We start from the raw sequence: 56,425 nt of genomic DNA on the forward strand, positions 1-56,425 counted from the left end.
TTCGGCCCGTTCCCAAGTGGACCGCACCGAACCGGCCCCGCCGGAGACGGCGCAAGCTTCGGGAACATTGTCCCGCACGACATGGATCACGCCGTCTCGCCGACGCAGAAGATCAGCGAGCTGCCGGTCCCGTGCCCCATCCATCGAAGGGAGAACGATCATGTCGACCAACAATCAGAACGCGCTCGCAGCCCTGTTCGGCACCCAGGCCCAGGATCAGTTCCAGGGCGAGGCCCAGGGTCAGCTGCAGGGCGAAGCCCAGGGTCAGCTGCAGGGCGAGGCCCAGGGGCAGCTCCAGGCCGAGGCGCAAGACCAGGGCCAGGGCCAGGACCAGGGTCAAGGGCAGGATCAGGGTCAGAGCCAGTACTCCAGCAGCGAGTCGCTCAACGGGAACGGCAACCTCAACGGTAACGGCAACGGCAACCTGAACGGGAACCTCAGCGCCAACGGGAACCTGAACGGAAACATCAACGACAATATCACCACCACCACCACCACCGTATCCACCACGGTCGACGTCAATGTCGACATGACCGGCGTCATGGCGCCTCCATCGGAATCCAGCCTCATCAACCTCGAAGGCCTGACCATCGAGGGTCTCGAAGGCGGCATGTTCGTGATGCCGGACTTCTCGACCCAGACCCTCAACGGGGACGGGAACATCTTCAACCTCGATCAGATCAGCAGCCTGGTCGACAACGACTACCTGTCCAGCCCGAGCGTCAGCCTCGGGATCGGCGGTCTGGATTCCTACTGCGGTCCCGAAGGGACGCTGCCGAACTTCAACTTCACCCAGAACGTCTCGGGCAATGGCGGCAACGCCAGCAGCGACGGCGGCGTGAGCGATTTCGCCAGCAACGGCAACGTCTCGTCGGCGAACACGGTTTCGGGCGAAGCCTTCACCCAGCACATCACGCAGGGTGCCAACATCCAGTACAACTCCATGCCGGTCTCCGTCGTCGGCGGCGATTCCTTCAGCGAGATCAGCGGCACGGCCGATAGCAGCCACAACGTCTGAACCATGATCCCGGCCCGCGCCGTCACCCGGCGCGGGCCGTTCCACACCCACCGATCCCCGCGCGCCGGCCGCTTCCGGCCGTCGCGCGCGGGTCATCCTGATGGGGACGGTCATGATCGCTGGCGGCCCGACCGAGATCATCGCCCACTTCGCCGGGCACATGCGCCTGCTCGACACGGTGGTGCTCCACCGCGAGGTCTACGACGGCGAGCCGGGGCGGCTGCCCGCCCCCGCGCCCGAGACGCCGCACCGCGAGGCGGCACCGAATTTCGACCTCGACGAGATGCCGAGCCGGCCCTACCCGGCGACCCTTCCGCCCCCCGACATGCTCCGGTTCGGCCACGATGTCCTCATGCCGGCCGGCCCGGTGATGCCGGCCAAGCTCGCACCTGGGTCCGTGCCCGTCGGCGTCCCGCGCACCGCCGCCCCGGCCGGCGGCGGCGGCGGCGGGAGCGCCGGCCGGGCCGAGGCCGACCGCGACGTCACGCCCGACCAGGAGCTGATCCAGGTCCTCCAGGTCAACGAACTGCACGACAACGACCTCCTGCTGATGGTCGAGGGCACGGGCGTCGAGCACCTGCACCGCCTCGACCCGGGCTTCGTCGATCCCATCGCCGCCCTCGACCGGATGCTGGCCGAGGCGCGCGGCGGCGTGCCGGCCGACCTCGTCGCCCACGGCACCGGCACCGGCGACTGGATCGCCTTCGTGCAAGGGCGCGATGCCCAACTGGCCGCGGGCGGGATGCCGCGGGACGGGGTCGACGACGGATCGGCGGACCTTCAGGGCCTCACCGTCGACGGGGTGCGCCAGCCCGCCGGCACGGCGCTGCCGACGGTGTCCTCCCCCGCCCCCACGCCCGAGGCCGCTCCGCGCAACGGCCTCCTCGACCCGGGCCTCGCAGCGACGACGGGGGCCAACCAGAGCTTCAACGTCGCCGGCATCCTCGACAACCACACCCAGCACCACGCCCTCTTCGTCGGCGGCGACGCCTTCACCACCCAGGCCATCGTCCAGGTCAACGTCCTCGCGAGCGATGTCGACATCACCGTGGGCGGCCGCAGCGGAATCCTGGACCTCGTCACCGGCGGCGACCTCACCCGCAACGCGGCGCGGTTCACGCAAGCCGACACCGATCCGGGGGTGGTCACCCATCTCTCCGCCGGGGCGCGCACCGAGGTCGACGTGATCGCGGGCGACTTCTACGACGTGAAGAGCATCACCCAGATCAACCGGCTCTTCGACAACGACGTCGTGGTGCAGGGCACGTTCAGCACCTTCTACACCGCGGTCGCCGGGGCCAACACGCAGGTCAACCTGTTCTCCCTGGAGGAACTCGGCTCACGCTACGATCTCATCGTGGTGCGGGGCGACTATCACACCGTCAACATGGTCCATCAGACCAACGTGCTGCTCAACGACAGCATCGTGAAGGCCTATGCGGGGCGGGCGGACACGATCGGCCAAACCATCGTCACCGGCGACAACGTCCTCGAGAACGTCGCCTCCGTCGATCAGTACGGCAGCACCGCGTTCAAGACCCTGTCGGCGGACCAGCACGCCGCGCTCTCCGGCCTGGAGGCGAATCACCTCGACCCGGCCCTGGCCGCGCTCCTGCCCCAGGCCGAATCATCGACCTTGCACGTGCTCTACGTCGCGGGCGACTTCTTCAACATCAACGCCATCACCCAGACCAACATCGTCGCGAACGTCGACACGGTGATCCAGCACCTGCCCGATCCCGGCACCGCGACGGGGCCGACGGGCGCCGCGACCCAATCGACCCAGACGGTGACGACGGGCGCCAATCACCTCGCCAACGTCGCGGCCATCTCCACCGTGGGGACGACCACGGCGGCGCAGTTCGTCGGCGGCGAGCATTACGACGACGCAATCCTCGTCCAGGCCAACTACGTCAGCCACAGCGCCCGCGTCACCATCGGCGACACCCAGAGCCTCGCCTCGGAGGTCGCGGCCTTCACCGGCCTGCACGACATCGCCCTTCCCGAAACGGGCACGCAGGACCAGCTCGGACCCGCCTTCCACGGCGGTGGCTCCAGCCTCACCCACGACCTGCTCCACGGAATGATGGCCTGAACCGGACAAACGGCCGGGATCACCGGCCGACGCACTCGGTCGGGATACCGACCGACAAGGGGGACGCGACATGGACGATCTCAGCCGCCGCGGTACGGCCGCGGGCCGCGATGCCGCCGGCGCGGCCGGACCCGATCTCGGGCCCGGCCTCGCCGCCCTGGAGGCGCGGTTCCGCGAGGCGGCCGGCGGCCACTACATCGGCCCGACCGCGGCGCCGGCCCCGACGGAGGAGGCCGGCGCGGTGCCGGCGCAGGGGGCTCCGCCAGTCGTATCGCCGGCCAGGACGGCCCCGGTCGAGGTGGCCCCGGTCGAGGCGGCCCCGGTCGAGAGTCGGGCGGAGGCGGCCGCAGCGGCTCCGGCGGCGGTGGCGGCCACCCCCTCGGCCGCGCCACCGCGCGCGACGGGCGAGGGGGGCGGTTCGGGCAAGGGCAGTGGTTCCGGCGGCGGCGGTGGCGGGGCCGGCGGTGACGCCGGCGCCCCGCTGCAGCGTCGCTCCGGCGACCGCGACTTTCGCGAGGTGCTGACCAAGGGGCTCGCCGGCTGTCGGCGCAAGCTCGTCGTCGTCGCCATCTTCTCGTTCTGGGTGAACCTCCTCGTCCTCGGCATCCCGATCTACCTGTTCAACATCTCCGACCGGGTGCTGACGAGCCGCAGCCTCGACACCCTGATCATGCTGACCCTCGTCATCGTCGGCGCCATCGTGGCCCACGTGGTCCTCGACGTGGTGCGGCGGTTCATCCTCATGCGGATCGCCGTGGAGGTGGAGGTGCGCCTCGGCGCGCCGGTCCTGGCCGCGGCGGCGAAAGCCTCGCAGGCGGGCTCGAGCCGCGAGTTCCAGACGCTCGCCGACCTGCAGCAACTGCGCAACTTCATCACCGGTCCGGTGCTGCTCGTCATGTTCGACGCCCCCGTGGCGCCGATCTACCTGCTGGCCGTGTTCCTCATCCATCCGGATCTCGGCTGGATCGTCATGGCGACGGGCGTGCTGCTCCTCGGCCTCGCCCTCATCAACCAGAAGCTGACGGCGGTGCCGTTCGCCCAGGCCAGCGCCTACTCGACCCGTGCCAACCTCCAGGCCGACGCCATGGCGCGCAACAGTCAGGTGATCAACGCCATGGGCATGACGCCCGAATGCGTCACCATCTGGGGCCGCGAGACCGCCGAATCCCTCAAAGCCCAGGTGATCGCCCAGGACCGCAACATCGTCATCGCCGGCCTGTCGAAGTGCATCCGGCTCTCGACGCAGATCGGCATGCTCGGCTGGGGCGCGATCCTGGCGCTGGACGGCAAGCTCACGGGCGGCACCATGATCGCCGCCTCCATCGTCGGCGGCCGGGCGCTCGCCCCCATCGAGGGCGTCATCGACGGCTGGCGCAGCTTCGTCGGCGCCCGCATCGCCTACGCGCGGGTCAAGTCCCTGCTGCTGAACTCGCCCCTGAACTTCGACCGCCTGCGCCTGCCCCGCCCGATCGGGCGCCTCACGGTGGAACGGGTTCTGTACGTGCCGCCGCCGAACAAGAAGGTGATCCTCAACGGCCTTACCTTCCAGCTCGAACCGGGCGAATCGCTCGCCATCGTGGGCGCCTCGGGGACGGGCAAATCCACCCTCGCGCGCATGCTCGTCGGCTCGATCTCGCCCACCGCCGGGGCCGTGCGCCTCGACATGATGGACCTGCGCAACTGGGACCCGCGCCAGTTCGGCCAGAGCGTCGGCTACCTGCCCCAGGAGGTCCAGCTCTTCCCCGCCAGCATCAAGGCCAACATCGCCCGCATGCAGGACGACGCCTCCGACGCCGACGTGTTCGACGCCGCCGAGATCGCCGACGTCCACGAGCTCATCTCGCAGTTCGCCCAAGGCTACGAGACCGTGGTGGGCATGGACGGCAGCCCCCTCTCGGGCGGCCAGCGCCAGCGCATCGGCCTCGCCCGGGCCTTCTTCGGCGACCCGCGCCTCGTGGTGCTGGACGAGCCGAACTCGAACCTCGACACCCCCGGCGAGATCGCCCTGGCCCGCGCCCTCCTGCGGGCCAAGGCGCGCGGCACCACCGTGGTGGCCATCACCCAGCGCCCGACGCTGCTGAAGAGCGTCGACAAGATCATGATCCTCAAGGACGGCGCCATCCAGGTGTTCGGGCCCCGCGACGAGGTGATCCCGATGATCGTCGGCCGCAGCGCCAACGACGATCGTCCCCTCACGGGCCGGGGCGGGACCGGTACCGCCTGATCCGCCCCTGACGAGCCCCCGCCCCGAACGAGCCCCTTCAGGAGCCCCGCGCCATGACCCGGATCGTCACGATCAAGCCCACCCCGCCTCGGCGCGAATGGTACGACGACATCCCGCAGGACACCCGCTACCACACGGGCTTCGGCTTCGCCTTCCTCGTCGGGATCATCGCGGGCTTCGGAATCTGGGCCAACACCGCCCTCATCGCGGGCGCCATCGTGGCCACGGGCGCGTTCGTGGCGACGGGGCAGAACAAGACGATCCAGCATCTCGAAGGCGGGGTGATCCGCACCATCCTGGTCAAGGAAGGCGACATCGTCGAGCCCGGCCAGCCCCTGCTCCAGCTCGACGAGACCGGCCCCAAGGCGGAACTTCGCCGCCTCGCGCTCCGGCACGACCGACTCACCGCCATCGAGGCGCGGCTCCAGGCCGAGGCGCGCCAGGCGCCCGCCGTCACCTTCCCGGCGCCCCTCCTCGCCAAGGCGGGCGACCCCGACATCGACGCCATCGTGGGCAACCAGCTCCTGGCGTTCAAGGCGCGGATGACGAGTCTGGCCAGCGACCTGTCCGTCCTCACCAACGGGATCGACGCCCTGGAGGAGAAGATCCGCGGCAGCCAGATCCAGCTCAAGGCGGTGCGGCGCCAGCTCGAGCTGTTCGAGCAGGAGATCGCGTCGAAATCCGTGCTGCTGAAGGGCGGCATGATCCGCATCTCCGAGATCCTCGCCCTGCAGCGCTCCCAGGCGAGCGCGCAGGGTGAGATCGGCCGCCTCGACGGCGATATCGGCGACGCCCGCGAGCGCATCGCCCGCATCCGCGAGCAGATCACGGGCGCGCGCAACACCGCGATCAAGACGGCGGTGGAGCAGCTGCACGAGACCCTGGCCGACCAGAACGACGTCCGCGAGCGCATGCGGGCGGCGCGCAGTCTGCTCGACCGCATCGTCATCGCCGCCCCCGTGCGCGGCATCGTGGTGAAGCTGCGCTACCACACGGACGGGGGCGTAGTGGAACCGGGGAAAAGCATCATGGAACTGGTGCCGCTCCACGACGAACTCGTCATCGAGGCGCGGATCAAGCCGCAGGACATCGACCACGTGCGGCGGGGCCAGTCGGCCGCGATCCGCCTCACGGCGCTCAGCCAGCGCATCGTGCCCATGGTGTCGGGCGAAGTGATCTACCTCTCGGCCGACGCCCTGCCGGACGACCGCCGCAACCAGGCCGGCGGCGGCGACCTCTACGTCGCCCGCATCCGCCTCGATCCGAAGAGTCTGGCGGAGGTCCACAACTTCGCGCCGACCCCCGGCATGCCGGCCGAGGTCTACATGCGGACCACGGACCGGACGTTCTTCGAGTACGTCTTCAAACCCCTGAAGGACAGCATGGTGCGGGCGTTCCGGGAGATCTGACGCCGCGTCCGTCCGCGCTCAGCCGAGGCGGGTCGCGTCTTCATCCCAGTCGTGGCGCGACTCTATCCAAGTCGTGGCGCGACTCTATCCGAGTCGTGGCGCGGCCTGGCCCGGCATCGGTGCCGGCGCCCCGTCCGTCCGGCGGGCGGTCAGCACGAGCCCCAGGGCCAGGGCGGCCATGCCGGCGCCGAACCAGGGCAGACTGCCGTAGCCCATCCCCAGGGTGAGCACGCCGCCGCCCAGCGCCGCGCCCGTGGCGTTGCCGAGGTTGAACGCGCCCTGGTTGAGGGTGGAGGCGAGGTTGGGCGCGTCGCTCGCCGCCTCCACCACCCAGACCTGGAGCGGCGAGACCAGGGCGAAGACGAGGGCGCCCCAGACCGGCAGGGTCAGCACGGCGGGGATCGCCGACCGGCTGGTGAAGGCGAACAGCACCAGCACGGCGACGAGGGCGGAAAAACTCCCGATCACCGTCGCCATCAGGCGCCGGTCGGCCAGCCGCCCGCCCGCGAGGTTGCCGAGGGTGAGGCCGATGCCGAACAGCAGCAGGGCGCCCGTCACCGCGTGCGGGGTCAGGCCGCTCACCTCCGTCAGGAGCGGCGCGATGTAGGTGAACACCGTGAACAGGCTGACGGAGGACAGGGTGCTCACCAGCATCGGCAGCAGCACCGCCCAGCGCCGCAGGGAGCGGAACTCCCCGGCGAGCCCGCCGCGCGAGCCCGGCAGGCCGTTCGGCACGAAGGCCGCGATGGCGGCGGCGGCGACCAGTCCGAGGCCGAGCACCGCCCAGAACGTCGCGCGCCAGCCCGCGACCTGGCCGAGCGCCGTGCCGAACGGAACCCCGAGAACGTTGGCGAGGGTGAGGCCGGTGAACATCAGCGCCACCGCCTGCGCCCGCTGCGCGCGGGGGACGAGGCCGCTCGCCACCACGGCGCCGATGCCGAAGAACGCCCCATGGGCAAAGGCCGTCAGGATGCGGGCCAGCATCAGAAACCCGTAGGTCGGCGCGAGGGCGCAGCCGAGGTTGCCGAGAAGGAACACCCCCATCAGCACGAGAAGCGCCGTCTTGCGCGGCAGCCGGGCCGTGGCGATGGCCACCAGGGGCGCGCCGACGGCGACGCCGAGGGCGTAGCCCGAGACCAGAAGTCCTGCCCGGGGCACGCTGACCCGGAGGCTCTCGGCCACCTCGGGCAGCAGGCCCATGATGACGAATTCGGTGGTGCCGATGCCGAAGGAGGCGGCGGCCAGGGCCAGGATCGGACGGGACAGCATGGGGTCGCTCACGCTCGGGGGCCCAGGCCCATCCGGCGCAAGGCGGTCACGCTGCGTTGCAGCATCGGCCGTGCGCTACCATGCGTCGTCGCCGCCACCGATGCCCCCGGCTTCGCGGGTCGCCTGCGCGTGGCACATGGAACCGCGGGCGGTCGGGGGCAGCCCATCGCCCGTCCAAGCAAAAAGCCATCCCCGCGGCGCGGGGATGGCTCGTGAGGGCGTCGGCCCTACCAGGATCGTGATCGGTTCGCGGTCCGGGAGAGCGAGCCCGGTCGGATCAGGCGTCGACCTTCTTGCGGGGACCGCGGCGCTTCTTCTCGGGGGCGGCGGGGGCCTCCTCCTCCTGCGGCTCCGGCTCGGCGCTGACGGTCTCCTCCGGGGCGGCCTTGGCCAGACCCTTGCGGCGCTGCTGGCCGAGGCCGAGGGCGCGGGCGAGTTCGGACCGCTGCTCGGAATAGCTGGCCGAGGTCATCGGGTAATCGGGCGCCAGGCCCCACTTGGCGCGGTACTGCTCGGGGGTCAGGCCGCGCAGGGTGAGGTGCCGGCGCAGGGTCTTGTACTGCTTGCCGTCCTCGAAGCTGATCAAGTAATCCGCCGTGATGGAGCGGCGGATCTCCTGCGGCGTCGCCTTGGGCGGGCCGGTCTCGACGGCCGGTGCGCCGTTCGCCGTCACGCCACGGATCGCCTCGTGGACATCACTGAGCAGTTTCGGCAGCTCGGCGCTCTGGACATGGTTGTTGCTGACATAGGCGGAGACGATATCGGCGGCCAGCGTGATCAGGCGGGCTGCATCGGATTCTGTTTCATTCATGTTGTCGGCACCATTCTTGATTTAAGTCATAAGTCGTTTCGAGCGTAAGCTCAGTTCTTTCCGCAAGCAATGTTCCGCCGCGGTGATCCGAGAGTTTTTCACGTCTAGTTGTGGATTGACCGATCATTTCCTCGTGCGGTGCAGGAAGTTCGCGCCCTTATCCCGTAGGGGTTGCTCTGCCGGGCAATGTGCACCTGCCCTGCTCTGGCGTGGTGGGTATTGCCACGGGGGCGGTCCTGTCGATCACCGTCGCGCGCGACGGATTCGATGATGGAGCCGGGTACGGGTGCTGATCCGGACGGACGCGATACTGTCTCGTCCCAGTCTCTATCCGTGATCGTCCGCGAACCCTTCGCTGCGAGCACCACCCTTGAACGATCGTGCCTCGCGAAAGTTTCAATACTGGCATTGCCACGATGAAAACGCATTGGCAATGCCGTTCCGGTGCAAACGCTGCGCAGGGTCGAAGATTATCGACGGGAAATTTTCGTTGATCGTCGTGCGCACGTGACGGAACCCATGCGATTCCCAGAGAAGCCGAAGATCGCCGCGGCGTCTGTGCTGTGACGTCACACGCGTTGCCTGCGCGGGCCATCGCGGTCGATCCATCATTCCTCGAAGCCAAGCATGCGTCCGCGACACCAAGCATGCGTCCGCGACACCAAGCATGCGTTCTCGAAGCCCAGGACGACGCCGCGACACCGGATACGGGCGGAGGTGTGGGGTTGTGGGGTCGGCCGGACCCCGCTCCGACGCCGCCGCGGGCGAATCGTTAACGGTCCGCTAACCATGCGGGCGGCAAATCTTGCCGGGTCCCCTCTCCGGGGCGGCGAGGAAGACCATGAGCGAGACGGCCGCCGCGCCGGTACGGGGAAACGGGGCCGGACAAGGGTCCGGCATGAGTGTTGGCCAGTTCGCGAGCTATGCGATTCCCAACCGGGCCAATCTCCACGCCCTGTCGAAGCGCACGGACCTGTTCTTCGCCACCGCCGTGATGGGCATCCTCACGGTGCTCATCTTCCCGCTGCCGGCGTTCCTCCTCGACCTGCTTCTGGCCGTCTCGATCATCATCTCGGTGCTGATCATGATGACGGGTCTGTTCATCGACAACCCGCTCGAATTCACGGTCTTCCCGACGCTGCTCCTCGTGGCGACTCTGCTCAGGCTCGCCCTCAACCTCGCCTCCACCCGCCTCATCCTCGGCCACGGCCACGAGGGCACGGCGGCGGCCGGTCACGTCATCGAGGCGTTCGGCAACTTCGTCATGGGCGGCAACTTCGTCATCGGGATCATCGTCTTCGCGATCCTGATCATCGTGAACTTCGTGGTGATCACGAAAGGTTCGGGCCGTATCGCCGAAGTCGCGGCGCGCTTTACCCTCGATGCCATGCCGGGCAAGCAGATGGCCATCGACGCCGACCTCTCGGCCGGCCTCATCGACGAGAAGGTGGCGAAAGCCCGCCGCGCCGCCCTGGAGGAGGAATCCTCGTTCTTCGGCGCCATGGACGGCGCCTCGAAGTTCGTGCGCGGCGACGCCATCGCGGCGCTGCTCATCACCTTCATCAACGTCATCGGCGGCATCATCATCGGCGTCGCCCAGCAGGGCATGCCCTTCGGCGCGGCGGCCAAGACCTACACGCTGCTGACCATCGGCGACGGTCTCGCCTCCCAGGTGCCCGCCCTCATCGTCTCGGCGGCGGCCGGCATCCTCGTCTCGAAGGCGGGCGTGAAGGGCTCGGCCGACAAGGCGCTCGGCAAGCAGCTCGCCAACTACCCCAAGGCGCTCGGCATGTCGTCGGGCGTCATGGTGCTGATCTCGCTCCTGCCCGGCATGCCGATGCTGCCCTTCCTCGCGCTGGCCGGCGCCTCCGGCTACGCCGCGTGGCATTTCGCCAAGGTCGCCCGCGAGGCCCCGCCGCTGGATTCCGACGGCGCACCCATGGACGCCACGGCGGTGGCCGCCGCCCAGGCCGCCAAGGAGGAGACCGTCACTGACCTCCTCAAGCTCGACGATCTCAAGCTCGAGATGGGCTACGCACTCCTCGCCCTCGTCAACGGCCCCGACGGGCAGGACCGGCTCACCGACCAGATCAAGGCCCTGCGCCGCCAGCTCGCCGCCGAACTCGGCTTCGTGATGCCGTCGGTCCGCATCCTCGACAACGTCCAGCTCGACGCCAACGCCTACGTGGTGCGGGTCAAGGAGATCGAGGCCGGCACGGGGCAGATCTTCCCCGGCCAGTTCATGGCCATGGACCCCATGGGCGGGCAGGTGCAGCTTCCCGGCCAGCACATGCTGGAGCCGACCTTCGGCCTGCCCGCCACCTGGATCGACGCGTCCCTGCGCGATCAGGCCCAGCTCAAGGGCTACACGGTGGTGGACGCCGCGACCGTGGTCTCGACCCATCTCACCGAGATCATCAAGGCGCACGTCTCGGAGCTTCTCAGCCACGTCGAGGTGCAGAAACTCCTGCGCGAGGCCTCAAAGGACCATTCCGACCTCCTCAAGGAGGTGATGCCGAGCCAGATCGCCTCCACGGGCATCCAGCGCGTGCTGCAGTTCCTCCTGGCCGAGCGGGTCTCGATCCGCGATCTCGGCGCCATCATCGAGGGCGTGGCGGAGGTGGCCGGCCACGTGAAGAACCCGCGCGACATCGTCGAGCACGTGCGTGCCCGCCTCGGGCGCCAGATCTGCGCCCAGTACCAGGGGCCGGACGGCATGCTGCCGATCATCACCCTGTCGCCTGCCTGGGAGCAGGCCTTCCTCGAATCCATCGCCGGCGAGCGCGACGAGCGCTACCTCGCCATGCAGCCCTCCAAGCTGTCGGAATTCGTCAGCACCGTGCGCGACCGCTTCGAGACCGCTGCCCGCATGGGCGAGATGCCGGTCCTCGTCACCTCGGTCCAGGCCCGGCCGTTCGTGCGCTCGATCATCGAGCGCTTCCGCCGCGAGACCCCGGTGATGAGCCAGGCGGAGATCCATCCCCGCGCAAGGCTGCGGACGGTGGGGTCGGTGTGAGGCGGATTCGCGATGCCGCCGCCTGACGGCCAGGTCCCGTGCCGTCAGGGAAAGATGATGGGGCGCCTTGCCTGGAGCGTGACATGACGGATTGGCCTTTCAGCGACCCACCGAACGTCGCGGTGCTGACGACCCGGAGCATCGTTCGGGATGCGGCATGGATCGCCCGCGTCGTCCATGATGCCGACGATGGTGGATGGCAGTTCCACGACGGCACACCCGGCGCTCGGCACGAGGCGGATGCCGTCGTGACGTCGCTGCGCGATCTGGTGCTCCGAGACGCATCCTTACGCGCGTTGGCCGATCTCCCGGAGGGGTGGTGTGCCTGGCGCGGGAGCCCGGAGCAGCCCTGGCAACGGGCGAGGGTCGACGGCGTGTGAGCCGATCGGGGCCGGCGAGGTTTCTCCCCCGGCCGCCTGGCCGATGGCCACCATCCGGCATCCGTTCGAGCCTGTCGCCGATCCCGGCCTCGACGATGCGCTCGGCGGCGCCCCGTCGCGCGGACTCTTCAAGAGCCTTCGCGGGGCGCTCGTACGGCCCGCGACGCCCCGCCCGTCCCGGGCAGGGCGTCGATCTCCGGAACGGTCAGGCCGGGTTCTTGCGGACGCGGCGGTCGATGGCCTTCGGGTCGAGGCCCGGGGCGGTGAGCGGCGCACCGGGGGCGACCTCGGCGGGTTCGCCCTTGATGGCGCTGGCGAGGCGGTTGCGCTCGTAGAGCAGCACGACGACGACGGAGATGAGGAACGGCAGCCAGAAATAGAACAGCCGGAACACCAGCAACGCCGCGATGATCGACGGCCGCGCCACGTCCGGCATCGCCACAACGAAGACGAGCTCGAACACGCCGAGCCCTCCCGGCGCGTTCGACACCAGGGCCGCCGAGAACGAGGCGAGGAACACGGCGAGCACCACGAGGAAGCCCGGGTTCCCGGCCTCCGGCAGGGCGAAGTAGATGATCCCGGCGGCCCCAAGAAGCTCCAGGGGCGCGGCGACGATCTGCCGGACCATGATCTGCGGGCGCGGGTACTCGAGCTTGAACGACCGAATGGTCATGGGCTTCAGCCGCATGAGCGAGCCGATGACGTAGAGGGCGACGAAGCCGAGGAGGCCGGCGCCGAGGATGCGGGCGGTGGCCGGATCGGTGAGCACCGACGGCAGGTAGCCGTTGAGGCGGGTCAGGGTGTCGGGCAGGGCCACGAGGACGAAGCCGCCGAGCAGGATCGTGCCGAGGCCGAAGGTGAAGGAGCACAGGGCGACGAGCACGGCGACCTGGGCCGCCGACAGGCCCTTGGCGGTGTAGGCCCGGTAGCGCACCACGGCGCCGGAGAACACCGAGGCGCCGATGTTGTGCGACAAGGCGTAGGTGGTGAACGAGCAGACCGAGACGAAGAACCACGAGATGTGGCGTACGCCGAGATGCAGGAGGGCGATTCGGTCGTACCAGGCGAGCGCCGCGTAGGCCACGAGGGTGGCGAGGCCCGCGAGCAGGAAGCGGTGGACCGGGATCTCGGCAAAGCTGCTCTTGATCTCCGCCACCGAGATGCCGGCGAGCTCGCGATAGAGCAGGTAGCCGGAGACGATGACGGCGGCGAGGCCGACGATCGGCCAGATGAAATCGCTGATCTTCTTCATGATCGACAGGTCGAGCCCCCTCACGCGGGCTCTCCCTGCACGACCATGCCCGTCATCGCAAGCAAGGTCGTGCGCTAGCCCGGGAGGAAGCCGGCACGCTGGGCTGATGGCACCCGATCATGACGGTTTCGTGCCGGTACCCCGCGGGGAGGCCTCAGGCGCGGACGCGCGACAGGCCGATGCCGTCCATGGCGGCCTGGTCGCGGGCGGCTTCGGCCGCGCGCTCGGCGGTGCGCTCGCGGTCGTCGAGGATCTCGATCTTCTTCAGGTCCTCGAAGGCTTCGCCGAGCTCGGCCTTGGCCTCGGCGAGCTGGCCTTCAAGGGCGGCAGCGGACTGGCGCATGTTGTCCCGGCGGGCGGCGGCCGCGCGGGCATAGGTCGGATAGGCGAAGTGCGCCGTGTCGGTGATGCCGGCGCGGCCCTCCTCGTGGGCGACCTCGCGGTCGAGCTCGAGGGCCATGCGGGTGAAGTCGGCCATCATCATCTCGATCTGCGTCACGCGCCGACGCTTCTCGTCGACCTGGAAACGTCGCAGCCGGATCAGCGTGTCACGCGATTTCATCTGATGGGTCCACTCCACGCAACGCACGCCCGGCTTCGTCGCCGGCGACCCGAAGCGACGCCGGCCCGTGGGCGGTGCGGCGGATCAGGGGGCGCCGACGATCCCGGCGAGGCGTGAGTAACCCTCGCCGATCGAAGTTGCTTCTTCCTTACCCTGACCCAGAAAAGCCTCCAGATCGGGCATCAAAGCCACCGCTTCGTCCACTTCCGGCGACGCACCGGCCCGGTAGGCGCCGAGCCGGATGAGCTCCTCCATGTCGGCGTAGGTCGAGAGCAGGCGCCGGGCCCGCCTGACGGTCGGCAGGTGCGCCGGGTCGCAGGCCTTGGGCATGGTGCGCGAGACCGAGCGCAGGACGTTGATGGCCGGGTAGCGCCCGCGCTCGGCGATGCCGCGCTCCATGACGATGTGGCCGTCGAGGATGCCCCGCACGGCATCCGCCACGGGTTCGTTGTGGTCGTCGCCTTCCACCAGCACGGTGAACAGGCCCGAGATCGCCCCCTGCCCCGTGCCGGGCCCGGCGCGCTCCAGCAGGCGCGGCAATTCGGAGAACACCGTGGGGGTGTAGCCCTTGGCGGTGGGCGGCTCGCCGGCGGCGAGGCCGATGTCGCGCTGGGCCATGGCGAAGCGGGTGATCGAATCGATCATGCACAGCACCTGCGCGCCCTGATCGCGAAAGTACTCCGCCACCGCCAGGGTCACGTAGGCGGCGTTGCGGCGCATGAGGGCCGGCTCGTCGGAGGTCGCCACCACCACCACGGACCGGGCGAGGCCGGCAGGGCCGAGGTCGTCCTGCAGGAACTCCTGCACCTCGCGGCCGCGCTCGCCGACGAGGCCGATCACCGCGACGTCGGCGGCGGTGTAGCGGGCGAGCATCGACAGCAGCACCGACTTGCCCACGCCGGAGCCCGCGAAGATGCCCATGCGCTGGCCGGCGCACATGGTCAGGAAGGTGTTGATGCAGCGGATGCCGAGATCCAGCGGCGGTCCGACGCGGCGGCGTGCGTGCGCCGGCGGCGGATCGGCCCGCAGGGGGTAGATCACCGGTCCGGATTCCAGGGGGCCGAGGCCGTCGATGGGCCGCCCGAGGGCGTCGATGGTGCGCCCGAGCCAGGCGGGCGACGGGCGGATGGCGCCCGCGGCCGCGTCGCGGACATAGGCCGGGCAGCCCCGGCGCACCCCTTCCAGGGAGCCGAACGGCATGGCCAGCGCCCGGTCGCCCTGGAAGCCGATGATCTCGCACGGCACCGCGCCCGGTGGGGTATTCGGCCCGTTCTCCACGGCGATGTCGAGGCGCCCGCCGAGCCGCATGGCCGAGACGGGACCGGCCACCTCGACGAGGAGCCCGCGGATCGCCACGACCCGGCCGTAGACCTCCAGGGCCTCGATGCCCTCGAGGGCGGCGCGCGCGCCAGCCAGGCGCAAGCGCCCGGCGCTAGGGTGCGGCTCGGTCATCGGCGATTCTCTCAACCATTCGTTTACCTCCCTCCTTAACACTGCGGTCATCGGGCAGGTAGCAAGGCCCCCGGCTTCGGAGCCGGGGCGCCGTTTTTCCCGGTGGGCCTCGGCTTCCTCGCGAAGACGTGTCCCCCGGGAGACAGGCTGCGGCCCGGTACGGTCGGTACGGTGCTTGGGGATGGTTCTTCAGGTGATGCATGAAGCGGAAGACGGTTCTGTGGAGAACAGACCGCCAACGGTTGCAAGCGTCACCGGACACGTTGCCCAAATCGCCGCTTGCGCCCGTGAATCAGGTTTTGTTAACGATTAACCAATAGCGTTTCACGTCAATGACGAGGGAGCGTCCGCCGCGGGCCGGTGGCGGACGAAGGCGGGGGTGTGCCCGTACGCTTGCACACGGCCGGCTGGGCTGGGGACCGACGATGCGGGTACTTCTGATCGAGGACGACAGCGCAACCGCGCAGAGCATCGAATTGATGCTCAAGTCCGAGAGCTTCAACACCTACACCACCGATCTCGGTGAGGAAGGGATCGATCTCGGCAAGCTCTACGACTACGACATCATCCTCCTCGACCTGAACCTGCCCGACATGTCGGGCTACGAGGTGCTGCGGAACCTCCGCGTCGCCAAGGTGAAGACCCCGATCCTGATCCTCTCCGGCATGGCCGGCATCGAGGACAAGGTGAAGGGCCTCGGCTTCGGCGCCGACGACTACCTGACCAAGCCCTTCCACAAGGACGAGCTCGTCGCCCGCATCCACGCCATCGTGCGCCGCTCGAAGGGCCACGCCCAGTCGGTGATCACCACCGGCGACCTCATCGTCAACCTCGACCAGAAGACCGTCGAGGTCTCGGGCTCCCGCGTCCACCTCACCGGCAAGGAGTACCAGATGCTGGAACTCCTCTCGCTCCGGAAGGGCACGACCCTGACGAAGGAGATGTTCCTCAACCATCTCTACGGCGGCATGGACGAGCCCGAGCTGAAGATCATCGACGTGTTCATCTGCAAGCTGCGCAAGAAGCTCGCCAACGCCTCGTCCGGCAAGAACTACATCGAGACGGTGTGGGGGCGCGGCTACGTCCTGCGCGAGCCCAACGAGGTCGAGGAGCGCATCGCCGTCTAGGCGATCCGAACCGCGCAACGAAAAAGGCCCCGCTCGCGCGGGGCTTTTTTGTTGCCGTCGCGAAAGACACCTCGTCGTCGTTCCGGGACCGCGTCGCGGAACCCGGAATCCAGATCCACGACGCGCGCTCGACTTGGCCAGTCCTGTGTTTCTGGATTCCGGGTTCGCTCAGCGCGCGACCCGGAACGACGGACGCGGTGAGACGCCCGGCCGTCTCGCGACGGAGCCTGCTTAGCTTCTTGATCCGCCGCGGGTTTTCGACGCAAAACCGGTGACCGCTTTTGCGAAACCCGCTTAGAGGCCGACCGCCCGACGCAGGGGCGGCGGGGTCAGGGTGGAGGCCATGGCGGCCGGGGGCAGGCCGGCCGGCGCCCGGGCTTGGGCCGGGGCCGGATTGTAAAGGCCGCGATGCCGGGGGTTGGGGGCGAGGCGGTCGGTGAGACCGATCACCGTCTCGGCGGCGCCGAGCAGGACCGCGCCGTCCGGGGACAGGCAGGCGCTGATTCGGGCGAGCACGTCGCCCTTCGTGGCGGCGTCGAAGTAGATCAGCACGTTGCGGCAATACACGATGTCGAAGGTGCCGAGGCCGTCGAAGGCGTGGAGCAGGTTGAGGGGCCGGAAATCGACCATCTGACGTAAGGGGGCGGCGATGCGCCACTGCTCGCCGACCTGCTCGAAGTGCTTGATGAGCAGCTGCACCGGCAGGCCGCGCTGCACCTCGAAATGGCTGTAGAGCCCGGCGCGCGCCTTCTCCAGGACCTCCGTCGACAGGTCGGTGGCGACGAGGTCGACGGTCCATCCGGCGAGCCGCGGCGCGGCCTCCTGGAGCATCATCGCCAGGGAGTACGGCTCCTGGCCGGTGGAGGCGGCGGCGCACCAGATCCGCAGGCGGCGCTGGGCCGCCCGCCGGGCCATGGCCTCGGGCAGCAGCACGTCGCGGAACAGGTCGAAGGGCGCCCGGTCGCGGAAGAAGAACGTCTCGTTGGTGGTCATCGCCTCCACCACCGCCTTCTCCATGGCGGCCTCGCGCCCGCCCTTGAGGGCATTCACGAGGTCGTGGAGGGTGGCGAGGTTGAAACGCCGGCAGACCGGCCCGAGGCGGCTCTCGACGAGGTAGCGCTTCTCGCCGCTGAGCGCCAAGCCCGAGCGCGTCTTGAGGTAGCTGCGCAGGAAATCGAACTCGACGTCGGTCATGAGCCCTGCCCCGTGAGGAGGTTGCGTAGCGCGCCGCCGATTTCGGACAGCGGCAGGATCGCCTGGGCGAGACCGGCCTTGGCGATGCTGCCGGGCATGCCCCAGACCGTGCTGGAGGCCTCGTCCTGGGCCAGCACCGCGGCCCCCGCTTCCGTGAGCGCGCGCGCCCCGCCGGTGCCGTCCGAGCCCATGCCGGTGAGAACCACGGCGAGCGCCGAGGCCCCGAAGATCGCGGCCGCGTCCTGGAACAGGACGTCGACGGCCGGGCGGCAGAAGTTGACCACGGGACCGTCATGGAGGCGGATCGACACGTCCGAGCGTCCGGCCGCCCCCGTCAGGCCCATGTGGCGCCCGCCCGGGGCGACGTAGATCCGGCCGGGCTGGAGCCGCTCGTCGGCCTTGCCCTCGGCGGCCGGCAGGCCGGTGCGGGCGCCGAGGTGCTCGGCGAACACCGCCGTGAACACCGGCGGCATGTGCTGCACGATGAGGACGGGAAACTGGCGCAGGGTCGCGCTGCCGATCTTCTCCAGCACCTCGCCGACGGCCCGCGGTCCGCCCGTCGAGGCGCCGATGAGAAGGACGCGCGGACTGACGCCCGAGCGGGCCTTGGGCCGCAGGACGATGGGGGCGGTGGGCTTCGGCGGCGGCACGGGCGCCGGGGTCGCCGAACCGGCGAGGCTGAGGCCCGGTCCGCGCTTGCGGGCCCGCGACGAGCCGAACAGGCGCACCCGCTCGATGAGGTCCGTGCGGAAGGCGTCCGAGGTGGTGACGCCGCGGTTGCTCTCGGGCTTGGCGAGGTAGTCCACGGCCCCGAGCGCCAGGCAGCGCAGGGAGATGTCGGCGTTGCGCGTCGTCAGGGTCGACATCATCACGATCTGCACGCCCGGGCTCTTGGCGAGCAGCAGGGGCAGGGCCTGGGTGCCGTCGAGCTCCGGCATGTCGATGTCGAGGAGGATCACGTCGGGGTCGTGGCGGGCCATGGCCTCCACGGCGATGCGACCGTTGGCGGCCGTGGCGACCACGTCGTAGCCGGCCTCGGCGATCCAGCGGGCGACGAGGCCACGCACCACGGCCGAATCGTCGGCGATCATGACGCGGATGCGCGGTCCCGTCGTGCCTAGTCCCGAGGCGGCCGGTCCCGTGTAGGGAGCGGCGGAGAGTGGGTTGAGTGCCAGCATGGGTCCTTGACGCTTCGGCTGAGCGGACGGGGGCGGGTCGCGTCCAGCCGGGCGGGACGCCCGGCGGATGGTCTCAGAGGGCGCCGGCCTCGCTGGCGAAGGCTGTCTCGTTGACGAAACCGACCTGAGCGAGCTTGGCGGTCACGATCTCGCGATCGAACGGCTTCATGATGTACTCGTCGGCGCCCGCGTGCAGGGCGCGGGCGATGGCGCCGACATCGTTCTCGGTGGTGCAGAACAGCACCTTCGGCTTCTCGCCGCCCGGCGTCTGGCGCAGGGCCTTGAGGAAGTCGTAGCCGTCCATGGTCGGCATGTTCCAGTCGAGCAGGATCGCGTCCGGCATGGCCTCGCCGCAGGCGGCGAGCGCCATCTGGCCGTCCTCGGCCTCCCCGACCTGGAAGTTCATGGTCTCGAAGATCCGGCGGGCCACCTTCCGGATCACGGCGGAATCGTCGACGACGAGGCAGGTCTTCATCGGTGTGTCCCCGTGGAAAGCGGCGGGATCGGCAGGCGGCGCATGGGATCAGGCCGCGCCAGCGGCGAGGCGGGGGGTGCCGAAGGCCAGGAGCGCATCGACGTCGAGGATCACGAGGAGGTGGCCCTGGAGGCGGTGGACGCCGAGCGACAGGTCGCGCCAGCGTGCGTCGAGGTTGATCGGCACCGGCTCGTGGGTGTCGGGCCCGAGCTTCAGGACCTCGCCGACGCCGTCGACGATGAGGGCGAAGGTCTCGCCGCCCTGCTCCAGGCCGATGGCCATGCGGTTGGCCTCGCCGTCCCGGTCGGGCAGGCTGAGCCGGCGCCGCAGGCACAGGGCGGTGACCACCCGGCCGCGCAGGTTGAGCAGGCCGACGATCTCCGGCGGCGACAGCGGCACCGGCGTCACGCCGGCGGGGATGAAGACGTCGTGGACCCGGTCGATGGCGAGACCGAACATGGTCTCGCCGACGAACACCGTGACGAAGTCGTTGGTGGCGGCGGCATCCGCCCGCGCGGCGTTGCTGTTTGCGGCCTGCATCATGGACTGGAGCTCCGAACGTGCACGAGGGCCGGCATCAGGCGGCGTTGGCTTGGGTGGCGTTGGCTTGGGTAGCGTTGGCTTGGGCGGCGGGGGCGACATCGATCTCGGCGAGGGCCGCGATGAGACCGCTGCGGTCGAACTTGGCGACGAGGTCGAGGATGGAGAGGGTCCGGGCGCGCGCGATGGCGTCGGGACCGATGGTGCCCGAGAGGCCGATCACCGGCAGGCCGGCGACGCGGCCCTCGACCTTGCGCATGGCGCCGACGAGGTCGAAGCCGTTGCGGCCCGGCATTTCGAGGTCGCAGACCACCACGTCGACGCGGCCGTTGGAAAGCAGGGTCGCCACCGCTTCGTCGGCGCTGGCCGCCGTGATCACGTTGTAGCCGGCCGCCTTGAGGACCGGGGACAGCATGTCCCGGAAGAAGGCCGAGTCGTCGACGAGCAGCAGGGTCGAGGAGCGCTTGGCCGCCTTCTTCGGGCCGCGCGCCCAGTCGTCGTAGGCGAGCGGCAGGAAGTGGGCGATGTTGATGATCTCCGTGGCGCGGCCGCGCAGGACCGCCGAGCCGATGAGGTCGGAGCGGTCGGCCGAGATCTCGACGTCGAGGCGCTCCTCGACGATGTCGACGATCTCGTCGACCACGAGGCCCATGGCCCGCTCGCCGTCGGAGAACACCACCAGGGCCTGGGTGCCGGAATCCCGGATGGTGATGGAGGAATCGGCCGGCACCAGGGGCATCAGGCGGCCGCGATACTGGATGAGCGGACGCCCGCCGACCCACTCGACCTTCGCCGCGTCGATCTCCTCGAGGCGGGTGACGAGGGAGAGGGGGACGGCCTTGTAGCTGCCGGCCCCGCCCTTGAAGACCAGGAGGGTCGCCTTGGCGTCCGCGGCCTCGGTCTCCTCGGCCTCGGCCTCGACGGGGATCGCGCCGGACTGGGCGCTCTGGCTGACCTGCTGGGCGATGCCGTTGGGATCGACGATGAGCACCACGGCGCCGTCGCCCAGGATGGTGTTGCCGGCGAACAGCGGCAGGTGGCGCAGCTTCGAGGACATCGGCTTCACGACGATCTCCTCCGTGTGGAAGACCTCGTCCACGAGGATGCCGAAGCGCTGGCGCCCGACCTGGGCCACCACCACGAAGCCGGAATCGATGGGCGCCGCGGAGGCCGCCTGGCCGAGCACGCCCGTCAGGGTGACGATGGGCAGGAGCCGCTCGCGCAGGCGCAGCACCGGCGAGCCGTTGATGCGCTCGACCTGCTGGGCCGTCGACTTGTCGACGCGCACGAGCTCCAGCACCGCCACCTGCGGCACCGCGAAGCGCTGGGCGCCGGCCTTGACGATGAGGGCGGCGATGATCGCCAGGGTCAGGGGGATCTTGATGGTGAAGGTGGTGCCGCGCCCGAGCTGGGTGTTGATGTCGATGACGCCGCCGATGAGCTCGATGTTCGTCTTGACCACGTCCATGCCGACGCCGCGGCCCGAGACCGAGGTGATGGCGGCGGCCGTCGAGAAGCCGGGGTGGAAGATGAACTTCGCCACCTGGGCGTCGGTCATGCGCTCGACTTCGGCCTGGGACGCGACCTTGCGCTCCACGGCCTTGCGGCGGATGGCGGCGAGGTCGAGGCCCTTGCCGTCGTCGGCGATCTCGATCGTGATGGTGCCGCCCTCGTGATAGGCGGACAGGCGGATGGTGCCCCGCGCCGGCTTGCCGGCGGCCTTGCGGTCGGCGGCCGACTCGATGCCGTGGTCGGCGGAGTTGCGCACCATGTGGGTGAGGGGATCCTTGATCACCTCCAGGACCTGGCGGTCGAGTTCGGTCTCGGCGCCGCTCATGACGAGCTCGATGTGCTTGCCGAGTTCCGACGACAGGTCGCGGACCACGCGGGGCAGCTTCTGCCAGGCGTTGCCGATGGGCTGCATGCGCGTCTTCATGACGCCTTCCTGCAGCTCGGCCGTCACGTGGCTGAGGCGCTGCAGGGGCACCTTGTAGGTGGAATCGTCGTGGCGGCGGGCGATCTCAAGGAGCTGGTTGCGGGTCAGCACCAGCTCGGACACCATCGTCATGAGGTGTTCGAGGGTGTCGACGTTCACCCGGATGGTCTGGACCTTGGCGATGCCGCCTTCGGTGCCGCCCTCGGAGAGGCCGTCCTTGGCCGGGGCCTTGGCGGCCGGCTCGTCGTGGGCGGGCGCCTCGGCCACGGGGGCGGGCGCGGAGCCCGGGGCGGGTGCCTTGGCGGCCGAGGGGGCTGCCGAGGGGGCGGCCACCGGCGCGGGCGCCGCGGCGATCACGGGCAGGGGGGCGTCGAACGGATCCGGGCCTTCCGCCTCGAGGAAGGCGCGCTCGAGATCGTCGAGGGTGACCTCGCCGGGCTTCAGTTCGCGCGAGACCGGCTCGGGGAGCCTGATCTCCGGCGCCGGGACCGGCGCGGCCACCGGGGCCGCGGCTTCCATCGGCCCGGCCGACATCACGTCGAGGGCGTCGATGAGGTCGTCGTCGCTGCCCGTCGGCTCGGTGCCGGTCTTCTCGAGGTCGCCCAGGATCGACTTGAGGCGGTCGAGGGTGACGAGGATCAGGCTCACGGCGGGGCCGGTCACCGGCATCCCGTCGCGGAACTGGCCCATCAGGGTCTCGGCGGCGTGCGCCAGGGCTTCCAGGCGCGGCAGGCCGAGGAACCCGCAGGTGCCCTTGATGGTGTGGACGAGGCGGAAGATGTTCCGGAGGATCGTCTGGTTGTTCGGGTCCTGCTCGAAACGGACGAGCTCGGCATCGACGGTGTCGAGATGCTCGGCGCTCTCGGTCAGGAACTCACGCAACAAGTCGTCCATGAGAGGCACTCGGTCCAGATACGCACTACGGTCTGTGCAGACGGACATTGTGCCGGCATGGGTTAGTGAACGGTTTCCTTTGACGAGACGATGGAACGGAACGGAGCAATATTTGTTATTGCGCCGCTTCGTGTCGGACTATGGTTAATGGAGTTCGCCGCGCGTCCGCGAGCCCGGTCCCCGGATGACGCGATGCCGGCCGGGCCCCGCACCCCACCCGATCCTCGGGTCCGCCGGATCAGGCGAGGGCGGTTTCCGGCGGCTCGTCGTCGGACGGGTGCGGCGCCGCGGTCGCTTCGGGCGCCGGGCTCGCGTCGGGCTCCGGCGTCGGCACCGCCCCGATGGTCACCCTGTCGCCGGTGATCGCGAAGCTCACGTCCATCTGCGCGGCGCGCGCCACGAGGCCGGCATAGAACGGCAGGATCGCGTGGGCGTCCACGGTGCCGCCCTCGGGGGTGCCGGCCATGAGCGCCTCGACATGGGGCGGAATGCGCGCGTGCGAGCCCTTGGCGGTGATGACGATGGTCGGCGCCTCGCCGTCGCCCTTCACGGTCACGTCGATGAGGCCGCCGCGCGGGATCGCGCTCTGGGCGATCACCACGAGGTTGAGGATCAGCTTGACCTTGTTCTTCGGGTACAGGGCCTGGGGCGCGCTCCAGGCGAGCTGGGTCTTGTCGTCGGTGAACATGCCGCGCGAGACCTTCTCGGCGTCGGCGAGGTCGATGGAGGCGCCGGCCGAGCCCGCCGCCCCGAAGGCGATGCGGGCGAACTGGAGCCGGGCGGAGGCCTGGCGGGCGCTCTTGGCGATGAGTTCGAGGGCGAATTCGCGCATGGAGGCGTCGGACTCGTCCTCCAGCACCTCGAGGCCGTTCACGATGGCGCCCACCGGGCTGATCACGTCGTGGCAGACCCGGGAGCACAGCAGTGCAGAGAGGTCGAGGGCATCGAGTTGGACGAGGGTCATCTTGCGCTCCGCGCGAGGCACTGTAAGGGGCCGCGGGCGATATCGCCGGACTGTCCTGCGCACCGTCGCGGCCGATCGCCAAGGGCACCGATAGACGGCGCCGGATACTTTGGGAAGCGCCGACGGCGGACCGGAAAAGCGCCGACGGCGGACCGGAAAAGCGCCGATGCCGGACCGGAAAAGCGTCCCGCGCGGCCATGTGCCGGCTCGACAACCCGTCCGCGCCGGGGCATGAGGTTAGGGATCATGCATCTCGACGCCCCGACGCGCGACCGGATCGCCGCAACATTGACGGAGATCGCCTGCGAGGCGGGCGAGATCCTCCGGGGCTACCACGGCGGCGACTGTCCGCACGTGCTGAAGGGCGACGGCTCCCCCGCGAGCCTCGCCGACACGGCCTCCGAGGCTCTGATCCTCGAAGCCCTCGGGCGGCACTGGCCGGACATCCCGGTGGTGGCCGAAGAATCCTCCTACGACCGTCCGCCGGCCGACCTGTTCTTCCTCGTCGATCCCCTCGACGGAACGAAGGACTTCCTCGCCGGCAACACGGAATACAGCGTCAACATCGGCCTCGTTCAGGGTGACCGCCCCGTGGCGGCGGCGCTCGCCGCCCCCGGTCTCGGCCGGGTCTGGGGCGCTGGCGCCACGGCCTTCGAGGCGACCATCGTCGCCGGCCGGCCGGGGCCGCACCGGGCCATCGGCGTGCGCCCGGTGCCGGCCGACGGCCTCGTCGCCCTCGTGAGCAGCCGGCACGGCGACGCCGAGACGGAGGCCTGTCTCTCCCACCTGCCCGTGGGCGGGCGGCGGGGCGCGGCCTCCGCCCTCAAGTTCTGCCTCATCGCCTCGGGCGAGGCCGACATCTACGTGCGCTGCGGACCCACCATGGAATGGGACACGGCGGCCGGCGACCACGTGCTCACCAGCGCGGGCGGTTGCGTCGTGGTGCCGTCGGGCGAAGCCATCACCTACGGGCATTACGGGCGCCACTACCGCAACGGCCCCTTCGCGGCCCTGGGCGACCGGACCTATGCCACCCGCCTCGCCCTGCCGGCGTCCAGCCCGGCGCCGCGCCGGTCGGTCGGCGCCACCGCCGGGCATCACGTCTGAGCGCCATCCGTTCGCGTTGACCGCATGCGTTCGCGTTAACCCGATGTTGACCTTGTCTCGCGTCATGATCGGGGTGATCCGGGCGCGGGAGCGTAGCCCGGAGTCTGTTGCTGGGGGTCTCCCGCTGGGGACCTCTCGCTCGGGATCTTTCGCCGGGACGCCATCCGGCACCGCACGCGACGAGGCACGATGCTGAACTCTCCCTCCCCCCGCCCCGCCCCGGCCCGGTTCGGCGCCCGCCTCGCCCTGGCCGCCGCGCTGCTCGCCCCGGCGTTCGTCCACGGCACACCCGTCCTGGCCGGTCCGGCCCGCACGGCGCCGGCCGCCCCGGACGAAGCCGGGTCCGGCACCTTCCGGCCCGCCGAGATCGTCGACAACGGCCACCGCTTCTTCGGCTCGATGTCGCGCGGCCTCGCCCTCACCGTCGAGGAGGCGACCCGACGCTGGGGCGAGCCCAACGGCTACATCCTCGGCCAGGAAGCGTCCGGCGCCATCGTAGGCGGCGTGCGCTACGGCGAGGGCACGTTCTACACCCGCAACGCCGGCAAGCGCCGCATCTACTGGCAGGGCCCGTCCATCGGGTTCGACGTCGGCGGCGACGGCGACCGGACGATGATGCTCGTCTACAACCTGCCGTCGGTGCAGGGGCTCTACCGCCGCTTCGTCGGCGTCGACGGCTCGGCCTACTTCATCGGCGGCTTCGGCATGACGGCGGTGACCGCCGACGATGTCGTGGTGGTGCCGATCCGCACGGGCGTCGGCGCGCGTCTCGGCATCAACATCGGCTACCTCAAGTTCACCGACAAGCCGACCTGGAACCCGTTCTGAGGAACGCTTGTCCGAAGCCCTTCCCCGCCCGGTGCGGGCATGGGCCGCGCCCGGGGCGTTCCGCACACCACTCCGGGGCGGGGTGTGGCACGCCCACCCTCGCCCTGCCTCATCGACTCGGGTTAAAGCACCTGACGCGGCCGTGACGACGGCCGCGATCGGCTTGTTCCGGTGTGAGGGATGAGGGTGCCCGCGTGATCGAAACCGTGATGATCTTCGCGCTCGGCTTCCTCGCCGCCGCCCTGTGCGCCCTGTTGCTGCTGCCGGCGGTGAACGCGCGCGCCATCCGCCTGTCCCGCCGCCGGATCGAGGCCCGGCTGCCCCTGTCCGTGGCCGAGGTCGCGGCCGAGAAGGATCACCTGCGGGCCGAGTTCGCCGTGGCGCGCCGCCGCCTGGAGCGCCGGGTCGAGACCGTGCAGGCCGCCCGCCACGCCGACATGGCCGCCATCGGCGCCCGCACCCTCGAGGCCGCCGCCCTCTCCCGGGCCGTCGAGGCGCGGGAGGCGGCCCTGCGCGAGCGGCAGGCGGAAATCGCCGAGACCCGGGCCACCCTCGACGGCGTGGAACGCGACCTCACCGTCGCGCGGGCCGACGGCGCGGTCGGGCTCGCCACCCTGCGGGTCCTCGAGGACGCGCATCGCGATCTGCTCGACGATCTCGTGCGGCGCCATCATGCCGCGCCCGCCGCGGACGGCGACCCGGCGCGGATCGACCTCGCCGCCCGGTGCGCGACCCTGACGGCGGAACGCGAGACCCTGCGGGCGAGCCTCGCCGCCGCCGAGGAGGCCCTGGCGCGCTCCGTGGCGCGCACGGCGCCCCAGGACGCCGATACCGCCGCCCTGCGGGCCCGGATCACGGACGTGGCCGACAGTCTCATGCGCCGCGACCGCCTGCCCGCCGTCGATGCCTATCCGATGGCACGCTCCTGAACGGGTTCCCCCGCTGAACGGGTCTCCTCGCTGAACGGGGCTCCCGACGCGCCGTTGCGTCTCGTTCAGGCTGCGGCGTAGATAAGCAAACTTTCCATGCGTCGACCATGCATGTGCCTTGTTTCGACCACGCGAGCACAGCATCCGGTCGCCCATTCCCTCCTGACTTCGAGACGGACTGCGCCCCCTATGGCCAAGAAACTAGCTTCGATCGTCCTCGCCCTGGCCGCCACGGCGTCCCTCGCCGCGGCTCCGGCCCTGGCGCAGCCGGCGCCGCAGACCAAGCGCGGCAATGAGACCCTGAAGAAGTACTGCACCGGCGACTACCTGACTTATTGCGGCAACATCTCCCCCGACGATCCGGCCATGGACAAGTGCTTCCAGACCAACTGGACCAAGCTGTCGGAGAATTGCCGCCGGGCCATCGACGCCTACGAGAAGAACCCCGCCAACAAGAAGTAGCCGGACCGCCCCGTGGTCTCGGCCGGGCCGCACTGCAGGGTGCGGCCCGGTTTTCTAGTGGACCGGTTTTCCAGTGGACCCATGCGCGCCACGGGATAAGCGCGGCCGTTTCCCTCGCGTCGCGGGCCTGCAGCCGCTATGGTGGTGGCCATTCGCGTGCCGGACCCCCAAAGCCCCGATGCCCAGATCCCACGGCGCCCCGTCGCGCCCCCTCACGATCCTCGCGGCCTTCGGCCTCGTCGCCTTGGCGACCGCCGGCTGCGGCCGGCGCGGCGGCCTCGAACCGCCGCCGGGCTCCGCCGCGCCGAATCCGCCCACCGCGCGCCTCTCCGGCACGGCGCCCGCGAGCCCCCGCGCCCTCCCCCAAAGCGTCGGCCTCGGCGGCGGTGCCGCCACGCCGGATCCCGATGCGGTGCGGGCCGGCGACGAGCTCGACGCCGCCGTGGTGCCGGGGTCGGGCAGCGAGGCGCCGATCCTGACCGGGCGCGGCGCCAAGCGCGGCTACGTCGTTCCGAAGCAGCCGTTCTTCCTCGACCCGCTCCTCTAGGGCCGGCCTCCTCCGGGGTTTTCGCCCTCCGGGATCTTCGTCCTCTCGGGTGCCCAAGACCCGTCGTCCGGAAGCCCGTCGTCCAAAAGCCCTTCCGAAAAGCCCTGCGTCCAAGGCCACGCGATGCATCACTTCCATTACCGCGACGGTCGCCTCGCGGCCGAGGACGTCGATCTGACGGGCCTCGCCGACGCGGTCGGGACGCCGTTCTACTGCTACGCCACCGCCACCCTGGAGCGGCATTACCGGGTGTTCGCCGAGGCGTTCGCGGGCGACGACGCCCTGGTGTGCTACGCCATGAAGGCGAATTCCAACCAGGCGGTGCTCACGACCCTCGCCCGCCAGGGGGCGGGCATGGACATCGTGTCAGAAGGCGAACTCCGCCGGGCGCTGGCTGCCGGAGTCGATCCGCAGCGGATCGTGTTCTCCGGCGTCGGCAAGACCCCCGACGAGATGGCCGCCGCCCTCAAGGCCGGCATCTATTGCTTCAACGTCGAGAGCGAGCCCGAACTCGCCGTGCTGTCGGGGGTCGCCGCCGGCCTCGGCCTCACGGCCCCCGTCTCGATCCGGGTGAACCCCGACGTCGACGCCGGAACCCACGCGAAGATCTCCACGGGTAAATCCGAGAACAAGTTCGGCATTCCGATCGCGCGCGCACGCGCGGTCTACGCCCATGCCGCCACCCTGCCGGGCCTCGCGGTCTCCGGCGTCGACATGCACATCGGCAGCCAGATCACCGATCTGGCGCCCTTCGACCACGCCGCCCGTCTGCTCGCTGGCCTCGCCCGCGACCTGCTCGCCGACGGCCACGCCCTGCACCACATCGATTTCGGCGGCGGCCTCGGCATTCCCTACCGCGACGACAACGCGCCCCCGCCGGACCCTTCGGCCCTGGCGGCGATCCTGCGCCCGCACTTCACGAGTCTGGGCCTGCGCCCGGTGTTCGAGATCGGCCGGATGATCGCCGGGAACGCCGGCATCCTCGTCACCCGCGTGCTCTACGTGAAGCGCGCTGAAGGCCGGACCTTCGTCATCGTCGACGCGGCCATGAACGACCTCATCCGCCCGACCCTCTACGACGCCTATCACGGCCTGCGCCCGGTCCTCGAGGCCGGTCCCGAGACGCCCCGGCTCGTCGCCGACGTGGTCGGCCCCGTCTGCGAGAGCGGCGACTACATCGCGCTCGCCCGCGACATCCCCGAGGTGGCCCCCGGCGACCTCATGGCGGTGATGAGTGCCGGCGCCTACGGCGCCGTCCAGGCCGGCACCTACAACACCCGCCGCCTCGTGCCCGAGGTGCTGGTGCGCGGCGCCGACTGGGCCGTGGTGCGCCCGCGTCAGACCTACGAGGAACTCATCGGCCTCGACCGCGTGCCGGAGTGGCTGGCGGAGACGGCTTGAGAGTTTGGGGTAACCCTCCGGCGCAGATCGTCAAAAGTTTACTGAACGCCTGAGTGCATCGCCTCTCCCCGCAAGCGGGGCGAGGCGATGCGCTTCGAGTGGTTCGGTCGATCCCGGCCGGGGAAACGATCCCGGACTCACGCCGCCAATTCCGCCTCCAGCCGCTCGGTCGCCTCGACGGGGAGATCCAGCGCCTCGGCCAGGTCCTGGAGGAACTTGCGTTCCTGCAGGGTGTCGGGGTCGATGGCGAGGCGCGCCGCCGCGTAGATGCGGGCCGCCTGCTCGGGGTTGGTCGCCCGCTCGGCGATGTCGTCCACGTCTGCCGGGTCGGCGAGTTCCGCCTCGAGCCAGCGCCGACCGTCGGCCTCGATGCCCGCCGCCGACAGGGCGTCGTCGAGGCGCTTGCGCTCGCCCGCATCGACCAGACCGTCCGCCAGGGTCGCTGCCACCATAGCGCGCAGCATGGTCCGGGCCTCGTCCTCGCCGACGGTGATGTGGTCGAACGGCGTGGCGCCGGCGGCCTCCGCGGGGTCGGGCCGTTTGCCGGCCGGTTCCTTCGCGGGCGCGTCCTTCAGGGCCTTGGCGGCGAGGCCGACCACCAGGGCGAGGCCGCCGAGGGCCGCCGTCGCCGCGAGTCCCGTGCGGCGGGTGCGCACCAGCGCATCGACCATGCTGCGTGCGGCCGAATCGCCCGGCCCGGCCTGCTGTACCTCGGACATCGGATGCCCCCTTCGTCATGTGCAATCGATCCACAACCCCGGCCGGGGCGCCACGGTTCAGATCGACGCTCCGCCCCGGCGCGCCATGGGCTGATTTGACCCGATCGCCCCCGGCGGCCACCATGCTAGCTTCCGCGTCCGGCGTCAGAGGATTGCGGCGCCAGAGGAACCCGACACGATGGCCGAGGCCGACCCGGCGACGTCCGGCGCGACACGCGCTTCCAGCCCGGGTGGTGCCACCACCGCCGGCGGCGCCGCCTTTCGCGGGCGCCTCGACCGCCTCGTCTCCCGGTCGCAGACGGCCGCGCTGTGGGAAGGCGCCTGGCCGATCCTGTGGCGCGGGCTCGGACTCGTCCTCGCCTTCCTCACCCTGTCCTGGCTCGGCCTGTGGCTCGACCTCTCGCCGACGTGGCGCATGGTGGGGCTCGCCGCCTTCGGCCTCGCCCTCGTGGTCGCCCTCCTGCCGCTGGCGACCCTGCGGCGCCCGAGCCGGCGCGCCGCCCTGGCCCGCATCGACCGCGAGGCCGCCGGCCGCGACGGTGCCCTCGTCCACGGTCCGGCCTCGGCCATTGAGGACACCCTGGCGCTCGGCACCGCGGACCCCGCGACCCGGGCCCTGTGGGCCCTGCACCAGCGCCGGTCGGCCGAGGCGGTGGCCCGCCTGAAGGCCGCCCCGCCCCGGCCCGACATGCCCCGGCGCGATCCCTTCGCGCTGCGCGCCGCCCTCCTGGTGGCCGCCGTCGCCAGCCTGTTCGTCGCCGGGGCCGAGTGGCGCCAGCGCCTCGCGGGCGCCTTCGACTGGACCCTGCCGCTTCCGCCCGCCCCGAGCTTCCGGGTCGACGGCTGGATCGACCCGCCCCTCTACACCCGCCTGCCGCCCCTTGTGGTGACCATGAACGGCACCGAGCAGCGCCTGCGCGCGCCGGTGAATTCCACCCTGATCATCCGCATCGCCGGCCACGGCGCGGCGACCCTCGACGCGAAATCCGGCCTGACGGCGTTGCCGGCCCAAGCCCCGCAGGGGGACAAAGCCCCGCAGGGGGACAAAGCCCCGCAGGGGGACAAAGCCCCGCAGGGGGACAAAGCCCCGCAGGCGAACAAGCCGCCGCACGCGGACCTGCGCGAGGACCGGTTCCGGCTCACGGGCGGCACCGCCGAACTCACCATCGCGGCCGGCGGGGCGCCGCTCCAGCACCTCGTCGTCGAGACGATTCCCGACCTGCCGCCCGAGATCCGCCGCATCGGCGCCCTCGAGGTCAACACCCGCGGCACCTTCAACCTGACCTACCGGGCCAAGGACGATTACGGCATCGCGTCGGCCGAGGGGATCGTCGAGCCCCTGGCCGGCACCCGCGCCCTGGTGCCGCCGCCGCGCATCGCGCTCGCGCTGCCGGCCGACGCCGCCGGCGAGGCCGACACCAAGACCCTGGTCGATCTCACCGACAATCCGTGGTCGGGCGCCCGGGTGCGCCTCACCCTGGTGGCGAAGGACGAGGCCGGCCAGGAGGGCCGCACGGAGACGGCGGAGATCACCCTGCCGGCCCGCGTGTTCACCCAACCCCTGGCTCGGTCCCTGGCGGAGGAGCGCCGCCGCCTCATCACCGCCCCCGACGAGAGCCGGGGCCGGGTCCTCATCGCCCTCGACGCCCTCCTCATCGCGCCCGACCGCTTCACCCCGCAGCCGAGCGTGTTCCTCGGTCTCAAGACCGCATCGCGCCGCCTGCGCGCCGCCCGCAACGACGAGGCCCTGATGGAGGTCGCCGACCTCCTGTGGGAGATGGCCCTCAAGATCGAGGATGGCGACCTCTCGGACGCCGAGAAGAGCCTGCGCGCGGCCCAGGACAACCTCAAGCAGGCCATCGAGCGCAACGCCCCCGACGAGGAGATCCAGAAGCTCACGGAGGATCTGAAGAAGGCCCTCGACACGTTCATGAAGAACATGGCCGAGCGCCAGAAGGAGAAGGGCCAGAAGCCCAAGGCCGACGGCCAGCCGCCGGCCCAAGGGGGCAAGACCGTGACCCCCGACGACCTCAACAAGATGCTGAAGGACATGGCCGACGCGATGAAGCGCGGCGACACGGCGGAGGCCCAGAGGCTCCTCGAGCAGCTGCGCGAGATCCTCGAGAACCTCCAGACCGCCGAGCCCGGCGGCAAGGCCGATCCGAGTTCGCGCGAGATGGCGAAGCAGGCCGACGAACTCGACAAGCTCTCCCGCGAGCAGCAGGAGCTGCGCGACCAGACCTTCAAGGAGGGCCAGGACAAGGAAGGCGGGTCCGGCCAGCCCCGGCCCGGTCAGCGCCCGCCGCGCGGTCAGCAGCAGCCCGGCCAGAAGGGCCAGCCGGGACAGGGCCAGCCGGGTCAGGGCCAGAACGGCGAAGGCCAGCAGGGCCAGGGTCAGAAGGGCCAGAAGGGTCAAGGACAGGGCGAGCGCCAGCAGGCCCTGCGGGAGCGCCTCCAGGATCTGCAGCGCAAGATGAAGGACCTCGGCATGGAGGGCGAGGACGGCCTGTCCGAGGCCGAAGAGGCCATGCGCGAGGCCGAAGGGGCGCTGGGCCAGGGCCGCGAGGGCGATGCCGTCGATGCACAGGGGCGTGCCCTCGACGGGCTCAAGCGCGGCGCCGAGGGCATGCAGAAGCAGATGCAGGAGATGGCGGAGGGCGAAGGCGAGGGGGACGGCCAGCAGGAGGGGGGGCAGAACCCGAGTCAGCAGGGCCAGGCGGGCAACAGCGAGAACGACCCCCTTGGGCGTCCCAACAAGGGGCGCAACATGACGAGCGGCAACGCCCGGGTGCCCACTGCCGACGAATCCGCCGTCCAGCGCACCCGCCGGATCCTCGAGGAGCTGCGGCGCAAGCTCGGCGACCCGAGCCGCCCGCGCGAGGAGCTCGACTATTTCGAGCGCCTGCTGCGCCGGAACTGAGCGGTCCCCCGCTCTTTCCGGGCCAGCGCGGTGTGGTGAGGCGCGGACAACGCCGCCTCGTCAGGAAATGATCGCCGTTTCGCAGAGGGGGCCCGTCGCGCTCCACGCCGACCGCGACGCGTTGTCGGACATTGATCCGCGCAATTTCGCCCTCGCGACCGATGCCGAAATCCCGGCCCCTGGGCGGCGACGGAGCCGAAGTCCATATGGGGAGCGTACCGTCGTGTCGGCGCTCGGCCCTCTGTTCCGATCGGCGCGCCGACGCCCCAGCCGCGAGATCCTGACCCCGTGATGTCCTCCAACACCCTCGTTCTCCTCGCCTGCGCGGCGGTGGCCGTCGTGCTGCTGCTCGGCCTCGTCAACATGATGCGGGGCGGCAGCGCCAACGTCTCGCAGAGGCTCATGCGCCTGCGCGTCCTTCTGCAATTCGTGGCCATCGTCCTGATCATGGGCGTGGTGTGGTGGCGCTCGACCTGATCGTTCCGGTCCCGGCGGGATCCCCCGGGGTGTGGCGGGGAGGTCTCACCGCCGGTCTATCGGGGAGGATGGGGCGGATTAAGCGGTCCGTGGCCTGACGCGGCTCCGTGGCCCCGTGCTAGACAGGCCCGCTACAACCGGATCGGTCCCGATGCTTTCCAACTCGTCCCGTCTGCTCGCCGGCGCCCTCGCCCTGGCCGCCGTCCCGGTCCAGGCCGCCGATCTGCGCGGCGGATCGATGCCGGCCGCCTACGCGGCCCCGGTTAAGCCCATGAGCTTCGTCTCGGAGGTCCGTATCGGCGGCGCCGTGCAGGACCCCGGCAGCGCCGAGCGCGACACCAACAACATCAACGGCGAGATCCTGTTCGCCAAGCCGCTGGTGAGCCTCGATCCGTTCTGGCAGGCCTTCGTGCCGCGTCCCACCGCGGGCGGCAGCTACAATTTTGGCGGCCGCACCAGCTACGCCTATCTCGGCGCGACCTGGACCGTGGACCTGTTCCCGCAGACCTTCAACAACATCGTCTTCCTCGAAGGCTTCTTCGGTGCCGCCGCCCATAACGGCCACACCGGCCTGAAGGCCACCACGCCGCCCGGCTTCAATTCCCTCGGCTGCAGTCCCCTGTTCCGCGAGGCCGCCGCCCTCGGCTTCCGCCTCAGCGAGCGTTGGAGCATCATGGCCACCGTCGAGCACATGTCGAACGCAGGCCTGTGCAGCAACAACCGCGGCCTTACCAATTACGGCGGCAAGATCGGTTACACGTTCTGACCTGAGCGGATCCAGGGACACGTCCGCCGGATTCCGGTGCCCGAAGGATCGACCGGCCGGGCTCGGGCGTTTCCCGGGATCTCTCTGTTCCCCGGGGCATGCCTGCCCCTCCGACGATCGGACAGCCCGTGGTCACGCTCAACCGCATCTACACCCGCACGGGCGACAAGGGCTCGACGGCGCTGGCCAGCGGCGAGCGCCGCTCGAAGGCGGATCTGCGCATCGAGACCTACGGCACGGTGGACGAGACCAATGCCTGCATCGGCCTCGTCCGGCTCCATGCCGAACCGGCTTTGGATACGATGCTGGGCCTGATCCAGAACGACCTGTTCGACCTCGGCGCCGACCTCGCCACGCCCGAGACCGGCACGCCGCTGCCCTACGAGCCCCTGCGCATGGTCGACGCCCAGGTGAAGCGCCTGGAAGCCGACATCGACACCCTGAACGCGCACCTGTCGCCCCTGAAATCCTTTGTGCTGCCCGGCGGCTCGGCGGCCTCCGCCGCCCTGCACCTCGCCCGCACCGTCTGCCGCCGGGCCGAGCGGCTGGCCGTGGCCCTCGCGGCGACGGAGGGCGAGGTCGTCTCGGCGCCGGCCCTGCAATACCTCAACCGCCTGTCGGACTTCCTGTTCGTGGCGAGCCGCACGGCCAACGCCAACGGCGCCGACGACGTGCTGTGGGTGCCGGGCAAGAACCGCTGATCGGAGCATCGCTGATCCGATCGAGGGCGGCACGCCGTCCCGGTCCGTGCCGGATTCTCACATCCGCTGACTGCCTCTTTTCGAAATCCGCACTGAGCCGGCGTGGAGCACGACAGGCCCGCTCTCCTTTCAGGAGAGGGGGCCCGCGCATCCCGCGCGATGCGTGAAGGCCATCGCCTTTCGGGAAGTGAGACCGGCGCGTCCCGCGGGAGGTGCGAAGGCCGTCGCCACGGGTGGAGGGCCGTCTCGCGATGTCTGGACGGCGACTCGGTCCGCCCCCGGAAGCGCGGCTCGGTGAATTCATCGGGTCCCCCGGCGCGGGGTGCGTCCCCGCACGTGCGTTGACAAGGCCGAAACCTCGTCGTTACGGTCCGCCGCCTCAAATGAGAGGGTTCTGGATCGCCGGACGTGCCGGGGGTCCTCCGCGCGCCGCGCCGGCCCTCCCCAAAAACATCCGCGCGGAGGATAGTGACCGCCATGAAGGTTCTGGTGCCCGTCAAGCGGGTCGTCGATTACAACGTGAAGATCCGGGTCAAGGCGGACGGCTCGGGCGTGGATCTGGCCAACGTCAAGATGTCCATGAACCCCTTCGACGAGATCGCCGTCGAGGAGGCCATCCGGCTGAAGGAGAAGGGCAAGGTCACGGAGATCGTGGCGGTGTCCATCGGCCCGCAGCAGGCGCAGGAGACCCTGCGTACGGCCCTCGCCATGGGCGCCGACCGTGCCATCCTGGTGAAGACCGACGGGCTCGTGGAGCCCCTCGCCGTGGCCAAGATCCTCAAGGCCCTGGTGGACAAGGAGGGCCCGGAGCTCGTCATCCTCGGCAAGCAGGCCATCGACGACGATTCCAACCAGACCGGCCAAATGCTGGCCGCCCTCCTCGACTGGCCGCAGGGTACCTTCGCCTTCCGGGTCGAGTTCGGCGACGGCGCCATCGACGTGACCCGCGAGGTCGACGGCGGCCTGCAGACCGTGAGCCTCAAGCTGCCGGCGATCGTCACCACGGACCTGCGCCTCAACGAGCCGCGCTACGCGAGCTTGCCCAACATCATGAAGGCGAAGAAGAAGCCTCTGGAGGAGCTGACTCCCGATGCGCTGGGCATCGACGTCACCCCCCGGATCACGGTGCTGAAGACCGTCGAGCCCGCTGGCCGCAAGGCGGGCGTCAAGGTCGAGTCGGCCAAGGCCCTGGTCGAAAAGCTCAAGGTCGAAGCCGGGGTCATCTGACCCCGCCTCCTAACCTCTCCTCGCCCTCCCCCGTGTGAGGCCCGGCGCCGCGACGGCGACGGGCCCCCGGCCCCGACACTTCCCGAGGTCCCCCGAATGGCCACCCTCCTCTACATCGAGCACGACAACGGTGCGGTTCGCGATGCGAGCCTGAAGGCCCTCACCGCCGCCGCCCAACTCGGCGCGCCCGTCCACGTCCTGGTGCTGGGCTCCGGCGGCCGCACCGCCGCCGAGGCCGCCGCCAAGCTGGAGGGCGTCGAGAAGGTGCTGCTCTCCGAAGACGCCGTCTACGACCACGCGCTGGCCGAGCCCACCGCCGCCGGGATCGCGGCACTCGCGCCCGCCTACGACGTGGTGATCGCCGCCGCCTCGACCACGGGCAAGAACGTGCTGCCGCGGGTCGCCGCCCTCCTCGACGTGGCCCAGATCTCCGACATCATCACGGTGGTCTCGCCAGACACGTTCGAGCGGCCGATCTACGCCGGCAACGCCATCCAGACCGTGCAGGCGAAGGAGCCCAAGAAGGTCATCACCGTCCGCACGGCCGCGTTCAAGGCCGCCGTCGAGGGTGGGGCCGCCGCCGCCGTCGAGGCCGTCTCGGGGGCCGCGCCGGCCGCCGGCGGATCGACCTTCAAGGGCGAGGAGATCGCCAAATCCGACCGTCCGGAACTCGCCGCCGCGCGCATCATCGTCTCGGGCGGCCGGTCGCTGGGCTCGGCCGACAAGTTCAAGGAGCTCATCGAGCCCCTGGCCGACGCCCTGGGCGCGGCGGTCGGCGCCTCGCGCGCGGCGGTCGATGCGGGCTACGCCCCCAACGACTGGCAGGTCGGTCAGACCGGCAAAGTGGTGGCCCCCGACCTCTACGTGGCGGTGGGCATCTCGGGCGCGATCCAGCACCTCGCCGGCATGAAGGACTCGAAGGTCATCGTCGCCATCAACAAGGACGAGGACGCGCCGATCTTCCAGGTGGCGGATTACGGCCTCGTCGGCGACCTGTTCCAGGTGGTGCCCGACTTCCAGGCCGAGCTGGTCAAGGCCAAGGGGCAGTAGGACCGCCGACGAGGGCGGCCGCGCCCGAGGGTCCGGCGCGAGAATAACGGTCTCCGCCGGGCTGCCCTCGGGTTGGAAATGGTCTAAGATTCTGGTGCGACGCGCGTTTTCATAGCCGCAGACCTACCTGCCGCCGGGTCGCTCCGGCGGTGGGCGTGAAGCGCCTCGGGGGTTTGGATTCACCGCAATGGGCATCGATATCAGGACCGTCGGGATCGTCGGCGCCGGGCAGATGGGCAGCGGCATCGCCCATGTCTGCGCCATGGCGGGTCTCGACGTCCGGTTGAACGACCGCGATCCCGCCCGTATCCGTAGCGGGCTGGCCACCATCGACGGCAACCTCGCCCGTCAGGTCGCCAAGGGCACGATCCCCGAGGAGCAGCGCCGCAGCGCCGTCGGCCGCATCGTCGGGGCGGAAAGCTTCGACGACCTCGCGCCGTGCGACCTCGTCATCGAGGCGGCGACGGAGGACGAGACCACCAAGCGCCAGATCTTCAGCACCCTGTGCGCCTCCCTGCGCCCCGAGGCCCTGGTCGCCACCAACACCTCGTCGATCTCGATCACGCGGCTCGCCGCGTCCACGGACCGGCCCGAGCGGTTCATCGGCATCCACTTCATGAACCCCGTGCCGGTGATGCAGCTCGTGGAGCTCATCCGCGGCATCGCCACGGAAGACCCGACCTACGAATCCGCCAAGGCGTTCATTGCCAAGCTTGGCAAGACCTCGACCATGTCGGAGGATTTCCCGGCCTTCATCGTCAACCGCATCCTGCTGCCGATGATCAACGAGGCGATCTACACCCTCTACGAGGGCGTCGGCTCGGTGGAATCCATCGACACGGCGATGAAGCTCGGCGCGAACCACCCCATGGGGCCGCTCCAGCTCGCCGACTTCATCGGCCTCGACACCTGCCTGTCGGTGATGCAGGTGCTCTACGAGGGCCTGGCCGATTCGAAGTACCGCCCCTGCCCGCTTCTGGTGAAGTACGTCGAGGCCGGCTGGCTCGGCCGCAAAGTGAAGCGCGGCTTTTACGATTACCGCGGCGAGACACCGGTCCCCACCCGCTGAGGCGGCGCCTCGCGTCGGGGGTGCGGTGACGCTGAGCTACACCCGCGCGGGCTCGAACTGGGTCGCGGCGATCGGCCCGGTCCGCCTTCACCTCGACGACCGGAACGGGGCGGTGCACCCCGCCCAGGCCGCCGTGGCGAACGCCATGCCGGCGTCGCTGCCCGCCCTGGGCGCGACGGCGGCGGCCTACCTCGACCTGTTCGTGGACCGGCACAGGGCCTGCGGCGAGGACGCGGCGGCATGGTGGCTCGACGAAGTCGAGTTCCGCGACCATCCGGCGTCGGACCCCCTCGTCTACGCCCTGCACTTCACCCTCGCGGGCGACGAGGGCGGCCTCTGGACCGTCGACATGCGCGTCGGCACGGACGGGCACCGGCCGATCCGGTTCGAGCGGCGGCAGGGGTGATGCGGGTGGGCCTTCGGCGTCAGGCCTCCTCGCCCGGCTCGGGCGGCACGCCGTACACCCGCGCATAGAGGTCGGCGGTCGGCTCGATCTCGACGGGACCGGTTTCCCCCGGGCCGTAGATGCCTGCGACGGCGAACTGCCAGGCCTCCTCGAACCCGACGATGTCGAACGACAGGGTCGGGAAGCGGCCGTGCAGCGCCGCGAACACCGGTGCGGGAAAGCTCCAGGCCGTGGCGATGCAGAACTCCAGCACGGCGGTGCCGTCCCGGTGCCACGCCGTCTCCGTGTAGGCCTCCGCGTTGCGCTGGGTGCCCCAGTGTTCCAGGAGCCAGGCGGTCTGTTCGGGATAGGCGGTGAGCGAGGCCGGCATCGGCAGGATGCGGTCGAAGTCCATCGCCAGGAGCGGCGGCTCGACGGGCGGCGGCGCGACGGGCGGCGCCGCGCCCGGTTCACACCCCCGGACGAGGCCGCGCAGGCGCGCCAGCAAGCCCGGGACGGGCGAGGCCAGGGCGGGACGCCGGGGCGGATCCACCGCCACCACCATCAGCGCCCGGAACGCCGCCACCGCTTCCGCGGGGCCGCGGACCGTGCAGCGCGTCGTGACGTGGTTGGTCATGCCGGACGCATCCCGCCTGCCGTCGATCCCAACGAAAAAGGCCGGCCCGCGGGTGCGGGGCCGGCCTCTGGTTCGGTCCGAGCGATCAGCGCGCGGAGTTCGTGGACGGCTGTGTGTTGGCCGGGACGGTGCTGCCGGTGCTGGCGGGCATGTCCGACTTCAGGCCGTTGTTCGCCTGGCCGGGGGCGGCCGGGTTCTGGGCGCCGGCGCGGGTCTGCGACGCGTAGTCCGGCGGGGACTGCGAGCCCTGCCAGGTCATCAGGCCGACGATGGCCACCGCCAGGAGCGCGAGGCTCCCCAGCAGGACGGCGAGGACCGGCTTGCCCTTCTTGCCCTGGCGGGAATCCTGTCCGTGAAGCTGCTCTGCCATGTGACCTCTCGTGGATGGCGCCCAGGGCGAATCGCCCGGACGCGTGACTGTGTTCGGAGGTCAAACGCCGGGTCGGATCGGGAGTTCCTGGGCTCAGCGCCCCGTCACCAGCAGGATCTTGCCGAGATGCGCGCTGGATTCCATGAGTTCGTGGGCACGGGCCGCCTCCGCGAGGGGGAAGGTCGCGTGGATGACCGGACGGATCGTCCCGGCGTCGAGGAGGGGCCAGACATCCCGGGCGAGCCCCCGCGCGATGGCGGCCTTCTCGGATTTCGGCCGGGCTCGCAGGGTGGCGCCCGTGACGGTGAGGCGCTTCATCATGATCGGCGTCATGCTGAAGGACTCGACCTTGTAGCCCTGCATGAAGGCGATCTGGACGAGGCGACCCTCGATGGCGAGCGCCGACAGGTTCTTGGCCAGATACGGCGCGCCCACCATGTCGAGGATCACGTCGACGCCGTGGCCCTCGGTCAGGGCCTTCACCCGCTCGACGAAATCCTCGTCGCGATAGTTGATGGCCGCCTCGGCGCCGAGGTCGACGCAGAAGGCGCATTTCTCCGCCGAGCCCGCCGTGGCGAACACCCGGGCGCCGTGGTGCTTGGCGATCTGGATCGCCGTGGAGCCGATGCCGCTCGATCCGCCATGGACCAGGAAGGCCTCGCCGGGCTGGAGCCGACCGCGCTCGATCACGGTGGAATAGACGGTGAAATAGGTCTCGGGGATGCCCGCGGCCTCGACTAGGGACAGGGGCGCGGGGCGCGGGAGGCACTGCCCGGCCTCCGCCACGGCGAACTCGGCGTAGCCGCCGCTGATGGTGAGCGCGCAGACCTCGTCCCCGAGGCCGAGCCCCGTGACGCCCTCCCCCAGGGCCACGATCCGGCCGGCGACTTCGAGGCCCGGAATCTCCGTCGCGCCCTTCGGCGGCGGATACTTGCCCTCGCGCTGCTGGATGTCCGGCCGGTTCACCCCCGCGGCCACGACTTCGATCAGCACCTGCCCCGGCCCGGCCTGGGGCAGCGCCACCGTCTCGACGGCCAACACCTCCGGCCCGCCGGCGGCGGTGAACCGGATCTGGCGCATGGATTTGGGTAAGCTGGCGGTCATGGCGGGGCTCCTTGTGAGGTTGTCCGTCATGTGCGGTGGGGTGGGGTTTTGGCAAGGGATGGGTGGTTTGGAGGGATTGGTTCCGGCTAGAGCTTGTCCCAAAGTAGGCTCTCGCAAGATCCGCTCCGAGTCATTTCTATTGGACCGGCTGGGCCTGAACGACAGGCGGAGGCCACAAGCGAACATACGGAACCGCGCCATTTAGCTTTGAAATCGGACGCTAAGATGCAAGAATTACGTCTACCAATCAGTGAATTTTGAGAGCCGTGACAACTGACATTGCATCTAAGGACCGAGTTGTGCAGCTGGGACCTGGGCTCGCTGCAATTCCTGAGCGACTCCTGCTGGCTCACGCGCGTGGGGAAGTGCTGTTCATTTGTGGAGCAGGCATTTCTCGGCCTGCAGGTCTCCCCGATTTTCGTCAACTTGTTATCGAGGTCTACGCCAAGCTCGACGCTTCGACGCACAGCGTTTTGACGGGTTTGCCATCGGGAACTTGCAATCAATGGCATGCCAATTGTGCTGGGCTGACAGATCAGCAAACAGCTGAAGTGAAGCGGTTTATCTTGGGGGACTATGATGTTGTCCTCGGTATGCTTGAGCGCCGACTTGACGATCAGGCACGTGGAGATAGCCAAGTGAGGCGGACAGTCGCGGCGATCCTACGTTCAGGTGCCGTAAGCCCAGCCGCGATCCACAAGGCGCTTATAACCCTCGCCGATCGTGGCGGAGCAAAAACTATCGTAACGACAAACTTCGATTTGCTACTACAAACCGCTGCACAACGGCTTCGATTACCCGTTGAAACCTATTCTCTCGGCTCGATCCCGAGGCCATCGCGGAATTCCGAGTTCTCCGGCGTGCTTCATATTCATGGCGCAATGGACAAGAGCCCTGAAAGAAGTTCTGAGTTTATTCTATCGGATCAGGATTTTGGCGAGTTCTATTTGCGCCGTCGGGTGGTTCCGGATTTTATCTACGATGCTGCGCGCCTGTATCATCTAGTTCTGGTCGGCTACAGCGCCAACGATCCGCCTATGCGTTATCTGCTCAACGCGGTCGCGGCGGACGGCAAGCGTTTCGATGATTTGAAGGAGCGCTTCACTTTTTTCGGTACGAATACGCCGGACGCTGTGGCACTTGCGGACTGGAATGGGCGCGGTATCACACCGATCCACTATGACTCAACGAACGCTCACGACGCACTAAGGGCAACCCTGGAACGATGGGCGGCTTTATCTGCAATTAATGGGAAGAAGGAAATTGTTGATAAAGAATTGCGGAGAATTATAAAAATATCGCGGTCTAAAGCCAAAGACTCTGACCGTGATCTTTTTGACCATTTCTTTCGGAGGGGCAACGCAAGCGAACGTGTGCGTCTCTCGGTTCTTATTTCTGCCGCGAAAGCCGAGTTCGATTGGCTTGATGCACTTGTAGAGGTTTGTGCTGAGTCTGAGCGGGGACGAAAGCTTTGATTCAGCCTTGGGCCTATCTTGATCCACACGACCGGGAAACGTTTCGAGTTATAACTGCCTTTCTGAGCAAGCGTCTTGCTGAGCAAGGAGCTATCGACTGGGCGCTGAAGCTCAAACCCGGACAGCGAGTCGAGCGCATCGCGGTTGAGGACTTATTGACGGGTCCAGGTGCGCGCGATGTCGTAGAACCATGGATTTCTGCATGGAGGCTTATAGAAGAGAGCTGGGCAGCGCGTCAGCTCAACGGATACAACGGAACTGCTGTCTACGACATTCAGAAGCGGCTACGGGCAGGAGATCGGTCTGGTGCGGTGATCGCCGCAGCTGTTGAGCTTGTTGCACCCCGACTTGAAGTCGAGCCAATCACTGCGTGGCGATGGGCCAACATCAAGAAGCTGCGCAAGCCGAAGACGGTCGAGCACATCCTATCCGCAGGTCTGACGAGCGGAGACCTGATCAACCTGAATGTCCTTGAACTCGCCAACCTTAATGATGTCCCTTTTTTGACGTCGATGGCCAATGCGCTGGAAGCCGCTGTCAATCATGGCCTCGATATTGCGCGCAGATTGGGGTGGGATGGACAAAGGTACGTTTGGCGGCTTGGCGACCTGAAACGTGCGTACTACGTGGCTGACGCTCCGAGGGAGCGCGAGGATGGTGACCCAGACGCGTACCACCGTGGCATCGCCCCTTCAGTGAAATTACTCCATGCCGTTGTCGCTAGAATTTCGGAACTTGATCTCCCTGCTGCACGGAGTTTTGTTCGAGGCTGGAGTCTGAAGAGCTCACCGGTACATCTCCGCTTGTGGGCTGCAATGTCTCGGAGCGAGCAAATTACGCCCGCCGATGAAGTGTCGATATTCGTCAAGGCACTTGCTCAAGACCGGTTTTGGGGCGTGCACGGCTTCCCGGAAATTGCCGAACTTCGTGCGGTTCGATTTCGTGACATGAATGCAGAAGCGCAAGACGCCATTGTCGCCCGGATTCAGAAAGGTCCTCCCAGGGATCATTGGCCGAAGAAGGCGGATGCTGCCAAGGTAACGAACGCACGATTGTTTTGGTCATTGCGTGAATTGCGGCGCATCGAAGTTAGCGGAGGTGTCTTGCCGGATCGAGCCAAGACTTGGCTTGATGCTCGGACAGCGCAATTCCCTGAGCTAGCGGAGATGAGAATCGATGAAGGCTTTTCCGGAGGGGTTACCGTCGCTGGTCACGAAGCGAAACCGAATGCAGTGTTCGATACGATTTCAGGCGTTGATCGGCTAGAAGCGCTCGAAGCAAGTTTGGGAACCGGGCGTCGTGGCTGGGATGATGACCCGGCGGAACGCGCAGATGACTGGATTAACCAGCAGGGTAACGCCGAGAAAGTGCTTTCTGACTTCGAGGTTACGAATAACGGGGGCGACGACTTTCCAAAGATCTGGAACCGCTTCGGTTGGGCGCACAAACCCCGCCAACATGATGGCTATGCAGAACAGGATGCGAGGCAGTCCAGAGAGGCTGGCAGGGTTCTCGGCCAGTTGATTCAGCTATCCGACTCGACGTTTTCTATTGCGATTGAAGGAATTTGTGCTTGGCTGGATAATTGGGAGAAGCAAGTTGTCAAGCTGCCGCAGGCCTTGCCGATTTGGCTTCGCCTATGGCCAATCGCCGTTGAAGTCACGAACAGAAGGCCCGACAATGCCGAGTATGAGGAGCTAAGCGTTATTGCGCGCTCTGAAGATAATGACCGCGAGCCAATGGATCTTGACACGCTTAATACGCCAGCTGGCAAGCTCGTTGGGGTCTTTTTGGCTGCGTGGGCAAGCTTACCGCCGGGGACACAAGCTTTTTCCGTAGGTTCGATGGAAAAGCAGATGCGCGACATTATCATTGCAGCGGAAGGCCGCAGCGGGCTGATCGGTAAGCACCGAATGATCGAGGCATTACCCTACTTTCTACGAGCTGATCCTCCTTGGGTACAGGAACATCTCATAGCTCCATTGCTTACAAATGATGGCTCCGCGTTGGCTCTCTGGCGAGCCGTTGCAAGGCGCACGCACTTCACCAAAGTCTTAGAGATCATTGGCGCTGCGATGGCCGAACGCGCAAATGATCGTCGACTAGGCCGCGAAACGCGCCGGCAGCTGGTTTTCAGTCTCGTGATCGAATCCCTTCACGCTTTTCGTGAGAGCCGTGCGCCTGCTGTGCCTAATCAGCGCATTCAGCAGATGCTAAGAACTCTGGATGATGAAGTGCGCGCATCGGCGGCGAATGCAATCCAGCAGTTCGTTCGTGAGCTGTCCACAAAGGTCGTGCCTAATGAACCGAAAGATGACGAAGATCCTGTAGCTGCAGCTGTTCTCTTTCGGTCGAGCGCAGCACCATTCCTTCGCGAGGTTTGGCCACAGGAGCGCTCGTTGGCGACACCTGGAGTCAGTAGCGCGTTTGCTGATCTTCCTGCTACCTCAGGCGAGGCATTTGCCGAAGTCGTAGACACAATCGCTCGATTTCTCGTGCCGTTCGATTGCTGGTCTATGGTCGACTACGGTCTTTATGGCGAAGAAGGAGAAGCAAGGAAACTCGTAGTCATCAATGACCAAGCGAAGGCGCGGGCTCTCTTAAAGCTGCTTGATCTCACGGTTGGCACGTCGGAAGGCGCTGTCATTCCTTACGATCTTACTGATGCGCTGGATCAAATTTTAAGGGCTGATCCTACACTTTCTTCGAGCGCAACATTCCGTCGCCTTGCAACTGCGGCCCGTCGTTAGGAGCGTAGGTGCCATGTAACAGAGCCAATAATTGCTATTTGCAACGCTGGACTTCCTGCCCGTTGTTCGCTTTAGAATCAAAACGGTAGGGTGTGTTACCGGCTTTCGGTCAGAGGCCAGGAGTAGTGTGGAACCGCCTATCGCTGTCTCTAGGCTGAGCGTCCGCTTTTACCTCTCCCGTCCTCGACGCGGACCGCTTCGCGTTCAAACATTGCGAGCATTAGGGGCAGCTACCGAACTCAACCCCCACCCCTACCGCGTCCCGTACATCCGATCCCCCGCATCCCCCAACCCAGGGACGATGTAGCCGTGGTCGTTGAGGTGGCTGTCGATGGCGGCGGTCCAGATCGGCACGTCGGGGTGGCCCGCCTGGAGATGGGCGATCCCCTCCGGGGCGGCGAGCAGGCAGACGAAGCGGAGGTCCTGGGCGCCGCGCGCCTTCAGGAGGGTGATGGCCGCCACCGCCGAATTGCCCGTGGCGAGCATCGGATCGAGGACCAGGACCGTGCGGTCGGCGAGGTCGGAGGGGGCCTTGAAGTAGTATTCCACCGCCTCCAGGCTCTCGGGATCGCGGTAGAGTCCCACATGGGCGACCCTGGCCGAGGGCATCAGCGACAGCATCCCGTCGAGGAAGCCCGTGCCGGCCCGCAGGATCGGCGCGAGGACGAGCTTCTTGCCGGCGATCTGCGGCGCCTGCATGGTCTGGATCGGCGTCTCGATGGTGACGGATTCGAGCGGCAGGTCGCGGGTGACCTCGTAGGCCAGCAGCATGCCGATCTCGTTGAGGATCTGGCGGAACCCCTTGGTGGAGCGCGCCTTGTCGCGCAGGAGCGTCAGCTTGTGCTGGACGAGGGGGTGGTCGACCACCCGAACCGCCGCGTTTGGCATCGCCCGCCCTCGTCCCCGGTCGGATCGGCGCAACGCGGACCCCAGGCGACGAGCCTTAGCGGATCGGCGCCGCGTCCGCATCCGGGCCCGCACCAAAAAGGGCTCCCGGCGTGATGCCGGAAGCCCCTTGTCGGATGGGACGGCCTCGGTCGTTCAGACCGAGCGGGTCGAATCGGCGGCGCGCTTCTGGGCCATGTAGGCGTCGAATTCTTCGCGGTCCTTGGCGCGCTTCAGGCCCTCGACGTACTCCGAAAAGGCGCGGCTCTCCTCGGCCAGGGCCTTGCGCTGGGCGTCGAGCCGGTCGAGCTCGGCCTTGCGGTAATCGTCGAAGGCGCGGTTGCCCGTGGTGCCGACGCCGTTGGCCGCCTCGTAGGCGGCGGCGAAGCGCGAGCGCCCCGGCGTGCCGCCCGACTGCCAGGCCGAGCCCCAGGCGCTGCCCCGGTTGGCGAGCCCCCGCAACTCGCTCAAGGCCGGATAGCCCGCGACCTTCCAGGCCACGTAGGCGGCGGCGAGCGGCCACCAGTAGATGAAGCCCACAACGATGGCGCCGATCTCGAAGGACTTTTTGGGAAACGGGCCGCTGCGGCAGGCTTTGCCGGAGGCCCAGGGGGAGGTCGAGGATTGACTCACGGCTCACGTCTCCGATGTTAATGTGAACGACATTTACTTGCGGATGCGACGGCGCGCTTTCAAGGGGGCGTGGCGCGGATTCGTGCGCGGTTCGCGCCCGACATTCGCCTCATCCAGGCGAACGCCGTTCCGCGGGTCGGCTGCGCCGTTCCATCCGGGGGCTTGCGCCGTTCCATCCTGGGGGGCGCGCCGTTCCATGGGGGGCGTGGACCGGCGAACCGTGCCGCGCGTGCGCCGGGGGTGTTCGCGTAAAGGTTGTGTTTCGGTTGCGCGGCGGTCGTGCGTCAGTCGCGGGCGCGCGCGGGTCCGGCGCCGTGCACGAGGGCGAGGACGCCGGCGCGCAGGAGCTCGTACTTGTCCGGCACGCCCGGCCCCTTCGGCAGGTGGCCGGAGGCGGCGAGCGTCGCCAGACCGTGGGACAGCGCCCAGACTTCGAGGGCGACGAAGCGCGGCGCCACTCCGCCGAACCCCTCGGGAAAGGTCGATTGCAGGGCGTCCACCAGCAGGTCGAACGGGCTCGGCCGGGGCCCGGCCTCCGGGTTCGGCGCCCCCGCCGGCAGGCCCCGGGTCTCGAAGATCGCCGCGTAGTAGCCCGGCTCCTCCTCGGCGAAGGCGAGGTACGCCTCGCCCATCCGGGTGAACCGCTCGAGGGGCGTCCCCTTCGCCGCCAGGGACCGCGCCAGGCGCTCGGCGAGGTCGGTGAAGCCGCGCCCCGCCACCTCCTCCAGCAGGGCCTCGCGCCCGCGGAAATGGCGGTAGAGGGCGGCCGGCGTCACGCCCACGAGGCGGGCCGCGTCCACCAGGGTGAACCCGCCGACGCCGCGCTCGGCGATGAACCGGCGCGCCGCCTCGATCAGGGCCTCCTTGAGGTTCCCGTGGTGGTAGCTGCGCCGGTCGTCAGGGCCTTCGCGCCAGGGTCGCACGCTGTTGTCCTCATCGGGTCCGCCCCATCATGACGGGCGAGAGCCCCCGTGGTTGCGGACCGGAGCCCTCCCCTAGCACGCGACCGTGAATTTTTAAGCCATCTCCGTCGATTAGTAGACAGACCGTACGCCATCGACGCACGGGCGCAACAGGGCGCGATCCTAGATCCGGAAGATGGATCCCGCCGCGTCGCGCGCCGCATGCTTGGCGTCGCGGGCCGCTTCGAGGCGCGCGATCTCGCGCTGCAGGAGGGCGATGCGCTCGGCGAGATCGGCGACCGACAGGGTGTCGAGGGGCTCGCCCACCCGGTGGGCCGGGCTCGATTCCGGACGGGTCTCGTCGTCATCGCGCATGGTCTGTCCTTCTCCGTTTCATCGCCACGGCTGCCCCGCCCCGAGGGGCGCGAGACCGAGGTGGCGCGCCACCGTGGCGCCGATATCGGCGAAGGTCGCGCGTCCCCCGAGGGGGCCGGGCGCGATCCCGGGGCCGAAAGCCAGGATCGGCACCTGCTCGCGGGTGTGCTCGGTGCCCGCCCAGGTCGGGTCGTTGCCGTGGTCGGCGGTGACGATGCAGAGATCCCCGGCGCCCAGGACCGCGTGGATCTCCGGCACCCGCGCGTCGAAGGCCTCAAGCTCGGCGGCGTAGCCCGGCACGTCGCGGCGGTGGCCGTGCTCCGTATCGAAATCCACGAGGTTGAGGAACACGAGGCCGCCGTCCGGCAGATCGCGAAAAGCCCGGAGGGCGGCATCCAGGCAGGCGGCGTTGCCGGCGGGCTTGATCTCGCGGCCCGTCGCGCGGTGGGCGAAGATATCGCCGATCTTGCCGACGCTGACGACGCTGCGACCCGCCGCGGACAGACGGTCGAGCAGGGTCTCGCCCGGCGGCTCGACGGCGTAATCCTTGCGGTTGGCCGTCCGGCGGAACCCCGCCTCCGGCGACCCCACGAAGGGCCGGGCGATGACGCGAGCGACCCGGTACGCGTCGCACAGGTCGCGGGCGATGCCGCAGGTGGCGTCGAGGCGCTCCAGGCCGAAATGGGTCTCGTGGGCGGCGATCTGGAACACGCTGTCGGCCGAGGTGTAGCAGATCGGCTTGCCGGTCCGGATGTGCTCGGCGCCGTAGCGCTCGAGGATCGCCGTGCCGGCGGCGTGGCAATCGCCGAGGATGCCGGGCAGATTCGCCTGCGCGACGAGAGCCTCCACGAGGGCCCGGGGGAAGGCCGGAATCGTGTCGGGGAAGTGGCCCCACGGATCGAGGACGGGCACGCCCGCGATCTCCCAATGGCCCGAGGGCGTGTCCTTGCCGGCGGCCGTCTCGGCGGCGTGGCCGTAGGCGCCCGTGACCGGGTCGGTGGGGGCGAGGTTCGGTGGGACGCGCCCTGTGGCGCCTTCCGCCGCGAGGCCGAGGCCCAGCGCCGTCAGGTTCGGCAGACGCACGGGGCCGGCGCGCAGGCCCGCGCGGTCGCCGCGCCCGGCGGCGCAGGCCTCGGCGATGTGGCCGAGGGTGTCCGACCCGGCGTCACCATAGGCGTCGGCATCGGGGCCGCCGCCGATGCCGACGGAATCGAGGACGACGAGGAGGGCGCGCGGCATGAGGCGTCTCAGGCCGGGACCGGATCGGCGACCATTTCGCTGCGCAGGTCGAAGGCGGCGGCGAACAGGGCCTGGGTGTAGGGGTGGCGCGGATGGGAGAAGATCGCCTCGGCGGCCCCCTCTTCGACCACGCGGCCGTTCTGCATGACGAGAACGTGGTTCGCCAAGGCGCGGACCACCTTGAGATCGTGGCTGATGAACAGGTAGGCGAGGCCCCGTTCGCGCTGGAGATCGCGCAGGAGGGTGACGATCTGCGCCTGGACCGAGCGGTCCAGGGCCGAGGTCGGTTCGTCGAGAACGACGAATTTGGGCTTCAGCACGATGGCGCGCGCGATGGCGATGCGCTGGCGCTGGCCGCCGGAGAATTCATGCGGGTAGCGGTCCATGGTCGCCGGATCGAGGCCCACATCGGTGAGGGCGCCGGCCACCACCGCCTGGCGTTCGGCCCGGCTCTTCACGGCACCCTGCACCACCAGCCCCTCGGCGATGATGTCGCCCACGGTCATGCGCGGGGAGAGGGAGCCGTAGGGGTCCTGGAACACCACCTGCATGTCGCGGCGGAACGGCCGCATGGCCGCCGGGGACAGGCCGGCGATGGACTGGCCGAGGAAGACGATGGGCCCCTCGCAGCCCGTCAGCCTGAGGAGCGCGAGGCCCAGGGTGGTCTTGCCGGAACCCGATTCGCCGACCACCCCCACGGTCTCGCCGGCCCGGACCCGGAGGGACACGCCATCCACGGCCTTCACGTGGCTCGTGGTGCGCCGGAGAAGCCCCTGGCGGATGGGGAACCACACCTTCAAGGGCCCGGCGGCGAGGAGCTCGGATGCGCCCTCCGCGACCGGGTTGGCGCGGCCCGTCGGCTCGGCGGCCAGCAGCCGCTGCGTGTAGGGGTGCTGCGGCCGGGCGAAAATCTCGGCCGTTTCCCCCGCCTCGACGATGCGCCCTTCCAGCATCACGCAGACGGAGGTGGCGATGCGCTGCACGATGCCGAGATCGTGGGTGATGAACAGCATCGCCATGCCGAGGCGCTTCTGCAGGTCGGCCAGCAGCGTGAGGATCTGTGCCTGCACGGTGACGTCGAGGGCCGTCGTCGGCTCGTCGGCCACCAGCAGGTCGGGCTCGCAGGCGAGCGCCATGGCGATCATCACCCGCTGGCGCTGGCCGCCGGAGAGCTCGTGCGGATAGGCGGCGAGGCGCCTTTCGGCGTCACGTAGGCCGACCAGGTCGAGGAGTTCGAGGATTCGCGCCCGCGCTTTCCGGCCCGAGAGCCCGCGATGCACCTCCAGCACCTCGCCGATCTGCCGCTCGATGCTGTGGAGCGGGTTGAGGGAAGTCATCGGCTCTTGGAACACCATGGTGATGTCCGCGCCGCGCACCTTGCGCAACTCACGCTCGGGCAACGTCAGGAGGTCCCGCCCCCGGAACAGGATGCGTCCGCCCGGGTGGTGGGCGCTGCCGTCGAGGAGGCGCAGGATCGACAGGGCGGTGACCGACTTGCCGGAGCCGGATTCGCCCACCAGCGCCAGGGTCTCGCCGGGCGCGATGGCGAAGCTCACGCCGTCCACCGCCCGGGTCTCGCGCTCGCGGGAGCGGAAGGCCACGGACAGGTCCTGAACCTCGAGCAGCGTGTCGGTCATCGGGCGCAGGTGATCCGGGGGGAGGTGATCCGGGGAAAGGTCATGGGAGCGAGCCGGGCTGGGGAGGTCTCGAAGCGGTTATAGCGCGCACGATGGCGATGGGCGAACGCCGATGCGTGATTGATCGGACCGCCGCGCACGCTACAACACCACCGGTGATCTCCCTGCGCTCCGCCCTCCCCGCCCTCGCGCTCCTCCTCGCCGGCGCGGCCTCCGCCTCGGCGGCCCCATCGGAGGGAGGCGAGACCGTGGAGCAGGCCCTGTGCCGCCTCATCGAATCCTCCGCGAAGACGCGCGCCCTCCCCGTCCCGTTCCTGACCCGCCTGATCTGGCGCGAGAGCGCTTTTCGCGTGGGCGCCGTCAGCCCCGTCGGCGCGCAGGGCATCGCGCAGTTCATGCCCGGCACGGCGCGCGAGCGCGGCCTCGCCGATCCGTTCGATCCCGAGCAGGCAATCCCGCACGCGGCCCATCTGCTGGCCGACCTCAACCGGCAGTTCGGCAATCTCGGCCTCGCGGCAGCGGCCTATAACGGCGGCCCGGGCCGGGTCTCGGCGTGGCTCGCCGGCACCGGTGGCCTGCCTGCGGAGACGCGCAACTACGTTCTGGCGATCACCGGGGCGCCGGCGGAGGATTGGCGCGCGGGCGCCGGCATCGAGATGCCGCCGAGCGAGAACAAGGATGAGAAGGCCGACGCGGCCAAGAAACCCGAGGCCGAAAAGAGCTGCCTCCAGGTGACGGCGGCCCTGCGCGTCCCGTCGCGCGGCGATCGCTTCGCGTTGGGCGGCAACGAGGGGCCGGCGGCGCCCTGGGGCATCCAGCTCGCGGGCAACTTCTCGAAGGCCTTGGCTCTCCAGAGTTTCGCCCGGACACGCCAGCTCTACACAAGTGTGATCGGCGAGGTTCGGCCGATGATCATCGGCACACGCCTGCGCAATCGCGGCACCCGGGCCTTCTACCGCATCCGAATTCCCGCCCAGAGCCGCGAGGCCGCAGACAAATTATGCGGACGGATTCGTGGAGTCGGTGGCGCCTGCCTCGTCCTGCGCACGTAACTCCGGCGATCACGATGCCGATTGTCAGCATGGGTGCCATGAAACCGCCGTGTGCGCCCTGTCACAGGAAGGCAACGCCGCCTTCAGAGAGATGCATGACCCGGGTGTTCACCGTCCTTGCCGGCTTCATCGGTCTCGCTCTGCTCGCCGTAGGGGTGACGGCCTGTTCGCCCCTCGCGCTGTTCGACGCCATCGGCCCGCGTGACGACGGCGGGCGCCTCACCGTCCGCAACGCGTCCTTCGGCCCCAACCCGCGCCAGCGCCTCGATGTGTTCACTCCCGTGGCCGGCACCGGCGGCGCCCCCGTGCTGGTGTTCTTCTATGGCGGCTCCTGGAAGAACGGCACGAAGGAGGATTACGCCTTCGTCGGTCAGGCGCTCGCGGCTCAGGGCTTCGTGACGGTGCTGCCCGATTATCGGCTCTACCCGGAGGTGCGCTTCCCCGACTTCCTCGACGACGGGGCCGCCGCCATCGCCTGGGTGCGCGACAACATCGCCCAGTATGGCGGCGATCCGCGCCGGATCGTGCTGGCCGGCCATTCGGCGGGCGCCTACAACGCAGTGATGCTGGGGCTCGATCCGCGCTACCTGCGTCGGGCCGGCGTCGATCCGAAGATCGTGCGGGCGGTGGCCGGCCTGTCCGGCCCCTACGATTTCCTTCCCCTCGATGCCGGCACCGCCACCGAGGTCTTCGGCGAGGCCCGCGACAAGGCGGCGACCCAGCCGGTGACCTTCGCCGGGCCGCACTCGCCCCCGGCCTACCTCGCCACCGGTGACGGCGACACCACCGTGCGCCCGAGCAACACCCGCAACCTCGCTGCCCGCCTGCGCGAGGCCCGGGTGCCCGTGCAGGAGCGGGTCTATGCCGGCCTCGATCACTCCGACACCCTGCTGGCGCTCTCGGTGACGTTCCGCTCCAAGGCCCCGGCGCTCGCCGAGATGGCCGCCTTCCTCCGCCAACATGCCGGCGGCGAGCGCGTCCCGTCGCGGACGGTGAACCGCTGACGGCACGGCCGGAGGATCACCCCCGCCGCAGTTTGTCCCGCGCCGCCTTGTGGTCCGGCGCGTCGGAGAAGGCCCGATGCATCGCCCACCACAGGGGCGTACGGGCGAACGCCTCGTCGAGGGGCAGGGCCCGCTGCGTCAATCCGTCGGCCCGGCGGCGCTGCGGGTTGGTGTTGAGCCAAGTGTTGGCGTTGGTGATGTCCCAGGTCAGTACGTTGAGGGTCGCGGGCTCGTCCAGCACAACGTCGAGGAAGCGCCGGGCGAGGTCCGAGACGGCCCGGTCCCGGGCCGGCAGATCGGCGGGGAAATCCCGGTCGTTGACGTCGAACTCCGTCACCTCGATGGCGAGGCCGAGCCCGGCTACGTCGCGCAGGAAACGGCGGAGTTTGTCCTGGTCGAGGGGATGCCTGGCGTAGAGGTGGCCCTGCAGGCCGAGGCGCCGGATCGGCACGCCGCGCCGAACCATTCCTTCCAAGGTCCTCAGCACCATGGCGCGGCGCGGTGCGATCCAATCGGCGTCGAGTTCGAGGTCGTTCTCGTTCCAGACCCCGGCCGCACCGGAGTCGGCCTCGTGCAGGATCGTGAAGGCGCGGTCGACATAGCCCGGGCCGAGGGCTGCGAGCCAGGGGCTCGCCCGCAGCCCGTCGGCACGGCCGGAATTCGGCCCGCAGATCTCGTTGACGACGTCCCAGGCCTCGATCCGGCCGCGATAGCGCCCCGCCATGGCGCCGATCCATTCGCGCAGGAAGCCTTCCGCGTCCCGGGCGATGCGCTCCTGCGCCCAGGCGGGGATGCCTTCGTGCCAGACGAGGGTATGGCCGCGCAGGCACTGACCGTTGCCCTGTGCGAACGCGACGGTCTCGTCGGCGAACGAGAAGTCGATGGGGCCGGGCGCCCGCCACGCATAGGCGAGCTTCATGGCGTTCTCCGGCACCAGGACCCCGCATTCCCGGGCAAGCGCCCGTCCGTAGGCGGGATTCTGGCGCAGGGGTGTGATGTTCACGGCGGAACCGTAGGCGATGCCCTTGCGTGCCGCCGCCGCGTTGAGGCCATCGGCCGCCCACGCCCCCCGGGCCGCCGCCGAGACCGGCCCGGCCGCCAAAGCGAAGGCGCCGACCCTCAGCAGATCGCGACGGCTCGGCATCAGTTCTCTTCCGGTGGAATCGGGCGCGGGCGCCGGTCTGGTCCGATGGCCACGAAGGTGAACAGCCCCTCGGTGACCTTCATGGTCACCTCGCCCTCGCGCTCGCGGCGCCAGACCTCGGCCTGGATGCGCATGGAGGTGCGCCCGACCTTCACGATCCAGGCGTAGATGCTGACTTCGTCGCCGACGAAGACCGGGCTGTGGAAGGTCATCGCCTCGGCCGAGATGGTGGCGCAACGGCCCCGCGAGCGCCGGGCCGCGACGTTGCCGGCGGCGAGATCCATCTGGCCCATGAGCCAGCCGCCGAAGATGTCGCCGGCCGGATTGGTATCGGCCGGCATGGCGATGGTTCGGATCACCGGTGGCCCCCGATCCGTCGGCTGATGGGTCGGATGGGGGGCGGGGTCGCGGCGGGACATGGTGTCGATCCGGTGGCGAAGGAGGCAGCCCGTCGCAAGCCGCGCGCCGCGGACCCTACGATCACTCCGGCAGGGTGAACACCACCAGGGCGTCGCCGGTGCCGAAACCCGACCCCTTGGTGAACGACGCGCCCCCCGCCGCCACGGCGACGTATTGCCGGCCGTCCAACGTGTAGGTAATCGGCGGGCCGCCGATGCCGGCGCCGCACTGGAAGCGCCACAGGATCGCCCCCGTCTTCGCATCGTGAGCGTCGAGGTGGCCGTCCTCCTCGCCCGAGAAGACCAAGCCGCCGGCGGTTGCCAGGGTCCCCCCGGAGAGGCGGCTCCCCGCTTTCACCGACCATTTGATCGCACCTTCGCGGGCCAGATCCACGGCCGTGAGGGTGCTGAACGAGGGCTCGCCCTTGGCCTCCGTGGTCTCGGTGTAGCGGATGGCCGGGCGGTTCCCCGAGGCCGGCACCGTCCGGACCACGTAGGTCGTCGCCCCGTGCCGGACCTGGGCGTAGGCGGTGGCGGCCAAGGGGTCGTAGGCGACGGGGTGCCAGGAGATGGCGCCCAGCGGCCCCGGGCTCACCACCGTACCGGCGGGCGTCGGTGGGGCGTAGAGGTTCTTCTGGGTGACGAGGGGCGCTGAGCGGGTCAGCAGCTTTCCGTCCGCGCGGTCGTGGACGTAGAGCCAGCCGGTCTTGCTCGCCTGCGCCACGGCCTTCACCGGGCCCGTCGGGGTGGTGTGGTCGAGGAGGAAGGGCGGGCTCGCCACATCGTAGCCCCACTCGTCGTGGGGCACCTGCTGGTAGTACCAGCGCAGCTGGCCGGTGGCCGCGTCGAGGGCGACGAGGCTCATGGTGTAGAGGTTGTCGCCCGGTCGCGAGAGGCCGAAATTCTGCGGCGCCGGGTTGCCGGTGCCGACGTAGATCAGGCCGAGGTCGGCATCGTAGGCCGGGGTCATCCACAGCGATCCGCCGCCGACCTTCCAGGCATCCCGGTGGGCCGGGGCGGCGGCCTTCTCGGCAGCGATGTCGCGGTGAAGCGGCACCCCGTCGGGGGTCCTGTCGACGAACCCGCCCTCCCAGCCGTCGGCCTTGGTGACGTACCAGCGCCAGCGCTCCGCCCCGGTCTTCGCGTCGTAGGCGGCGAGCCATCCGCGCCGGCCGTAGCCGCCCTCGATGCCCACGACGGCGCCGCCGTCGATGCCGCCCTTCTCGTCCTCGACATGGAGGCCGTAGCCGGCCCCGGCCACGCCGACGATGACGAGGCCGTTCGCCACCAGGGGCGGCATCTTGAAGCCGAGCCGGCTCGATCCCTGTACGGTGCCGGCCCCCAGGGTGCCCGCCAGGGCCGATGCGGTCTCGGACTCGCCCTCCTCCGGGCGCACGGCCTCGTGGTCCCACACCACTTTGCCGGTCTTGGCATCCAGCGCGATCACGCGCCCGTCCATGGTGGCCTCGAACACGAGGCCGTCCGCGACCGCGACTCCGCGGTTCGAGGGTGGCCCGAAAATCTTCTCCGTGCGGGCCTTGTGGACGTAGGTCCAGCGCACGGCGCCGGTCTTCGCGTCCAGGGCCGCGACGTGGTTCTGCGTCGTCGAGACGTAGAGGGTGCCGTCCACCATCACGGGCTCGGCCTGGAAATAGCCGGTGATGCCGGTCTGGAAGATCCAGGCCGGGCGCAGGCGCCCGACGTTGCCGGTGTCGATGGCGGTGAGGCCCGAGAAGTGGCGGTTGGTGTGGTCGCCGCCGAACATCGGCCAATCCTCGGCCACACACGGGGCGAGGCCCGCGACGATCAGGGGGCTCGCGAGGACGAACGGGACGGCGAGCAGCCGGCGAGTGGTGCGGCGGACCATGGCGTTCTCCTCGTCCCATATTCCTGGGGGCGACTGCGTCACCCGCGTGCCCCGTCACGGATGCAACGGTCCGATCCCTATCGCAATGTACGGCGGCGCGCCCTCGCGTCGAGGGCAAGGCCGAGGCCGAGCATCAGCGCGAGACCGCCGAGGTTGACTACGATCTGAAGGGGCCAGACCGGTTCGAAGGTCCGGTACAGGATCCGGCCGATGAGGGCCGCCATGCAGCCGGCCGCGAAGATTTCCAGGGAGTTCCGGCCGCAGGCATCGAACGGTCGGAGCCAGCGTAGCCCGGAGAGCCGCATGACGGCCGGCGAGGCGAAGACAAGGCTCGTCAGGACCAGGATGTGGAGGAGGCGCAGGGGCGCGACGCGGCTCTTGTCCGGCGGGCTCATGGCGAGGGGCCGCAGGTCGGGCAGGCCCCAATCCCCCCAGGGAAACGCCTGCAGCAGGGCGCACAGCAGGTAGATCCAAGCCGCGACTGTGAGAAGCGAATGCCGAGGCAGGAGTCCGTCGCGCGCCTGGACCGCGACGCTGAGGGCGGCGCCGATCACGAACAGGAACTGCCA

General features: G+C 69.4%; 50 protein-coding genes (1 of these 50 running past the window's edge). 25 read left to right on the forward strand and 25 right to left on the reverse strand.

The features are described from left to right. Nucleotides 1-160 precede the first annotated feature (160 nt). The 4 genes from ASF27_RS15555 (at nt 161) to ASF27_RS15570 (ending at nt 6,746) form a co-directional block, all read left to right on the forward strand. Nucleotides 161-1,018 carry a hypothetical protein gene (locus ASF27_RS15555; RefSeq protein ID WP_056305095.1) on the forward strand — a complete coding sequence of 286 codons (858 nt, stop codon included), beginning with the start codon at nt 161-163 and terminating at the stop codon, nt 1,016-1,018. A 112-nt stretch (nt 1,019-1,130) separates the two neighbouring features. Continuing rightward, nucleotides 1,131-3,113 (forward strand): hypothetical protein, encoded by a 1,983-nt coding sequence (locus ASF27_RS15560; RefSeq protein WP_056361473.1) that lies wholly within the window; start codon nt 1,131-1,133, stop codon nt 3,111-3,113. Between the two features lie 70 nt (nt 3,114-3,183). Beyond that, nucleotides 3,184-5,337: a type I secretion system permease/ATPase gene (locus tag ASF27_RS15565; protein ID WP_082479209.1), complete on the forward strand. Its 2,154-nt coding sequence runs from the start codon at nt 3,184-3,186 to the stop codon at nt 5,335-5,337. A 53-nt stretch (nt 5,338-5,390) separates the two neighbouring features. Continuing rightward, nucleotides 5,391-6,746: an HlyD family type I secretion periplasmic adaptor subunit gene (locus ASF27_RS15570; protein WP_056261550.1), complete on the forward strand. Its 1,356-nt coding sequence runs from the start codon at nt 5,391-5,393 to the stop codon at nt 6,744-6,746. A gap of 84 nt (nt 6,747-6,830) precedes the next feature. On the opposite strand, the gene ASF27_RS15575 is transcribed toward ASF27_RS15570, so the two are convergent. Together ASF27_RS15575 and ASF27_RS15580 are read right to left on the reverse strand one after the other, a co-directional pair. Further along, a complete protein-coding gene (locus tag ASF27_RS15575; RefSeq protein WP_056361475.1) occupies nt 6,831-8,015 on the reverse strand; it encodes an MFS transporter in 1,185 nt (394 codons plus the stop codon). A gap of 277 nt (nt 8,016-8,292) precedes the next feature. Then, nucleotides 8,293-8,826 (reverse strand): MucR family transcriptional regulator, encoded by a 534-nt coding sequence (locus tag ASF27_RS15580; protein ID WP_056175392.1) that lies wholly within the window; start codon nt 8,824-8,826, stop codon nt 8,293-8,295. An 898-nt stretch (nt 8,827-9,724) separates the two neighbouring features. Between ASF27_RS15580 and flhA the strand changes: the two genes are divergently transcribed. Both flhA and ASF27_RS15590 read left to right on the forward strand, forming a co-directional pair. Next, nucleotides 9,725-11,842 carry a flagellar biosynthesis protein FlhA gene (gene flhA / locus ASF27_RS15585; protein ID WP_156368976.1) on the forward strand — a complete coding sequence of 706 codons (2,118 nt, stop codon included), beginning with the start codon at nt 9,725-9,727 and terminating at the stop codon, nt 11,840-11,842. An 83-nt stretch (nt 11,843-11,925) separates the two neighbouring features. Continuing rightward, on the forward strand, nt 11,926-12,222 hold the full coding sequence (locus tag ASF27_RS15590; RefSeq protein ID WP_056175398.1) for a hypothetical protein: 297 nt from the start codon (nt 11,926-11,928) through the stop codon (nt 12,220-12,222). Nucleotides 12,223-12,427: 205 nt separating this feature from the next. Here the strand turns inward: ASF27_RS15590 and ASF27_RS15595 are convergent, their stop codons facing one another. The 3 genes from ASF27_RS15595 to fliI all read right to left on the reverse strand — a co-directional run bounded on the left by ASF27_RS15595 (nt 12,428) and on the right by fliI (nt 15,488). Continuing rightward, entirely contained in the window at nt 12,428-13,474 is a 1,047-nt protein-coding gene (locus ASF27_RS15595) for a lysylphosphatidylglycerol synthase domain-containing protein (RefSeq protein WP_056175400.1), read from the reverse strand. A 154-nt stretch (nt 13,475-13,628) separates the two neighbouring features. Then, complete coding sequence (gene fliJ, locus ASF27_RS15600; protein WP_056175403.1) at nt 13,629-14,036, reverse strand: flagellar export protein FliJ; 408 nt, start codon at nt 14,034-14,036, stop codon at nt 13,629-13,631. Between the two features lie 84 nt (nt 14,037-14,120). Beyond that, entirely contained in the window at nt 14,121-15,488 is a 1,368-nt protein-coding gene (gene fliI / locus ASF27_RS15605; RefSeq protein WP_056361478.1) for a flagellar protein export ATPase FliI, read from the reverse strand. A 425-nt stretch (nt 15,489-15,913) separates the two neighbouring features. Here fliI and ASF27_RS15610 point away from each other — a divergent pair, with 425 nt between their 5' ends. Beyond that, nucleotides 15,914-16,615 (forward strand): response regulator transcription factor CtrA, encoded by a 702-nt coding sequence (locus ASF27_RS15610; protein ID WP_056175409.1) that lies wholly within the window; start codon nt 15,914-15,916, stop codon nt 16,613-16,615. Nucleotides 16,616-16,909: 294 nt separating this feature from the next. Here the strand turns inward: ASF27_RS15610 and ASF27_RS15615 are convergent, their stop codons facing one another. From ASF27_RS15615 to ASF27_RS15640, 6 genes are all read right to left on the reverse strand, one after another. Then, entirely contained in the window at nt 16,910-17,809 is a 900-nt protein-coding gene (locus tag ASF27_RS15615) for a protein-glutamate O-methyltransferase CheR (RefSeq protein ID WP_056175412.1), read from the reverse strand. Next, complete coding sequence (locus ASF27_RS15620; protein ID WP_056175680.1) at nt 17,806-18,900, reverse strand: chemotaxis response regulator protein-glutamate methylesterase; 1,095 nt, start codon at nt 18,898-18,900, stop codon at nt 17,806-17,808. The genes ASF27_RS15615 and ASF27_RS15620 overlap by 4 nt, the downstream gene beginning before the upstream one ends. 160 nt (nt 18,901-19,060) lie before the next feature. Further along, nucleotides 19,061-19,462, reverse strand: a complete 402-nt coding sequence (locus ASF27_RS15625) for a response regulator (RefSeq protein ID WP_056175413.1) — start codon at nt 19,460-19,462, stop codon at nt 19,061-19,063. A gap of 48 nt (nt 19,463-19,510) precedes the next feature. Beyond that, entirely contained in the window at nt 19,511-20,002 is a 492-nt protein-coding gene (locus ASF27_RS15630; protein ID WP_056361645.1) for a chemotaxis protein CheW, read from the reverse strand. Between the two features lie 37 nt (nt 20,003-20,039). Next, nucleotides 20,040-22,832 carry a hybrid sensor histidine kinase/response regulator gene (locus ASF27_RS15635; protein WP_056361481.1) on the reverse strand — a complete coding sequence of 931 codons (2,793 nt, stop codon included), beginning with the start codon at nt 22,830-22,832 and terminating at the stop codon, nt 20,040-20,042. Between the two features lie 238 nt (nt 22,833-23,070). Then, nucleotides 23,071-23,796 carry a histidine phosphotransferase family protein gene (locus ASF27_RS15640; protein WP_056261564.1) on the reverse strand — a complete coding sequence of 242 codons (726 nt, stop codon included), beginning with the start codon at nt 23,794-23,796 and terminating at the stop codon, nt 23,071-23,073. Nucleotides 23,797-24,042: 246 nt separating this feature from the next. Here ASF27_RS15640 and ASF27_RS15645 point away from each other — a divergent pair, with 246 nt between their 5' ends. From ASF27_RS15645 to lysA, 6 genes are all read left to right on the forward strand, one after another. Next, entirely contained in the window at nt 24,043-24,903 is an 861-nt protein-coding gene (locus tag ASF27_RS15645; protein WP_082479211.1) for a 3'(2'),5'-bisphosphate nucleotidase CysQ, read from the forward strand. A 189-nt stretch (nt 24,904-25,092) separates the two neighbouring features. After that, on the forward strand, nt 25,093-25,731 hold the full coding sequence (locus ASF27_RS15650) for a DUF1134 domain-containing protein (protein WP_056361484.1): 639 nt from the start codon (nt 25,093-25,095) through the stop codon (nt 25,729-25,731). Between the two features lie 194 nt (nt 25,732-25,925). Further along, nucleotides 25,926-26,660, forward strand: a complete 735-nt coding sequence (locus ASF27_RS15655) for a hypothetical protein (RefSeq protein ID WP_056305083.1) — start codon at nt 25,926-25,928, stop codon at nt 26,658-26,660. Between the two features lie 189 nt (nt 26,661-26,849). Then, nucleotides 26,850-27,122, forward strand: coding sequence for a hypothetical protein (locus tag ASF27_RS15660; RefSeq protein ID WP_056175436.1), 273 nt, complete (start codon nt 26,850-26,852; stop codon nt 27,120-27,122). A 178-nt stretch (nt 27,123-27,300) separates the two neighbouring features. Then, on the forward strand, nt 27,301-27,669 hold the full coding sequence (locus ASF27_RS15665) for a lipoprotein (RefSeq protein ID WP_056261573.1): 369 nt from the start codon (nt 27,301-27,303) through the stop codon (nt 27,667-27,669). A gap of 123 nt (nt 27,670-27,792) precedes the next feature. Further along, nucleotides 27,793-29,070 (forward strand): diaminopimelate decarboxylase, encoded by a 1,278-nt coding sequence (lysA, locus tag ASF27_RS15670; RefSeq protein ID WP_056175441.1) that lies wholly within the window; start codon nt 27,793-27,795, stop codon nt 29,068-29,070. A gap of 137 nt (nt 29,071-29,207) precedes the next feature. Here the strand turns inward: lysA and ASF27_RS15675 are convergent, their stop codons facing one another. After that, on the reverse strand, nt 29,208-29,789 hold the full coding sequence (locus ASF27_RS15675; protein ID WP_244481022.1) for a DUF533 domain-containing protein: 582 nt from the start codon (nt 29,787-29,789) through the stop codon (nt 29,208-29,210). Between the two features lie 178 nt (nt 29,790-29,967). Here ASF27_RS15675 and ASF27_RS15680 point away from each other — a divergent pair, with 178 nt between their 5' ends. From ASF27_RS15680 to ASF27_RS15715, 8 genes are all read left to right on the forward strand, one after another. Next, on the forward strand, nt 29,968-32,709 hold the full coding sequence (locus ASF27_RS15680) for a TIGR02302 family protein (RefSeq protein WP_056361489.1): 2,742 nt from the start codon (nt 29,968-29,970) through the stop codon (nt 32,707-32,709). A gap of 291 nt (nt 32,710-33,000) precedes the next feature. After that, nucleotides 33,001-33,186 carry a twin transmembrane helix small protein gene (locus ASF27_RS15685; protein WP_056175447.1) on the forward strand — a complete coding sequence of 62 codons (186 nt, stop codon included), beginning with the start codon at nt 33,001-33,003 and terminating at the stop codon, nt 33,184-33,186. Between the two features lie 151 nt (nt 33,187-33,337). Continuing rightward, the gene (locus ASF27_RS15690; RefSeq protein ID WP_056175450.1) at nt 33,338-33,952 is read left to right on the forward strand and encodes an acyloxyacyl hydrolase; all 615 of its coding nucleotides are present in this window, start codon (nt 33,338-33,340) and stop codon (nt 33,950-33,952) included. A gap of 128 nt (nt 33,953-34,080) precedes the next feature. Continuing rightward, complete coding sequence (locus tag ASF27_RS15695) at nt 34,081-34,653, forward strand: cob(I)yrinic acid a,c-diamide adenosyltransferase (protein ID WP_056175453.1); 573 nt, start codon at nt 34,081-34,083, stop codon at nt 34,651-34,653. A gap of 477 nt (nt 34,654-35,130) precedes the next feature. Further along, entirely contained in the window at nt 35,131-35,880 is a 750-nt protein-coding gene (locus ASF27_RS15700; RefSeq protein ID WP_056175455.1) for an electron transfer flavoprotein subunit beta/FixA family protein, read from the forward strand. A gap of 96 nt (nt 35,881-35,976) precedes the next feature. Next, nucleotides 35,977-36,930 (forward strand): FAD-binding protein, encoded by a 954-nt coding sequence (locus ASF27_RS15705; RefSeq protein ID WP_056361492.1) that lies wholly within the window; start codon nt 35,977-35,979, stop codon nt 36,928-36,930. A 187-nt stretch (nt 36,931-37,117) separates the two neighbouring features. Next, entirely contained in the window at nt 37,118-37,999 is an 882-nt protein-coding gene (locus ASF27_RS15710; protein ID WP_056175461.1) for a 3-hydroxybutyryl-CoA dehydrogenase, read from the forward strand. Between the two features lie 25 nt (nt 38,000-38,024). After that, the gene (locus ASF27_RS15715) at nt 38,025-38,405 is read left to right on the forward strand and encodes a hypothetical protein (RefSeq protein ID WP_056361494.1); all 381 of its coding nucleotides are present in this window, start codon (nt 38,025-38,027) and stop codon (nt 38,403-38,405) included. A 19-nt stretch (nt 38,406-38,424) separates the two neighbouring features. On the opposite strand, the gene ASF27_RS15720 is transcribed toward ASF27_RS15715, so the two are convergent. From ASF27_RS15720 to ASF27_RS15730, 3 genes are all read right to left on the reverse strand, one after another. Continuing rightward, entirely contained in the window at nt 38,425-39,021 is a 597-nt protein-coding gene (locus ASF27_RS15720) for a hypothetical protein (protein WP_056361505.1), read from the reverse strand. An 85-nt stretch (nt 39,022-39,106) separates the two neighbouring features. Then, entirely contained in the window at nt 39,107-39,391 is a 285-nt protein-coding gene (locus ASF27_RS15725) for a hypothetical protein (protein ID WP_056175471.1), read from the reverse strand. A 93-nt stretch (nt 39,392-39,484) separates the two neighbouring features. After that, nucleotides 39,485-40,495 (reverse strand): NAD(P)H-quinone oxidoreductase, encoded by a 1,011-nt coding sequence (locus tag ASF27_RS15730; protein WP_056361508.1) that lies wholly within the window; start codon nt 40,493-40,495, stop codon nt 39,485-39,487. A gap of 266 nt (nt 40,496-40,761) precedes the next feature. Here ASF27_RS15730 and ASF27_RS21715 point away from each other — a divergent pair, with 266 nt between their 5' ends. Together ASF27_RS21715 and ASF27_RS22395 are read left to right on the forward strand one after the other, a co-directional pair. Next, a complete protein-coding gene (locus ASF27_RS21715) occupies nt 40,762-41,970 on the forward strand; it encodes an SIR2 family protein (protein ID WP_156467549.1) in 1,209 nt (402 codons plus the stop codon). Continuing rightward, complete coding sequence (locus ASF27_RS22395; RefSeq protein WP_156467550.1) at nt 41,967-44,720, forward strand: hypothetical protein; 2,754 nt, start codon at nt 41,967-41,969, stop codon at nt 44,718-44,720. The genes ASF27_RS21715 and ASF27_RS22395 overlap by 4 nt, the downstream gene beginning before the upstream one ends. Before the next feature lie 252 nt (nt 44,721-44,972). Here the strand turns inward: ASF27_RS22395 and upp are convergent, their stop codons facing one another. The 6 genes from upp to ASF27_RS15760 form a co-directional block, all read right to left on the reverse strand. Next, nucleotides 44,973-45,608, reverse strand: a complete 636-nt coding sequence (gene upp / locus ASF27_RS15735; protein WP_056361509.1) for a uracil phosphoribosyltransferase — start codon at nt 45,606-45,608, stop codon at nt 44,973-44,975. Between the two features lie 153 nt (nt 45,609-45,761). Further along, nucleotides 45,762-46,238, reverse strand: a complete 477-nt coding sequence (locus ASF27_RS15740; protein ID WP_056175483.1) for a DUF2852 domain-containing protein — start codon at nt 46,236-46,238, stop codon at nt 45,762-45,764. A gap of 284 nt (nt 46,239-46,522) precedes the next feature. Further along, nucleotides 46,523-47,161: a TetR/AcrR family transcriptional regulator gene (locus ASF27_RS15745; RefSeq protein WP_056175487.1), complete on the reverse strand. Its 639-nt coding sequence runs from the start codon at nt 47,159-47,161 to the stop codon at nt 46,523-46,525. 162 nt (nt 47,162-47,323) lie between these two features. Beyond that, a complete protein-coding gene (locus tag ASF27_RS15750) occupies nt 47,324-47,515 on the reverse strand; it encodes a DUF1192 domain-containing protein (protein WP_056361512.1) in 192 nt (63 codons plus the stop codon). Between the two features lie 18 nt (nt 47,516-47,533). Beyond that, a complete protein-coding gene (locus tag ASF27_RS15755; RefSeq protein ID WP_056361517.1) occupies nt 47,534-48,754 on the reverse strand; it encodes a phosphopentomutase in 1,221 nt (406 codons plus the stop codon). Between the two features lie 8 nt (nt 48,755-48,762). Next, the gene (locus ASF27_RS15760) at nt 48,763-50,391 is read right to left on the reverse strand and encodes an ABC transporter ATP-binding protein (protein WP_056361520.1); all 1,629 of its coding nucleotides are present in this window, start codon (nt 50,389-50,391) and stop codon (nt 48,763-48,765) included. A 155-nt stretch (nt 50,392-50,546) separates the two neighbouring features. Here ASF27_RS15760 and ASF27_RS15765 point away from each other — a divergent pair, with 155 nt between their 5' ends. Next, a complete protein-coding gene (locus tag ASF27_RS15765) occupies nt 50,547-51,443 on the forward strand; it encodes a lytic transglycosylase domain-containing protein (protein ID WP_056361522.1) in 897 nt (298 codons plus the stop codon). Between the two features lie 95 nt (nt 51,444-51,538). Then, the gene (locus ASF27_RS15770; RefSeq protein WP_056175503.1) at nt 51,539-52,447 is read left to right on the forward strand and encodes an alpha/beta hydrolase; all 909 of its coding nucleotides are present in this window, start codon (nt 51,539-51,541) and stop codon (nt 52,445-52,447) included. Between the two features lie 16 nt (nt 52,448-52,463). Here ASF27_RS15770 and ASF27_RS15775 read toward each other — a convergent pair whose 3' ends face one another. The 4 genes from ASF27_RS15775 to opgC form a co-directional block, all read right to left on the reverse strand. Further along, nucleotides 52,464-53,591 (reverse strand): endo-1,4-beta-xylanase, encoded by a 1,128-nt coding sequence (locus ASF27_RS15775; protein WP_056361527.1) that lies wholly within the window; start codon nt 53,589-53,591, stop codon nt 52,464-52,466. After that, nucleotides 53,591-54,010, reverse strand: a complete 420-nt coding sequence (locus ASF27_RS15780; RefSeq protein WP_056175509.1) for an acyl-CoA thioesterase — start codon at nt 54,008-54,010, stop codon at nt 53,591-53,593. The genes ASF27_RS15775 and ASF27_RS15780 overlap by 1 nt, the downstream gene beginning before the upstream one ends. Nucleotides 54,011-54,071: 61 nt before the next feature. Beyond that, entirely contained in the window at nt 54,072-55,856 is a 1,785-nt protein-coding gene (locus ASF27_RS15785; RefSeq protein ID WP_056361530.1) for a PQQ-binding-like beta-propeller repeat protein, read from the reverse strand. A gap of 77 nt (nt 55,857-55,933) precedes the next feature. Then, on the reverse strand, nt 55,934-56,425 hold the 3' portion of the coding sequence (gene opgC / locus ASF27_RS15790) for an OpgC domain-containing protein (protein WP_056361533.1). The gene runs 645 nt beyond the window's last position; 492 of the gene's 1,137 nt are visible here — the last part of the coding sequence; its start codon lies off the right edge, out of view; its stop codon occupies nt 55,934-55,936.

The sequence above is a fragment of the Methylobacterium sp. Leaf102 genome (assembly GCF_001422425.1).
Lineage (GTDB): Bacteria > Pseudomonadota > Alphaproteobacteria > Rhizobiales > Beijerinckiaceae > Methylobacterium.

Excerpts from the sequence above, each read along its gene's own strand:
- ASF27_RS15570 (WP_056261550.1), top strand. The coding sequence starts at position 5,391 with ATGACCCGGATCGTCACGATCAAGCCCACCCCGCCTCGGCGCGAATGG.
- ASF27_RS15620 (WP_056175680.1), bottom strand. The coding sequence starts at position 18,900 with ATGATCGCCGACGATTCGGCCGTGGTGCGTGGCCTCGTCGCCCGCTGG.
- ASF27_RS15700 (WP_056175455.1), top strand. The coding sequence starts at position 35,131 with ATGAAGGTTCTGGTGCCCGTCAAGCGGGTCGTCGATTACAACGTGAAG.
- ASF27_RS15650 (WP_056361484.1), top strand. The coding sequence starts at position 25,093 with ATGCTGAACTCTCCCTCCCCCCGCCCCGCCCCGGCCCGGTTCGGCGCC.
- ASF27_RS15755 (WP_056361517.1), bottom strand. The coding sequence starts at position 48,754 with ATGCCGCGCGCCCTCCTCGTCGTCCTCGATTCCGTCGGCATCGGCGGC.
- ASF27_RS15590 (WP_056175398.1), top strand. The coding sequence starts at position 11,926 with ATGACGGATTGGCCTTTCAGCGACCCACCGAACGTCGCGGTGCTGACG.
- ASF27_RS15640 (WP_056261564.1), bottom strand. The coding sequence starts at position 23,796 with ATGACCCTCGTCCAACTCGATGCCCTCGACCTCTCTGCACTGCTGTGC.
- flhA (WP_156368976.1), top strand. The coding sequence starts at position 9,725 with ATGAGTGTTGGCCAGTTCGCGAGCTATGCGATTCCCAACCGGGCCAAT.
- ASF27_RS15720 (WP_056361505.1), bottom strand. The coding sequence starts at position 39,021 with ATGACCAACCACGTCACGACGCGCTGCACGGTCCGCGGCCCCGCGGAA.
- lysA (WP_056175441.1), top strand. The coding sequence starts at position 27,793 with ATGCATCACTTCCATTACCGCGACGGTCGCCTCGCGGCCGAGGACGTC.
- fliJ (WP_056175403.1), bottom strand. The coding sequence starts at position 14,036 with ATGAAATCGCGTGACACGCTGATCCGGCTGCGACGTTTCCAGGTCGAC.
- ASF27_RS15685 (WP_056175447.1), top strand. The coding sequence starts at position 33,001 with ATGTCCTCCAACACCCTCGTTCTCCTCGCCTGCGCGGCGGTGGCCGTC.
- ASF27_RS15580 (WP_056175392.1), bottom strand. The coding sequence starts at position 8,826 with ATGAATGAAACAGAATCCGATGCAGCCCGCCTGATCACGCTGGCCGCC.
- ASF27_RS15630 (WP_056361645.1), bottom strand. The coding sequence starts at position 20,002 with ATGCAGGCCGCAAACAGCAACGCCGCGCGGGCGGATGCCGCCGCCACC.
- upp (WP_056361509.1), bottom strand. The coding sequence starts at position 45,608 with ATGCCAAACGCGGCGGTTCGGGTGGTCGACCACCCCCTCGTCCAGCAC.
- ASF27_RS15775 (WP_056361527.1), bottom strand. The coding sequence starts at position 53,591 with ATGCCGAGCCGTCGCGATCTGCTGAGGGTCGGCGCCTTCGCTTTGGCG.
- ASF27_RS15555 (WP_056305095.1), top strand. The coding sequence starts at position 161 with ATGTCGACCAACAATCAGAACGCGCTCGCAGCCCTGTTCGGCACCCAG.
- ASF27_RS15560 (WP_056361473.1), top strand. The coding sequence starts at position 1,131 with ATGATCGCTGGCGGCCCGACCGAGATCATCGCCCACTTCGCCGGGCAC.
- ASF27_RS15675 (WP_244481022.1), bottom strand. The coding sequence starts at position 29,789 with ATGTCCGAGGTACAGCAGGCCGGGCCGGGCGATTCGGCCGCACGCAGC.
- ASF27_RS15780 (WP_056175509.1), bottom strand. The coding sequence starts at position 54,010 with ATGTCCCGCCGCGACCCCGCCCCCCATCCGACCCATCAGCCGACGGAT.
- ASF27_RS15660 (WP_056175436.1), top strand. The coding sequence starts at position 26,850 with ATGGCCAAGAAACTAGCTTCGATCGTCCTCGCCCTGGCCGCCACGGCG.
- ASF27_RS15575 (WP_056361475.1), bottom strand. The coding sequence starts at position 8,015 with ATGCTGTCCCGTCCGATCCTGGCCCTGGCCGCCGCCTCCTTCGGCATC.
- ASF27_RS15710 (WP_056175461.1), top strand. The coding sequence starts at position 37,118 with ATGGGCATCGATATCAGGACCGTCGGGATCGTCGGCGCCGGGCAGATG.
- ASF27_RS15725 (WP_056175471.1), bottom strand. The coding sequence starts at position 39,391 with ATGGCAGAGCAGCTTCACGGACAGGATTCCCGCCAGGGCAAGAAGGGC.
- ASF27_RS15730 (WP_056361508.1), bottom strand. The coding sequence starts at position 40,495 with ATGACCGCCAGCTTACCCAAATCCATGCGCCAGATCCGGTTCACCGCC.
- ASF27_RS15760 (WP_056361520.1), bottom strand. The coding sequence starts at position 50,391 with ATGACCGACACGCTGCTCGAGGTTCAGGACCTGTCCGTGGCCTTCCGC.
- ASF27_RS15635 (WP_056361481.1), bottom strand. The coding sequence starts at position 22,832 with ATGGACGACTTGTTGCGTGAGTTCCTGACCGAGAGCGCCGAGCATCTC.
- ASF27_RS15625 (WP_056175413.1), bottom strand. The coding sequence starts at position 19,462 with ATGAAGACCTGCCTCGTCGTCGACGATTCCGCCGTGATCCGGAAGGTG.
- ASF27_RS15690 (WP_056175450.1), top strand. The coding sequence starts at position 33,338 with ATGCTTTCCAACTCGTCCCGTCTGCTCGCCGGCGCCCTCGCCCTGGCC.
- fliI (WP_056361478.1), bottom strand. The coding sequence starts at position 15,488 with ATGACCGAGCCGCACCCTAGCGCCGGGCGCTTGCGCCTGGCTGGCGCG.
- ASF27_RS15770 (WP_056175503.1), top strand. The coding sequence starts at position 51,539 with ATGACCCGGGTGTTCACCGTCCTTGCCGGCTTCATCGGTCTCGCTCTG.
- ASF27_RS15615 (WP_056175412.1), bottom strand. The coding sequence starts at position 17,809 with ATGACCGACGTCGAGTTCGATTTCCTGCGCAGCTACCTCAAGACGCGC.
- ASF27_RS15705 (WP_056361492.1), top strand. The coding sequence starts at position 35,977 with ATGGCCACCCTCCTCTACATCGAGCACGACAACGGTGCGGTTCGCGAT.
- ASF27_RS15595 (WP_056175400.1), bottom strand. The coding sequence starts at position 13,474 with ATGAAGAAGATCAGCGATTTCATCTGGCCGATCGTCGGCCTCGCCGCC.
- ASF27_RS15785 (WP_056361530.1), bottom strand. The coding sequence starts at position 55,856 with ATGGTCCGCCGCACCACTCGCCGGCTGCTCGCCGTCCCGTTCGTCCTC.
- ASF27_RS15645 (WP_082479211.1), top strand. The coding sequence starts at position 24,043 with ATGCATCTCGACGCCCCGACGCGCGACCGGATCGCCGCAACATTGACG.
- ASF27_RS15565 (WP_082479209.1), top strand. The coding sequence starts at position 3,184 with ATGGACGATCTCAGCCGCCGCGGTACGGCCGCGGGCCGCGATGCCGCC.
- ASF27_RS15680 (WP_056361489.1), top strand. The coding sequence starts at position 29,968 with ATGGCCGAGGCCGACCCGGCGACGTCCGGCGCGACACGCGCTTCCAGC.
- ASF27_RS15665 (WP_056261573.1), top strand. The coding sequence starts at position 27,301 with ATGCCCAGATCCCACGGCGCCCCGTCGCGCCCCCTCACGATCCTCGCG.
- ASF27_RS15610 (WP_056175409.1), top strand. The coding sequence starts at position 15,914 with ATGCGGGTACTTCTGATCGAGGACGACAGCGCAACCGCGCAGAGCATC.
- ASF27_RS15750 (WP_056361512.1), bottom strand. The coding sequence starts at position 47,515 with ATGCGCGATGACGACGAGACCCGTCCGGAATCGAGCCCGGCCCACCGG.